This window comes from Camelimonas lactis (genome assembly GCF_004342915.1).
GTDB classification, from domain to species: domain Bacteria; phylum Pseudomonadota; class Alphaproteobacteria; order Rhizobiales; family Beijerinckiaceae; genus Camelimonas; species Camelimonas lactis.
Genome location: NZ_SLWL01000004.1, coordinates 171,296 through 228,692 on the forward strand (window position 1 = coordinate 171,296; position 57,397 = coordinate 228,692).

At 67.2% G+C, this 57,397-nt stretch carries 49 protein-coding genes (1 of these 49 only partly in view); 19 read left to right on the plus strand and 30 right to left on the minus strand.

What is annotated here, in order from left to right:
* From EV666_RS06795 to EV666_RS06850, 12 genes are all read right to left on the minus strand, one after another.
* A protein-coding gene (locus tag EV666_RS06795) for an acyl-CoA dehydrogenase family protein (protein WP_132005042.1) crosses the window boundary here: on the minus strand, positions 1 to 806 show its 5' portion. It extends 343 nt beyond the left edge of the window; only the first 806 of its 1,149 coding nucleotides appear in the window; the start codon lies at positions 804 to 806; the stop codon falls past the left edge of the window.
* Between the two features lie 2 nt (positions 807 to 808).
* A complete protein-coding gene (locus EV666_RS06800; protein WP_132005045.1) occupies positions 809 to 1,657 on the minus strand; it encodes an enoyl-CoA hydratase in 849 nt (282 codons plus the stop codon).
* Between the two features lie 311 nt (positions 1,658 to 1,968).
* Positions 1,969 to 2,319, minus strand: a complete 351-nt coding sequence (locus tag EV666_RS06805; protein WP_132005048.1) for a VOC family protein — start codon at positions 2,317 to 2,319, stop codon at positions 1,969 to 1,971.
* A 283-nt stretch (positions 2,320 to 2,602) separates the two neighbouring features.
* Entirely contained in the window at positions 2,603 to 4,846 is a 2,244-nt protein-coding gene (parC, locus tag EV666_RS06810) for a DNA topoisomerase IV subunit A (RefSeq protein WP_132005051.1), read from the minus strand.
* A gap of 185 nt (positions 4,847 to 5,031) precedes the next feature.
* The gene (locus EV666_RS06815) at positions 5,032 to 6,339 is read right to left on the minus strand and encodes an MFS transporter (protein WP_165909923.1); all 1,308 of its coding nucleotides are present in this window, start codon (positions 6,337 to 6,339) and stop codon (positions 5,032 to 5,034) included.
* Between the two features lie 220 nt (positions 6,340 to 6,559).
* Complete coding sequence (gene recO / locus EV666_RS06820) at positions 6,560 to 7,300, minus strand: DNA repair protein RecO (protein WP_132005057.1); 741 nt, start codon at positions 7,298 to 7,300, stop codon at positions 6,560 to 6,562.
* Between the two features lie 225 nt (positions 7,301 to 7,525).
* Complete coding sequence (era, locus tag EV666_RS06825) at positions 7,526 to 8,479, minus strand: GTPase Era (RefSeq protein ID WP_132005060.1); 954 nt, start codon at positions 8,477 to 8,479, stop codon at positions 7,526 to 7,528.
* A gap of 33 nt (positions 8,480 to 8,512) precedes the next feature.
* Positions 8,513 to 9,205: a ribonuclease III gene (gene rnc / locus EV666_RS06830; RefSeq protein WP_132005063.1), complete on the minus strand. Its 693-nt coding sequence runs from the start codon at positions 9,203 to 9,205 to the stop codon at positions 8,513 to 8,515.
* A gap of 1 nt (position 9,206) precedes the next feature.
* The gene (gene lepB / locus EV666_RS06835; protein ID WP_132005066.1) at positions 9,207 to 9,977 is read right to left on the minus strand and encodes a signal peptidase I; all 771 of its coding nucleotides are present in this window, start codon (positions 9,975 to 9,977) and stop codon (positions 9,207 to 9,209) included.
* 467 nt (positions 9,978 to 10,444) lie between these two features.
* Complete coding sequence (gene acpS, locus EV666_RS06840; protein WP_132005069.1) at positions 10,445 to 10,867, minus strand: holo-ACP synthase; 423 nt, start codon at positions 10,865 to 10,867, stop codon at positions 10,445 to 10,447.
* Positions 10,868 to 11,116: 249 nt separating this feature from the next.
* Complete coding sequence (locus tag EV666_RS06845) at positions 11,117 to 11,809, minus strand: aquaporin (protein ID WP_132005072.1); 693 nt, start codon at positions 11,807 to 11,809, stop codon at positions 11,117 to 11,119.
* A 712-nt stretch (positions 11,810 to 12,521) separates the two neighbouring features.
* A complete protein-coding gene (locus EV666_RS06850; RefSeq protein WP_132005075.1) occupies positions 12,522 to 13,319 on the minus strand; it encodes a pyridoxine 5'-phosphate synthase in 798 nt (265 codons plus the stop codon).
* A gap of 483 nt (positions 13,320 to 13,802) precedes the next feature.
* Here EV666_RS06850 and EV666_RS06855 point away from each other — a divergent pair, with 483 nt between their 5' ends.
* Positions 13,803 to 14,498 (plus strand): dienelactone hydrolase family protein, encoded by a 696-nt coding sequence (locus EV666_RS06855; protein ID WP_207906346.1) that lies wholly within the window; start codon positions 13,803 to 13,805, stop codon positions 14,496 to 14,498.
* A gap of 146 nt (positions 14,499 to 14,644) precedes the next feature.
* Here EV666_RS06855 and EV666_RS06860 read toward each other — a convergent pair whose 3' ends face one another.
* Positions 14,645 to 15,889 (minus strand): nucleotidyl cyclase domain-containing protein, encoded by a 1,245-nt coding sequence (locus EV666_RS06860; protein WP_132005078.1) that lies wholly within the window; start codon positions 15,887 to 15,889, stop codon positions 14,645 to 14,647.
* 484 nt (positions 15,890 to 16,373) lie between these two features.
* On the opposite strand from EV666_RS06860, the gene rpsF reads away from it, so the two are divergent.
* The 10 genes from rpsF to EV666_RS06910 all read left to right on the plus strand — a co-directional run bounded on the left by rpsF (position 16,374) and on the right by EV666_RS06910 (position 27,237).
* On the plus strand, positions 16,374 to 16,838 hold the full coding sequence (gene rpsF / locus EV666_RS06865) for a 30S ribosomal protein S6 (protein WP_132005081.1): 465 nt from the start codon (positions 16,374 to 16,376) through the stop codon (positions 16,836 to 16,838).
* Positions 16,839 to 16,840: 2 nt separating this feature from the next.
* Entirely contained in the window at positions 16,841 to 17,077 is a 237-nt protein-coding gene (gene rpsR / locus EV666_RS06870) for a 30S ribosomal protein S18 (protein WP_191318772.1), read from the plus strand.
* A gap of 228 nt (positions 17,078 to 17,305) precedes the next feature.
* Entirely contained in the window at positions 17,306 to 18,277 is a 972-nt protein-coding gene (locus EV666_RS06875) for a DUF2232 domain-containing protein (RefSeq protein ID WP_132005087.1), read from the plus strand.
* A gap of 32 nt (positions 18,278 to 18,309) precedes the next feature.
* Entirely contained in the window at positions 18,310 to 18,876 is a 567-nt protein-coding gene (rplI, locus tag EV666_RS06880) for a 50S ribosomal protein L9 (protein ID WP_132005090.1), read from the plus strand.
* Positions 18,877 to 19,231: 355 nt separating this feature from the next.
* Positions 19,232 to 20,719, plus strand: a complete 1,488-nt coding sequence (locus EV666_RS06885) for a replicative DNA helicase (protein WP_132005093.1) — start codon at positions 19,232 to 19,234, stop codon at positions 20,717 to 20,719.
* Positions 20,720 to 20,804: 85 nt separating this feature from the next.
* Positions 20,805 to 21,977, plus strand: coding sequence for an alanine racemase (gene alr, locus EV666_RS06890; RefSeq protein WP_132005096.1), 1,173 nt, complete (start codon positions 20,805 to 20,807; stop codon positions 21,975 to 21,977).
* Between the two features lie 216 nt (positions 21,978 to 22,193).
* Positions 22,194 to 23,717, plus strand: a complete 1,524-nt coding sequence (radA, locus tag EV666_RS06895) for a DNA repair protein RadA (protein WP_132005099.1) — start codon at positions 22,194 to 22,196, stop codon at positions 23,715 to 23,717.
* Positions 23,718 to 24,062: 345 nt separating this feature from the next.
* Positions 24,063 to 24,683 (plus strand): CvpA family protein, encoded by a 621-nt coding sequence (locus EV666_RS06900; protein ID WP_132005102.1) that lies wholly within the window; start codon positions 24,063 to 24,065, stop codon positions 24,681 to 24,683.
* 278 nt (positions 24,684 to 24,961) lie between these two features.
* The gene (purF, locus tag EV666_RS06905) at positions 24,962 to 26,449 is read left to right on the plus strand and encodes an amidophosphoribosyltransferase (RefSeq protein ID WP_132005392.1); all 1,488 of its coding nucleotides are present in this window, start codon (positions 24,962 to 24,964) and stop codon (positions 26,447 to 26,449) included.
* 2 nt (positions 26,450 to 26,451) lie between these two features.
* Entirely contained in the window at positions 26,452 to 27,237 is a 786-nt protein-coding gene (locus EV666_RS06910; protein ID WP_132005105.1) for an SDR family NAD(P)-dependent oxidoreductase, read from the plus strand.
* Between the two features lie 144 nt (positions 27,238 to 27,381).
* Here the strand turns inward: EV666_RS06910 and der are convergent, their stop codons facing one another.
* The 4 genes from der to EV666_RS06930 form a co-directional block, all read right to left on the minus strand.
* Positions 27,382 to 28,755, minus strand: coding sequence for a ribosome biogenesis GTPase Der (gene der / locus EV666_RS06915; protein ID WP_132005107.1), 1,374 nt, complete (start codon positions 28,753 to 28,755; stop codon positions 27,382 to 27,384).
* Between the two features lie 145 nt (positions 28,756 to 28,900).
* Positions 28,901 to 29,653 (minus strand): tetratricopeptide repeat protein, encoded by a 753-nt coding sequence (locus EV666_RS06920; RefSeq protein ID WP_132005110.1) that lies wholly within the window; start codon positions 29,651 to 29,653, stop codon positions 28,901 to 28,903.
* Between the two features lie 181 nt (positions 29,654 to 29,834).
* On the minus strand, positions 29,835 to 30,662 hold the full coding sequence (panB, locus tag EV666_RS06925; protein ID WP_132005113.1) for a 3-methyl-2-oxobutanoate hydroxymethyltransferase: 828 nt from the start codon (positions 30,660 to 30,662) through the stop codon (positions 29,835 to 29,837).
* Between the two features lie 94 nt (positions 30,663 to 30,756).
* A complete protein-coding gene (locus EV666_RS06930; RefSeq protein ID WP_132005116.1) occupies positions 30,757 to 31,326 on the minus strand; it encodes an NnrU family protein in 570 nt (189 codons plus the stop codon).
* 341 nt (positions 31,327 to 31,667) lie between these two features.
* Between EV666_RS06930 and EV666_RS06935 the strand changes: the two genes are divergently transcribed.
* Complete coding sequence (locus EV666_RS06935; RefSeq protein WP_132005119.1) at positions 31,668 to 31,919, plus strand: GlsB/YeaQ/YmgE family stress response membrane protein; 252 nt, start codon at positions 31,668 to 31,670, stop codon at positions 31,917 to 31,919.
* Positions 31,920 to 32,051: 132 nt separating this feature from the next.
* On the opposite strand, the gene alaS is transcribed toward EV666_RS06935, so the two are convergent.
* The 3 genes from alaS to cckA form a co-directional block, all read right to left on the minus strand.
* Positions 32,052 to 34,700: an alanine--tRNA ligase gene (alaS, locus tag EV666_RS06940; RefSeq protein ID WP_132005122.1), complete on the minus strand. Its 2,649-nt coding sequence runs from the start codon at positions 34,698 to 34,700 to the stop codon at positions 32,052 to 32,054.
* Positions 34,701 to 34,977: 277 nt separating this feature from the next.
* Positions 34,978 to 36,063 carry a recombinase RecA gene (recA, locus tag EV666_RS06945; RefSeq protein ID WP_132005125.1) on the minus strand — a complete coding sequence of 362 codons (1,086 nt, stop codon included), beginning with the start codon at positions 36,061 to 36,063 and terminating at the stop codon, positions 34,978 to 34,980.
* A gap of 264 nt (positions 36,064 to 36,327) precedes the next feature.
* Positions 36,328 to 38,895 (minus strand): cell cycle histidine kinase CckA, encoded by a 2,568-nt coding sequence (gene cckA, locus EV666_RS06950; RefSeq protein ID WP_132005395.1) that lies wholly within the window; start codon positions 38,893 to 38,895, stop codon positions 36,328 to 36,330.
* Positions 38,896 to 39,288: 393 nt separating this feature from the next.
* Between cckA and EV666_RS06955 the strand changes: the two genes are divergently transcribed.
* A complete protein-coding gene (locus tag EV666_RS06955; RefSeq protein ID WP_132005128.1) occupies positions 39,289 to 40,956 on the plus strand; it encodes a flagellar biosynthetic protein FliO in 1,668 nt (555 codons plus the stop codon).
* Between the two features lie 170 nt (positions 40,957 to 41,126).
* Here EV666_RS06955 and dksA read toward each other — a convergent pair whose 3' ends face one another.
* The 5 genes from dksA to EV666_RS06980 form a co-directional block, all read right to left on the minus strand.
* Positions 41,127 to 41,546, minus strand: a complete 420-nt coding sequence (gene dksA / locus EV666_RS06960) for an RNA polymerase-binding protein DksA (protein ID WP_132005131.1) — start codon at positions 41,544 to 41,546, stop codon at positions 41,127 to 41,129.
* A 319-nt stretch (positions 41,547 to 41,865) separates the two neighbouring features.
* Positions 41,866 to 42,888 carry a hypothetical protein gene (locus EV666_RS06965; protein ID WP_132005134.1) on the minus strand — a complete coding sequence of 341 codons (1,023 nt, stop codon included), beginning with the start codon at positions 42,886 to 42,888 and terminating at the stop codon, positions 41,866 to 41,868.
* Positions 42,863 to 44,242: an MBOAT family O-acyltransferase gene (locus tag EV666_RS06970; protein WP_132005137.1), complete on the minus strand. Its 1,380-nt coding sequence runs from the start codon at positions 44,240 to 44,242 to the stop codon at positions 42,863 to 42,865. The genes EV666_RS06965 and EV666_RS06970 overlap by 26 nt, the downstream gene beginning before the upstream one ends.
* Before the next feature lie 502 nt (positions 44,243 to 44,744).
* Positions 44,745 to 45,173, minus strand: coding sequence for a hypothetical protein (locus EV666_RS06975; RefSeq protein ID WP_165909924.1), 429 nt, complete (start codon positions 45,171 to 45,173; stop codon positions 44,745 to 44,747).
* A gap of 259 nt (positions 45,174 to 45,432) precedes the next feature.
* Positions 45,433 to 46,479, minus strand: a complete 1,047-nt coding sequence (locus EV666_RS06980) for an alcohol dehydrogenase (RefSeq protein WP_132005143.1) — start codon at positions 46,477 to 46,479, stop codon at positions 45,433 to 45,435.
* Positions 46,480 to 46,752: 273 nt separating this feature from the next.
* Here EV666_RS06980 and EV666_RS06985 point away from each other — a divergent pair, with 273 nt between their 5' ends.
* A complete protein-coding gene (locus tag EV666_RS06985) occupies positions 46,753 to 47,352 on the plus strand; it encodes a SixA phosphatase family protein (protein ID WP_245514268.1) in 600 nt (199 codons plus the stop codon).
* Between the two features lie 21 nt (positions 47,353 to 47,373).
* On the opposite strand, the gene EV666_RS06990 is transcribed toward EV666_RS06985, so the two are convergent.
* A complete protein-coding gene (locus tag EV666_RS06990; protein WP_132005146.1) occupies positions 47,374 to 48,105 on the minus strand; it encodes a hypothetical protein in 732 nt (243 codons plus the stop codon).
* A 270-nt stretch (positions 48,106 to 48,375) separates the two neighbouring features.
* Between EV666_RS06990 and EV666_RS06995 the strand changes: the two genes are divergently transcribed.
* Both EV666_RS06995 and EV666_RS07000 read left to right on the plus strand, forming a co-directional pair.
* Complete coding sequence (locus EV666_RS06995; RefSeq protein WP_245514277.1) at positions 48,376 to 49,782, plus strand: YcjX family GTP-binding protein; 1,407 nt, start codon at positions 48,376 to 48,378, stop codon at positions 49,780 to 49,782.
* Between the two features lie 33 nt (positions 49,783 to 49,815).
* Positions 49,816 to 50,832 (plus strand): YcjF family protein, encoded by a 1,017-nt coding sequence (locus tag EV666_RS07000; protein ID WP_132005152.1) that lies wholly within the window; start codon positions 49,816 to 49,818, stop codon positions 50,830 to 50,832.
* 192 nt (positions 50,833 to 51,024) lie between these two features.
* Here the strand turns inward: EV666_RS07000 and EV666_RS07005 are convergent, their stop codons facing one another.
* Together EV666_RS07005 and EV666_RS07010 are read right to left on the minus strand one after the other, a co-directional pair.
* A complete protein-coding gene (locus EV666_RS07005) occupies positions 51,025 to 51,870 on the minus strand; it encodes an AAA family ATPase (RefSeq protein ID WP_132005155.1) in 846 nt (281 codons plus the stop codon).
* Positions 51,871 to 52,044: 174 nt separating this feature from the next.
* Positions 52,045 to 52,623 carry a tyrosine phosphatase family protein gene (locus EV666_RS07010; protein WP_132005158.1) on the minus strand — a complete coding sequence of 193 codons (579 nt, stop codon included), beginning with the start codon at positions 52,621 to 52,623 and terminating at the stop codon, positions 52,045 to 52,047.
* Positions 52,624 to 52,941: 318 nt separating this feature from the next.
* Here EV666_RS07010 and EV666_RS07015 point away from each other — a divergent pair, with 318 nt between their 5' ends.
* Together EV666_RS07015 and EV666_RS07020 are read left to right on the plus strand one after the other, a co-directional pair.
* Positions 52,942 to 53,457, plus strand: coding sequence for a Spy/CpxP family protein refolding chaperone (locus EV666_RS07015; protein WP_132005161.1), 516 nt, complete (start codon positions 52,942 to 52,944; stop codon positions 53,455 to 53,457).
* A gap of 619 nt (positions 53,458 to 54,076) precedes the next feature.
* A complete protein-coding gene (locus EV666_RS07020) occupies positions 54,077 to 55,252 on the plus strand; it encodes a vWA domain-containing protein (RefSeq protein ID WP_132005164.1) in 1,176 nt (391 codons plus the stop codon).
* Between the two features lie 334 nt (positions 55,253 to 55,586).
* On the opposite strand, the gene EV666_RS07025 is transcribed toward EV666_RS07020, so the two are convergent.
* On the minus strand, positions 55,587 to 56,018 hold the full coding sequence (locus tag EV666_RS07025; protein ID WP_245514269.1) for a VOC family protein: 432 nt from the start codon (positions 56,016 to 56,018) through the stop codon (positions 55,587 to 55,589).
* Positions 56,019 to 56,213: 195 nt separating this feature from the next.
* Between EV666_RS07025 and EV666_RS07030 the strand changes: the two genes are divergently transcribed.
* The gene (locus EV666_RS07030; protein WP_245514270.1) at positions 56,214 to 56,708 is read left to right on the plus strand and encodes a MarR family winged helix-turn-helix transcriptional regulator; all 495 of its coding nucleotides are present in this window, start codon (positions 56,214 to 56,216) and stop codon (positions 56,706 to 56,708) included.
* Between the two features lie 109 nt (positions 56,709 to 56,817).
* Here EV666_RS07030 and EV666_RS07035 read toward each other — a convergent pair whose 3' ends face one another.
* On the minus strand, positions 56,818 to 57,138 hold the full coding sequence (locus EV666_RS07035) for a 2Fe-2S iron-sulfur cluster-binding protein (protein WP_132005167.1): 321 nt from the start codon (positions 57,136 to 57,138) through the stop codon (positions 56,818 to 56,820).
* Positions 57,139 to 57,397: the final 259 nt, after the last annotated feature.

Here is a 57,397-nt window from a genome sequence, read left to right on the forward strand (position 1 = left end):
AACTGCTCGCGCGTCTTGATGTAGGCGGCGGTGGTCTCCACCAGCGTCTGCATCATGCCGACCGCCTCGGCGCACAGGGCCGCGGTCGCGTGGTCGCTCACCGCCTCGATCACCGGCAGCGCGTCTTCAAGGCCGCCGAGCAGCGCGCCGGCGCCCAGGCGCACGCCCGCGAGCCGCACCTGCGAGACCTTGCCGCCGCCAAGGCGCAGGTCCGTCGTCAGGGTCACCCCCTCCGCATCGCGCGGGACAATGAACAGGCCAATGCCCTTCGCATCGGCGCGGTTGCCATGGATGCGGGCGGAAACGATGAGCAGGTCCGCCTCGTCGGCGTCGAGCACGGCGGTCTTGGCGCCGTCGAGCACCCAGCCGTCCGCGTCCTTCACCGCATGGGTCGCCACGTCGGCCAGATTGTAGCGAGCCTGGCGCTCGCTGTGCGCGAAGGCGACGCGCAGCGCGCCTTCCGCAATTTTCGGCAGCAGATCGGCCTGCTGGGCCGGCGAGCCAGCCGCCGCGATCGCGCCAGCGCCGAGGATCACCGTGGAGACGTAAGGCGAATCAACCAGCCCCTCGCCAAAGGCTTCCATCAGCATGCCGACTTCAACGGCGCCGCCGCCCAGGCCGCCATGCGCCTCCGGCAATGGCAGGGCGAGCCAGCCCAGGTCGGCGAACTCGCGCCAGGCGCCGGCGGAAAAGCCCTCGCCGGCCTCGGCGCGTTTGCGGCGGGCGTCGGCGTTATACTGGGCGCGGACAAAACGCCCGGCGCTCTCACGCAGCAGGCGCTGCTCTTCGGTGGGGGTGAGATCCATGGTCAGACTGACGCCTTTCCCTTGACCGATCCATGCACGCCGGATGGGTCTACGATTGAACCAAACTGCTGGAAATTGTGGGCGTGGCAGAGCTGGTGCAGGGCATAGGCTTTGTCGATCGCCGCCTGCTGGCCCATGATGTCGAGCGAGCCGTTGACCGCCTCCTTGGCCAGCTTCAGGGCGAAAGCCGGCTTTGCGGCGATGCGCTGCGCCAGTTGCGTGGTGACCTCGCGCAGGGCCTCGCGCGGCGCGACGTGGTTGACCATGCCGAGCCGGTAGCCTTCCTGGGCGGTCCACGCATCCGACGTGAACAGGAATTCCTTGGCCTTGCGGGCGCCCAGCTCCCACGGGTGGACGAACCACTCATGGCCGCAAACGCCCATGGTCACCACCGGGTCGCAGAACGACGCGTCCTCGCTGGCGACGATCAGGTCGCAGGCCCAGGCCAGCATCAGCCCGCCGGCGATGCAGCGGCCCTGGACCTCGGCGATGGTCGGCTTGGAAATGTTGCGCCAGCGGCGGGTCATCTGCAGGTAGATTTCCTGCTCGCGGGCATAACGACCGTGCACGCCAGGCTCGGCGAAACCGCCCCAGTTGAACACCGGCGGGAAATCAACCCCGGCCTCGTTCTTCGCGCCGGCGCGCAGGTCATGACCGGCGGAAAAATGCGGATCTGCGCCCGCCAGGATGATGACCTTCACCGCGTCGTCGGCGGCGGCCGCGTCGAAGGCGGCGTTGAGATCGTAAGTCATCTGAAGGTTCTGGGCGTTACGGGCGCCAGGCCGGTTCATCACGATACGGGCCACGCCCTCCGCCGGCCGTTCGACCAGCACGGTCTCATATTCCGCCATTGTTTCCTCCCCCGGGCGCCTGCCCGACAGCTGCGGAGCGTTGCCCTTATAACGTCGCCCCTTGAGGGCCTCGCCCGGCGAAACGGCAGCAGCGCCACCCACGCTCCGCGCCCTTTCCGGCGTTCCATCCGACGGCGCGCCTGAAACACGGAGGCAGCCGCCCCCATCATCAATCAAACGCTAGTTCAGGATTGAAAGCGCGTCCAGAGCCCACGGCGCCGGCCGCCGCGTTGAGCCTCAATCAGATGTGGGAGAGGAGACGCCTGGCGGCGGCGCGTTCACGCCGGACGCGCCGGTCGCGGGTCGGCCGCTCAGATATGGGTCAGAATATTGACCAGCCGGCCGAATGGATCGCGGACGAACAGGCGGCGCACACCCCATGGCTCGACAGCCGGACCATAGACCAACGGAAAACCGGCGCGGGCGAGCCGGCCGATCACCTCGTCCAGATTGTCAACCTCAATGGAAAGGTCCGGAACCGGCTGGCCGCTTCCTCCCGCCCTGGCGATGCTGACCTGGGCCGGCGCCGCCGCCCCGCCGGCGAAGGTGACAATCCAGCCGTGGTCCATCACCACGTCAAGATCGAGCACATCGCCGTAAAACGCCCGGGCGCGACTGATGTCGCCGGCGGCAATGTTCGCCACGATCCGCCTGACTGTCATCGTCCTGCCTCCCGCCATCAGGCATGGTCCGGGCGCGGCCGGGGCGGCCGCCAACAGCGGGACCGCCGCCGCGTGTCCTTTCAACGCGCTCCGTCAGGTCAGGCGGGCAAAGCCGCCAGGGTTTCGCCGCCCCCTGGGCATCCCATGAAGGCATTCCTTGGGGGCGTCCTCTGGGGGCATCCTCTGGGGGCATCCTTTGGCAGGCCTGAACAGACTGACCTATGGCGGGCGGGCGGAACAGGGGCCCGCCCGCCCAGACCCCACCAACGCGGGGCCGCGCGGCTTAACCGAACCGGTTGTTGCGCGGGAAACCCTTGGGCGGCAGCCGGCCGGCTTCGGCGCGGTTGCCGACCCAGTCGCGCAGGTCGTTTTCGTTCACGGTCCAGGTGCGGCCGGAGGTGTCCTTCCAGGTCAGGCCTTCGACGAGGTTGAAGGTCTTGGCGTCCGAGGCGCCGCCGTCGCGATATTTTTGCAGGCGCACGCCCTTGCCGCGCGTCATCTCCGGCGCCTGAATCAGCGGGAACACCAGCAGCTTGCGGTTCTGGCCGATGATGGCGAGATGATCGCCGGCGACCGGCGCGCACACCGCCAGTCTGTGCGGCGCGTCCATCACCATGATCTGCTTGCCCTTGCGGGTGTTGGCGACCATGTCGTCGGAGCTGGCGACGAAGCCGCGTCCCTCGCTGGACATCATCAGCATCTTCTCGCCCTGGCGCCAGGGCCAGGCCGCGACGATGCTGGCGTTCTCGTCCATGTCGATCAGAATGCGCAGCGGATCGCCAACGCCCCGCCCGCCCGGCAACTTCGCGGCCTCGATGGTGAAGACGCGGCCGGTGCTGTCGGCCAGCAGGATGCGCGAGGTGGTCTCGGCGTGGAACGACAGGGCCAGGCTGTCGTCGCCCTTGAACTGAAGGCCGGACACATCCGCCACATGGCCCTTGAGGGCGCGGATCCAGCCCTTGGCCGACACCACCACGGTAACCGGCTCGCGCTCGACCATGGCCTCGGTCAGGTCGATGGCCCCGGCGGCTGGCGCGTCGGCGAAGGTGGTGCGGCGGCGTCCCAGCGGCGTCTCCGGCCCGAACAGCTTGCGCAGGGCGCGGATTTCCGTGGACACCTTTTTCCACTGCGCCGCTTCCGAGCCGAGCAGCGCGTTCAGTTCGGCCTCTTCTTTCTGCAGCGCCTCCTGCTCGGTGCGCAGCTGCATCTCCTCCAGCTTGCGCAGGGCGCGCAGGCGGGTGTCGAGAATGGCGTTGGCCTGGATTTCCGTAAGATCAAAGCGCTTCATCAGCGCCGGCTTCGCTTCGTCCTCCTCGCGGATGATGCGGATCACCTCATCGAGATCGAGATAGACGATCAGCAGGCCGCCAAGGATTTCCAGGCGCCGGCCGATGACGCCGAGGCGATGGCGCGAGCCGCGCTGCAACACGTCGCGGCGGTGATCCACCCACTCGCGCAACACCTCGGCGAGGCCCAGCACGCGCGGCACGCGCCCGGCGGTGAGCACGTTCAGGTTGAGCGGAACCCGGCTCTCCAGCTCGGTGAGCCGGTACAGCGATTCCATCATCAGTTCCGGATCGACCGTCCGCGAGCGCGGCTCGAAAACAACGCGCACGTCCTCGGCCGATTCATCGCGCACGTCGGCGACCAGCGGCAGCTTCTTGTCCTGCAACAGGTCGGCGATCTTCTCGATCAGCCGCGCCTTGGGCACCAGATAGGGGATTTCCGTAACCACGGCGACCCAGCCGCCGCGCCCCGCGTCTTCCCTCTCCCAGCGGGCGCGCACGCGAAAACCGCCGCGGCCGCTCCGGTAGGCGTCAACGATATTGACGCGCGGCTCGACGATGACGCCGCCGGTGGGAAAATCCGGCCCCTGGACGAAGTTGAGCAACTGCTCCGACGTCGCTTCCGGGTGGGTGATCAGATAGAGCGCCGCCTCGCACAGTTCGGCGACGTTGTGCGGCGGGATCGACGTGGCCATGCCGACGGCGATGCCCTGGGACCCATTGGCCAGCAGGTTGGGGAAAGCCGACGGCAGCACCGCCGGCTCCATGGTGGAGCCGTCATAATTGGGGCGGAAATCAACGGTGTCGTTGTCGATATCCTGAAGCAGCAACCGGGCCACGTCGGTCATGCGCGCTTCGGTGTAGCGGTGGGCGGCCGGGCCGTCGCCGTCGATATTGCCGAAGTTGCCCTGCCCCTCCACCAGCGGATAACGCGAGGCGAAATCCTGGGCGAGCCGCACCATGGCGTCATAGATGGCCTGATCGCCGTGGGGATGGAACGAACCCATCACGTCGCCGACGACCTTGGCGGATTTCTTGAACGGCGAGCCCGGATCAAGCCGCAGCAGGCGCATGCCGTAGAGAATGCGGCGGTGGACGGGCTTCAGGCCATCGCGCGCATCCGGCAGGGCGCGATGCATGATGGTCGAGAGGGCATAGTCGAGATAGCGCTGCTCCAGCGCCTCGCGCAGCTCGACATTCTCAATGCCGTCGTCCGGCGGCGTCCCGACCTCTTTGCCCATTGCCTCCCCCGGTACACGCCGCAGACCGGCGCCGATGGCGAACTGTCATCGCGACCGAAACCAGCGCGGCGATACAATCGGCCCAACGGCGAAAGCGCGCGCCCGATCGACGGCCGGGCGCGTGCTGGAACAGCCGCCCGAAGACATGAGAACGGGTAGCGAACAAACCCTCTGAACGCAAGTATTTACATGGGGCTTCCCACGTTATCCCGCCTGGGCGGGCGCAGCAGCAACACCGCGGCGATGATCTGGAGGGCCACGCACAAGGCCAGGGGCGCGCCATAGCCGCCGGTGAGGTCGTGCACGACGCCGACGACAGCCGGGAAGAAGGCATAGAAGAACTGCCCCGTGGCCACTGTCATGCCCATGATCAGGCTGAAAGCGCGGGCGGGAAATTCATGCTGGATAATGGTGGCGGGCAGCGTGATCAGGTTGCCGACCGAGAGGCCGAACAGGATCACCGCCGGAAACAGCACCTGCGGGCTGCGCGGCCAGATGATGATGGCGACCAGCGCCAGGGCCTGACTGCCGATGCTGAGCGCTGTCGTCAGGCGCTGGTTGACCCGGTCGATGACGAAGCCGAGGGCGACCCGCCCGGCGAAGGCGGCGAAGGAGCCGGCCATCAGGGCCACGGCGGTTTGCTCCGATCCCAGGGCCGGCAGCAGCAGCGCCACCTGGTGCATCAGGAAGCCGACCTGGGCGCCGAACCCCAGGGCAAAGGGCGCGGCGATGCTCCAGAAATGCAGGGATCGCATGGCGTCGCGCCAGTTGGCGGGACCATCCGGCGCGCGGTCAGAACCACTAACCACCGCATGGGGCTCCGCGTCCGGGACCGGCGCCCGGCTGGCAAGGCCGAACATCAGCAACGGCAGCAGCAACGCCAGCATGGCGAGGCTGAGCCCGGTGACGCTGGCGGCGAGGCCGTATACGGCGCTGAGCCGCACCAGCAGCGGCGCGACGAAGACCCCGGCGAGACTGGCGCCGTTGAGGGCCAGGCTGATGGCGAGGCCACGCTTGCGATCGAACCAGCGGGCGAGCGTGGTGGAAATGGCGGTGGAGCTGGTGGCCGCCCAGCCGACGCCCAGCACCGCGCTGCTCGCGAACAGCGTGACCGGGTGGCGGGCGTTGGCCACGCCGATGGCGCCAAGGGCCATGACGCAAACGCCGCCACAAAGCAGAATCCGCAGGTCCACCCGCGAAAACAGGACGCTGACCCAGAGCAGGCAGGCGGCGCCGAAGACGTAATAAAAGGTGATGGAGGCCGAAACCAGCGCCGTGGACCAGCCATTGGCGCGCTGCAACTCCGCCAGATAGACCGGCTGGCCGTAGAAGCCGAAGCCCCAGACGAAAATGGCCATGGCGAAGCAGGCCAGCACCGCCGGCCAGCCGGCGCGGAATTCGCTGGTTGCGGCGGTGGCCGCATGCGCAGGGCCGGCCCGGTTCAGGTCCGCGTCAGTGTGGTCCGCATTGGCGGCGATGGGCAGGGCGGACATGGATCTGGCTCCAGAGAATTCGGGCGTCGCGCGGGCGCCGGATGTTTCCCGAAACCGGATGCCATCTCCTGACCTGACGCGATATCCGCATCCTGCTTTTGAATGGACCGCGCGGCCAGCCGCGCCAGCGCGCCCCTGGGTTGCGCCGGGCCGGCGCCTTTTGCCGGCGCCCGCCAGACACATCCCTGGGGCGCCCGGGGCCTGGGCCGGAATTCCGGCCTTATTGGGGGCTGGGGCCGCTCAGGCGTTGCAGGATGGCGATGACGCGTTCGCGCCCGTCCGGCGCGGGCATGCCGCGTGGTCCGTAGACATGACGGGCCAGGAAAAAACCGGTGACGCGCAGGGCGTCGAGCACGTCCTGCGGCGACGGGGGCGCCGCCAGCGCGCCGGAAAGAAATGGCGGCAGCGGCAACAACCGGTCCTTCCAGGGCTCGCCAGCCGCGGCCGACACGGCGCAGCCCGATTTCGGCGAGACATATGCCAGATGATCGGTGACGCCGGTGGCGACGCAGCGCGAGAGGTCGAGGCCAAACCCCAGCTCGGCCAGCAATGACAGCTCGAACAGGGCCAGCAGGCCAGGACCCACCGCATCATCGGCCACATGATCGGCCAGCAGGGCCAGGGCGTCGTGCACGTCCGCATGGGGGTCGCGCTCCGGCAGCAGGCGCGTCAACGCCACCGCCGCGCCGAGCAGGTTGAGCGCCAGGGCCGAGCCCATGTAGCGCGCCGCCCGCAACTGGCCGCCCTCCACCGCGAACACGCCCAGCTGCTCCTCGATGCGGGCCCGCCACACCAGGGAAACCGAGTTGCCAGGCTGAAGCACCGGACGCATGCGGCCCGAGCGCCCGCCGCGCACCACGCCGGCGTGACGGCCATGGGCGCGGGTCATGACTTCAAGAATGACGCTGCTTTCGCCAAGACGGCGCACGCCGAGCACCACGCCTTCGTCAGCCCATTCCATGGCCTCTCCGCTGGCCCGGGCTACGGAACGTCAGGTCCCGGCGCCGTTGTGGTCGTGTTCCGCCTGGCGACGCCGCGCGGGCGCGGCGGGCGCCGGACTGGCCAATCCTGCCTGGCGCATCCTGGCCGGATCAGGCGCGGCCACGACGGCCCAGCCGACAGGATTCCGGGAGCCACCAGCCAGGCGGCGCCGCTGGCTCCCCAGGGCGCCGATCGGCTCGCCGGCTCAGTTGCGCGGGAACTCCAGCCCCATCTCGCGATAGCGGGCCGGGTCGTCGCCCCAGTTCTCGCGCACCTTGACGAACAGGAACAGGTGCACTTTCGCGTCGGCCGCCTCGGCGATATCGACGCGGGCGGCAGAGCCAATGGCCTTGATGGTCTGGCCGCCCTTGCCCAGCACGATGCTGCGCTGGCTCTCGCGCTCGACAAAGATGGTCTGCTCGATGCGCACCGAGCCATCGCGCTGTTGCGTCCACGTGTCGGTTTCCACCGTGGAGGCATAGGGCAGTTCGTCGTGCAGGCGATCGAACAGCTTTTCGCGGGTGATCTCGGCCGCCAGCTGGCGCAGCGGCGCGTCGGCGATCTGATCCTCGGGATAGTGCCAGTGATCAACCGGCATGCGTTCGGCCAGCCACGCCTTGAGGTCGCCGACGCCATCGCCCTTCATGGCGGAAACCATGAAAGTGCGCTGGAAATCGCCCTTTTCATTGACCGCCGCCGCCAGGGCGAGCAGACGCTCGCGCTGGATCAGGTCGATCTTGTTGAGGATCAGCACCTTGGGCTTGCGCACGTCGGCCAGCCGCTCCAGCACCGCCTCCACTTCCTCATCCACGCCCTTGCGGGCGTCGACCAGGAGGCAGACGACGTCAGCGTCGCCGGCGCCGCCCCAGGCCGTGGTGACCATGGCCCGGTCGAGCCGGCGCTTCGGCCGGAAGATGCCAGGGGTGTCGACGAAAATCATCTGGCTGTCGCCGTGAATGGCGATGCCGCGCACCAGAACGCGGGTGGTCTGCACCTTGCGGGAGATGATCGACACCTTGGCGCCGACAAGGGCGTTGAGCAGGGTCGACTTGCCGGCGTTGGGCGCGCCGATCAGGGCAATGAAGCCGCAGCGCGTTTGCAGCGCCCCGTCCTGGCCGTCGCCGGCGCCTGGAGCCGGCGGAGTGGTTTCGTCAGTCATGTATGCCCTTGTTCATGTCGGATCGGCGCCTTTTCACGTCGGATCGGCGCCTTCGCGCGCGAGAAACTGGCCGGCGGCGTCCTGCTCGGCGGCGCGCTTGGAGGCGCCCTTGCCGATGCAGGGTTCGAAGCCCTGGACCTGGGTGGAAATGGTGAAGACCGGCGCGTGGTCCGGCCCGGTCGTTTCCACCAGCTCGTAGCCGGGATTGGGCAGGCCGCGGGCGTGGGCCCACTCCTGCAAGGTGGTCTTGGCGTCGCGCAGCGGCCGCTGCGGCGCGTGCATGCGCGGCCCGAAGGCGGCGCGCACCACGGCGGCGGCGGCGCCATGGCCGCCATCGAGATACACCGCGCCAACAATCGCCTCGCACACATCGGCAAGCAGCGAAACGTTCTGGCGGGCGCGCGGGAAGGCGCCGCCGGCGGCGAGGCGCAGGTGCGGCGGCACATCCCAGGCGCGGGCCACCTCCGTGCAGGTTTCGCGGCGCACCAGCTCGGCGAGGCGGCGCGACAGCTCGCCCTCCTCCGCCGCCGGGAACGTGCGGAACAGCATTTCCGCCACCACCAGGCCCAGCACCCGGTCGCCCAGGAATTCCAGCCGCTGGTAGGAGCCGATGCGATCGTCGGCGCCGCTTACGTGGGTCAGCGCACGCTCCAGCAACGAACGGTCGGTGAAGCTGTGGCCAACGGCGGCTTCCAGCGCCGCCAGAGGTGGTTTGCGCGCGGCCATGTCAGCGAACCCTGGTGAACATGCGATCCCAGCGCACGCTCCACGGCCATTTCCAGAACTGCCAGGCGGCCGAATCTTCCTTCACCGAGAAGAAAATCAGCTCGGCGCGCCCGATGAAATTCTCGAACGGCACATAGCCGACGCTCGATTCATCGCGGCTGTCGGTGGAGTTGTCGCGGTTGTCGCCCATCATGAAGTAATGACCGGGGGGCACGGTGTAGACATAGGTGTTGTCCCAGTAGCCCTTGTCGCCGTCACGCTCGATCACCCGGTGCTTCACGCCGCCCGGCAGCGTCTCGATATATTGCGGCACAGGAACCATCCGCCCCCAGGAGTCCGGGGTGACGTAATCCTCAATGCGCTGGCGCTCGACCATCTGGTCATTGATGTACAGCCGCCCGTCGCGCATCTGGACGCGATCGCCCGGCAGGCCAATGACGCGCTTGATGTAATCGGTGGAATTGTCCTTTGGCAGCTTGAACACCGCCACATCGCCGCGCTTCGGCTCCGAGGCGAGGATGCGGCCATTGAACACCGGCGGGCTGAACGGAATGGAGTATTTCGAATAGCCGTAGGAATATTTCGACACGAACAGGTAATCGCCGATCAGCAGCGTCGGGATCAGCGAGCCCGAGGGAATGTTGAACGGCTGGAACAGCAGGGTGCGCACGACGACCGCGATGAGCAGCGCCTGGACAATGACCTTGACGGTTTCGTAGAGGCCGCCGTCTTTCGACGGCTTCTCCCGGTTTTCAACATCCGTGCGCGCCATGCACCGGCCTTCCGTGGCCGGTCACGGCCTGACCGGCGAAATGGGTTTCAGATGAAGCGCCGGCCCTGAAGCTGGCGTTCGGGCATGTTGCGGTTGCACGACGCCGGGCCCCGGTTTCGGAACCAGATGTCGCGCAACCGCAACATGCGCGTCGCGGGACCAGCCGATCGCGCCGATCGCGCCCGCCCCCGCCGCGCGCCATGGATACTCCAAGGCGCAGCCCGGCTCAATCGCGCTCGCGGGCCGCGCAGCAACTGGCGTACAGGTCCGGGCGCAAGCGAATATGCCCTCCAGCGACCTTTCCAGGACATGCGCCGGGGTGGTCGCCGGCAGGCAGCCGGAAACTATGCAACCGTTCTATCGCCCCGGATTGCGGCGCGAACGGGGCCATGCCCCCCCGCAAACTGGCGCAGGCGCCAATCTCCGCGCAAGCGCCGTTTAACCTTGTCAGCCCTGCGAAGTCCGCGTCAGGCCAGCCGCTGCCCATGGGGCGCCACAGGAAGCGCTTCGATGATGACAAACGCCTGGGCCACCGGTGGATCATCGGTGAGCGAAACATGGATCACCGGCTGCATGCCCGGCGGAATCATCGCGTTCAGGCGCGCGAGGGCGCCGCCGGTGAGACGCATGGTGGGCCGCCCGCCAGGCAGGTTGACCACCTCCATGTCGCGCCAGAAGACGCCGAGGCGCAGGCCCGTTCCCAGCGCCTTGGAGCAGGCCTCCTTGGCGGCGAAACGCCGGGCATACGACGCCGCCCGCGCGGCGCGGCGATCACTTTTCACCCGCTCGCCCTCCGTGAAGACGCGGTGGGTGAACCGGTCGCCGAACCGGTTCAGGGACTTTTGTATACGATTGATATCGCAAAGATCCGAGCCAATGCCGACGATCATCCTGCCCTCTCCCCTGGCGGCGTTCCGCCAGGCCGTGACGCCGCGCGCCTGATCTGCGGCCTCCCGATCCTGACCAGCCAGTTACGGCATAAGCGGGCCAGAACCAAGACAAACGGCGCCAGCCAGGCTGGCGCCGTCCATGCCCGGAGGACTGGAAGTCCGGCGGCGTCGCCCCGCGGACGGGGCGGGCGCAGGAGTCTCCGTGAAAACGCCGGACTGACCGGAGCCGGGAATATCCCCGACCGGCGCTTACGCGTTCTGGCCCGCCCGCGAAATCACGCCGGCGATCAGTCCGCCCACCAGGGGCGCCACGATGAACAGCCAGACCTGGGACATCGCCTTGCCGCCCACGAACAGCGCCGGGGCGAGGCTGCGGACCGGGTTAACCGAGACGCCGGTCACATTGACGAAGACAACGTGGATGACGAAGAGGGTGAGCCCGATCACCAGGCCGGCGATGGCGACGTTCACAGCCGGCTTCGTGACCTGCAGGATCAGGTAGACGAAGATGAAGGTGATCAGCACTTCCACGAGCGCCGCCGCCGTGAGGCCATAGCCGGCGCCATACCCTTCGCCCCAGCCGTTCTGGCCAAGGCCGGACGCGGCGACGTCATAGCCGCCAACCTTGTCCATCAGGATCGCGTACAGCACGGCCGCGGCAATGACGCCGCCGACAAGCTGTCCGATGACATATCCCACCGCGTCGCCGAAGCCGATGCGACCAGCGCAAAGGAAACCCAGCGTCACCGCCGGATTGATGTGACAGCCAGAAATACCGCCAATCGAATAGGCGGCCACCATCAGGCCGATGCCGAAGGCGAAGGCGATGCCCAGCAGGCTCATCGCCGTGCCGGCCCCCGTACCCGTGGCGAGCACAACCGCGCCGCAGCCGAAGAAAACAAGCAACGCCGTGCCATATGCCTCTGCGATATACTTCTTCACGCCATCCATAGGACTACCCCCATGCAAGCGGCCATCCCGGCCGCACACTCACGGTCACCGCACAGCGCGCCGCGACCGGTCTGTTCACCGCCCTGGGATGCGAACCGCCGCCAGCAGGCTCTCATGGCCTTTCTGGCCGTGAACCATGGTGCGCGGCGGCTCCCCTCCGGGAAGAGGCTGCTTGTGCGGACGCCGCCAGGCAAACCGCCTGGCCGCCCGTTCTGGATGCGCCATGGCGCAGTTGGCCAAAAACGTCCCGCGCCGGGCGGCGGCGCGGGCCCGTTTTCAGTAACGGGTTCCTTTGTAACTGATTCAATTCTTGTCAGGTATCAATCTTTTGAGAACTGTTATTTATCTGGCGCTGCAAAAGCGTCAGTCACCAGGCAATACGCTGCCGAAGAGGGCCTGCGCGACCATGTGATGCGCATGACAACAGAATTATTAAATAATGAATCCAGCGCTTTACGGCGAAGCTTCCGGCGCCGTCGCCAGGACCGTTGCGCGGCCAGCGCAGGCGCTCCCGTTGACCGCCCCAGAGCGCGCGCCGGCGCCCTTGCCATTTGCCCGGAAGCTTCCCGATGAAAAGGCGCGCATCCGGGGACCCGCGCCCGCGCCAACCCGACGCGGGCGTGCCCCCGGCTGCGAAGGCCTGGCTGCGAAAACCTGGCTGGGAAAACCTGACTGGGAAAACCTGGCTGGCGAACGGCCGCTCTCAACCCGCCCCGGGCGCGCCCTGCTCTGCCCGCGCCGCGAGAATGACAGCGCGCATGCGGGCCACGGCGGCTTCAAGGCCGGTAAAAATGGCCTCGCCAACAAGAAAATGGCCGATGTTGAACTCGACGATCTCAGGTATCCGCGCGACGGGAACGACGGACTCAAAGTTGAGGCCGTGACCGGCATGGATTTCGAGGCCGAGATCGCGCCCGAGCGCCGCCGCCATTTCAATACGGCGCAGCTCCGCCCGCGCCGCTTCCACGGCGCGCCCGTCATGCCGGTCGCAGTAGGCGCCGGTGTGCAGCTCAACCACCGGCGCGCCCAGCTCCGCCGCCATGCGCATGACCGCCGGATCGGCTTCCACGAACAGCGACACGCGGATGCCGGCGGCCGACAGCTCGCCGATCATCGGCTTCAGTTCATCCCTGCGGCCGATGATGTCGAGCCCCCCTTCCGTGGTGCGCTCCTCGCGCCGCTCCGGCACGAGGCAGACAGCGTGCGGCTGCACCTTGAGGGCGATATCCACCATCTCCCGGGTGGCTCCCGCTTCAAAATTGAGCGGGACCATGAGCTCCTGCTTCAGGCGCGCAATGTCGCCGTCGCGGATATGGCGCCTGTCCTCACGCAGATGCGCCGTAATGCCGTCCGCCCCGGCGGCGACCGCCAGGTGGGCGGCGCGGACGGGATCGGGCGCGGCGCCGCCGCGGGCGTTGCGCACGGTGGCCACGTGATCAATGTTTACTCCCAGACGCGGCGTCGTCGCGCGCGTTCTGGCCGTGGGCGTCGCCAGATCCATCTTTATCTCCCCATGATGTCCAGCCGCGATCCCCCATCCGGCTGAAGAACCGGCGCCGGATGATCGCCAGCGCGCCGAAGCATCGCGGCCAGGCGCTTCGCCGGGATGCGCCCGCTGTCCGGTGTTGCACAACTGGCGACGCGGAGCCATGCCGAAACCACCGCATGGGCTACGACGCGCGCCGGCGCCGCGCAGCAAGGCCGCGCGGATGCGGCGAAACCGGCCGGCGCATCAAGAATCGGGTTGCCGTGCGCCCCTGATCTGCCCCAGTCTGGCCGGAAAGCGAAGCAGACCGGCCGGATGAACCAGCCAGGCCCCGACTGCGCCCGGCGTGGCGTGGCCCGCGGGCTTCCTGCTTGCATTTCTGGCGACGCCTGCTCCGGGCCTGCGGGACCTGAGCCGGCCCGCCGCGAACAACGCCAGGGGCCGCCCGGGGTCATGATCCGGGTGGGAGGAAATGACCGGACGGATGGAGACGGCAGCATGAGCAGCGCGCCCGAGGGGATGGTTGTCACTCTTGAAGCAGGGGACGGGTTTATATTTTCCGCCTACCGCGTCGAGCCACGCCGTGAACCGCGCGGCGGCGTGGTCATCCTTCAGGAGATTTTCGGGGTCAATCCCCACATCCGCAAGGTCGCCGACACCTACGCCCGGGCCGGCTACCTCGCCATCGCGCCGGCCCTGTACGATCGCGTCGCGCCCGGCGCCGAACTGGGCTATTCCCCGGCGGACATGCAAAAAGGGCTGGAGCTTCGCGCCCGGTGCGATCTGGCCGCGACCATGAATGACATCCAGGCCGCCATTGATGACGCCGCCTGGGCGGGCAAGGTGGCCGTCGTCGGTTACTGCTGGGGCGGCCAGCTTGCCTGGCGGGCGGCTCATGCGGCGAGCGACCTCTCGGCGGCCGTCATGTATTATGGCGGCGGCGTCGACGCCCTTGGCGATCTGACGCCGCAGTGCCCGGTTCTCGGCCATTTCGGCGAACGCGACGCGCATATCCCGGTCGACCGGGTGTTGCCGCTTCAAACCCGCTACGCCCATCTGGTCAACATCAAGATCTATCCGGCCGATCACGGCTTTAACTGCGAGGCGCGCGCCAGTTACGACGCGGACGCGGCGCAGCTGGCCCAGCAACGCACCCTGGCGTTTCTGGACAAACACCTGGCCGACGACGCCTGAGCGATCCGCGCTGTCAAACACAGGTTCGCAGGCGCGGATTTGGAGGCCCGGTTTTGCGGGCGCGGGTTTGCAGGCGGATGCCGGGGCAGATGCCTGCGACGCGCCGCGTCATCTTGCGCCGGAAACAATGCGCCAATGCGGGAAAATCAGTCCAGAACCGCCCCGGCCGGCCAGCCATTGACGTCGCGCGGCTCCCCGGAGGCGGACGGGCGCCCGGGGCCGTCGCCGATGGTGCGACGCCCCGCTTCCTGACGGGTGGCCCGGTAGATGGCGAATGCATCCGCTGTGGCGTCGCGGGTTTCTTCCATGGCGCCCTCAGCGGCCAGAATCATCGCCCGCAGGTCATAACCGACCTCCGATGAACTGACGAGGCTAACGCGGGCGCGCAGGGCGTCCCACCGCGCCGCCGCAGCGGTGTGCGCCCCGGCGCCGGCGCTCTCGCGCAGCACCTGCTGGACCAGCGGCAACGCGTCATCCGGCTCAATATTGGGCATCAGCACCGCGAAGGCGCCAGGCCTGATCCTGGCGACGATGTCCGTCACGCGCGACAGCGCGATCAGCCGGTCATGAACCAGACGGATCCGGCTTTCCACCCCACCATCCCCGCCGGTACGCTCCAGCTGCACGGCGACAAACGTCACGGGCGCCCGCACCTTGAGCTGCCCGGCGACCAGCCTCGCCGCCTGCCCCAGAAACGCGCCGAGATTGAGAGCGCCGGTTTGTGGATCAAGGGCGGCGAGCACGTCGCGGGCGCGCTGCTGCCGTTCGCGCGTCATGCCAAGCGCCAGCGCCGCGCCAGTGGAAATCGCAATGGTGGCGGCCAGCGTCAGCCACACGCCGATGGGCAGGGACGCGTCCGCGCCGCCGGCGGCCGGCCCCATGTCCGGAAACACCAGGAGAAGAATACAGCAGGTGGCCACGCCCAGCGCGATGGCCAACGGCTTGCGCGATGGCAGCGCTTCGCTGCGCCCGCGCCAGATCTCGCGTAGCGCGAGAAGCAGGAACAGCGCGAACAGCAGCACGATCGACGCCATCAGCACCCCGGCGTCAACCTCGCCCCCGGCCATCGCCGCGCCGCCCAGCCACAGCAAGGCGACGCACCCGGCCGGCGCCAGCACGGATGAACGCCCCTCAAAGGCCCGCGCGGCCTGCCAGACAAGTCCAAACGCGAAAATCGCCGCCGCGCCGCCGGCCAGCCCGGCCAGCCAGGGACCGCCAAACGCCATCCAGACGGCGAGGGACGCGCCGGTCGTCATGCCGGCGAACGCCGCGGCCCACCACATGAGCGTGACGACGCGCCGGTCCATCAGCCAGAGCCCAAGCAGAAACACGCCTTGCGTGCAGGCGATCACTGCGCTGACACTGATAATGGTGGTGAATTGCAGCCCCACGGGGTTCCCCTGAATGCAAACCGTGTCTCCAGGTTCACCAATGTGTTACCACACCTTGTCCCACAGAAAAACCACGAAACCTGCCAGGTCATACCAGTTTTATTGCCAATTCGGCCTACATGAGCCCGGTTGTCCGCAGTTTCCGCCGCCTGCTGTCGCGTCACCGGCAAACAGCCCAGGAATTACGCCGGGAAACATGCCTTTTGCAATCAGCAGTTGCACGCGGCGGTCCCAGGTCGATCGTAGGCCGCCGCATGGGCTGCTTGCCTTCCGGCGATGGATGGGATAACTGGGCCGCTTCACGCATCGGCCCTGGCCGGAAGCTGAACGGACGCCCGCGTCTCCCGCCAGGGAGCATGCGGGGAGCCAGCCGGTTCATGTCCCGTGTTTCCGCCTTCGAACCCATGTTTCGGGCCTTGCACAACGAGGCTCGGAGGGCTTGGCGCCCGGGCGATGCGGAATTCGAGAGAAGAGGCCCGGTTTTATGCCGCTTTATGAACATATCTTCCTGGCGCGCCAGGATGTCAGCGCCGCGCAGGTCGAAGCGCTGGTCGAGCAGTACAAGGGTGTGATCGAAGCCGCCGGCGGCTCTGTCCGCAAGGTGGAGCCGTGGGGCGTCAAGTCCCTCGCCTATCGCATCAAGAAGAATCGCAAGGCGCATTTCACGCTCATGAACATCGACGCTCCGCACGCCGCGGTGGCCGAGATGGAGCGTCAGATGGGCATCAGCGAGGACATCCTCCGCTTCATGACCATCCGCGTCGAAGCGCACGAGGAAGGCCCGTCCGCCATGATGCAGAAGCGCGACCGCGACGACCGTCGTGATCGTGACGGCGAGCGCGGCGGTTTCGGCGGCGGCAACCGCTTCGGCGACCGCGAGCGCGGCCCGCGCCGTGAGCGCAACCGCGACGCCGAGCCCCAGGCGAATGCTTCCAGCGAGGAGAACTGATCATGGCCGCTGCTCCCCGTCGTCCGTTCTTCCGCCGTCGCAAGACCTGCCCGTTCTCGGGCCCGAATGCGCCGAAGATCGATTTCAAGGACACGCGTCTGCTGTCGCGCTACATCTCCGAGCGCGGCAAGATCGTGCCGTCACGCATCACGGCCGTTTCGGCCAAGAAGCAGCGTGAGCTCGCCCAGGCGATCAAGCGCGCCCGCTTCCTGGGCCTGCTGCCTTACGTGATCCGCTAAGGGTCCCTGCCCGCCACGAAGCCGGCCTGGGGTCGGCTTCACTGCGGATGACTGAAACAACGTCCCGGCGCCCATCAGCGGGCGCCGGGACGGTTTTCCGGGAAACCGGACCGCAGGCCCCGCCTGCCTTCTTCACCGTCGCCGGGGCCATGGGGCCGCCGGTATTGTTGGGGACGTTGGATCTCCTAACCCTGCCGGGCCGGTCCCGGAGCAGCGGGACAGCACGACATGTACGCGCAGCTTCTGACAGGCATTGGAGCCGGACTGGCGTCCGCCCTGCTGTTCGCGGTGGTGATCTCGGGATCGCCGGCCGCCATGCTGCTGTCGTACCTGACGCCCCTGCCCATTTTCATCGTCACCATCGGCTGGCGCCACGGAGCCGGCCTCGCCGCCGCCCTCACCGGCGCGATCGTCTGCGGCCTGATCTTCGGCTTCGGCGGTGGCTTCAGCGTCAAGGCGGGCCTCGCCTACGGCCTTGGTCTGGCGCTGCCGGCCTGGTGGATTGGCTATCTGGCGATGCTTGGCCGCACCGACGCGGCGGGGCGCGCCGAATGGTATCCGCTGGGCAAGATCCTGCTGTGGCTGGCCGGAATCGCCACGCTGGTGGCGCTGCTGGGCGCAGTTGCCGTCGGCGGCGGCTACGCCGGCTATGAGCAGGCCATGCGCGCCGCCTTCGGCGCCCTGTTCGACGCCAGCCAGGGCAGCCCGGCGCTTCCCGAGGGCGTCACCCGCGATGACCTGATCGATACGCTGATCACCGCCGCGCCGCTGCTGACCGCCGGCTCGTTCGCGCCGATGCTGACGCTCAACCTGTGGCTGGCCGGCCGCATCGTCGCCGCCTCGGGGCGTCTGGCGCGGCCATGGCCGGCGGTGGCGGACACCCGCATGCCGTTCTGGGCCGTCGGGGCGCTGGCGGTGGCGATCCTTCTGGCGACCCTGGGCCAGGGTTTCGCGGGCTTCACCGGCCTCGCCCTCACCGGCGCGCTGGGCGCCGCTTTCGCCCTGCAATGCCTCGCCGCCCTGCACACCGCCCTGCGCGGCAAGCCGGCCCGCCCGTTCATCCTGGCGCTGCTTTATGCGCTGATCATTCCGTTTTTCGTCTGGATCCTGCCGGTGCTCGCGCTGGGCGGCGTTCTGGATTCCCTTGCGCGCGCCTTCAGAAAAACCGGCGCGGCCCCCCCACCCGCAAACGACGCCTGATTTTCAGGCTCACCATTCACTGGAGCAACATCATGCAGGTCATTCTTCTCGAGCGCGTCGCCAAGCTCGGCCAGATGGGCGAGACCGTCCGCGTCAAGGACGGCTTCGCCCGTAACTTCCTTCTGCCGCAGGGCAAGGCGCTGCGCGCCACCAAGGCCAACCTGGCCCGTTTCGAAGAGCAGCGCGCCCAGCTCGAGGCCCGCAACCTGGAGCGTCGCGGCGAGGCCGAGAAGGTTGGCGAAACCCTGAACGGCCAGGCTTTCGTGCTGATCCGCCAGGCTGGCGAAACCGGCGTGCTGTACGGTTCGGTCTCCTCGCGCGATATCGCCGAGGCGCTGACCGAGGGCGGCTTCTCCGTTGCCCGCCAGCAGATCGGCCTCGATTCGCCGCTGAAGAACCTCGGCCTGCACGAGGTCGCCGTGCACCTGCACCCGGAAGTCGAGGTCAGCGTCACCATCAATATCGCCCGCAGCCCCGAGGAAGCCGAGCGCCAGGCCCGCGGCGAGGACGCCATCGTGCGTGAGGAAACCAGCCTCGACGACCTGGGCCTGGAAGTGGGCGCCGCGCTCGCCGACGCCGGCGACGACGTCGAGCTCTGAGTCTTCGCTCAACATGCGGATACGGAAAGGCGCCCTCCCGGGCGCCTTTTTTGTTGGCGGGCCGCCTTTTTCCGCCGGCAACGCCATTTTTCCGTTGGCAAGACTGCTTTCCCCGTTGGCAAGACTTCTGCCCGCAACACGGATCACTTTTCACACCTGGCTTGTGAATCGGTGGGGAAAGACTGTCAGCCTGATTCAGGAACAGGCCGCAACGTGCTGGCGCAGCAGCATTTTATGGATGACGCGGCAAACCTGGCGCCGCCGCGTCGTCGCCCGCGCGGGGGCGTGGATCGAAACCTGCGCCGCGACGTGCTAGAAGCGAAGCTGGCTCCCCGTCATGGTTAATAGGTCTGACATGTCGCCTGCAAATGCGCTCGCCACCCGCGTTGAGCCCACCGATCCTGGCCATCGCGTTGCCCCACACAATCTGGAGGCGGAGATGGCGCTGCTCGGCGCCATCATGATCAACAACGACGCCTATTATCGCGTCTCGGATTTTCTCAACGCGCCGCATTTTCATATCGAGACTCACCGCCGCATCTATGAGGTGGCCTCGCAGCTGATCCGCGCCGGCAAGATCGCCACGCCGATCACCATGAAGACGTTCCTTCAGGACGTCGACGCCGGCGGGATGACCATCGCGCAATACATGGCGCGCCTCGCCGCCGAGGCGACGACCATCATCAACGCCGAGCATTACGGCCGCGCCATCTATGACCTGGCCATCCGCCGCGAGCTGATCGCCGTTGGCAGCGACATGGTCAACCTGGCCTTCGACGCGCCGGTTGAAGCCTCGCCCCGCGACCAGATCGAGGAAGCGGAGCGCAAGCTGTACGCGCTGGCGGAAACCGGCCGGTACGACGGCGGCTTCATGCCCTTCGGCAACGCGTTGACAGAGGCCATCGACATGGCCGCCGCCGCTTTCAAGCGCGCCGGCAAGCTCTCGGGCATTTCCTGCGGCCTCACCGATCTTGACCAGAAGATGGGCGGCCTGCAACGCTCCGACCTCATCATCCTGGCCGGGCGCCCCGCCATGGGCAAAACCTCGCTGGTCACCAATATCGCCTTCAACGTCGCCAGGGCGTGGAAAGCGGAGCGGCGTCAGGACGGCGTGCTGGAATCGGTGAACGGCGGCGTCGTTGGCTTCTTCTCGCTGGAAATGTCGGCGGAGCAGCTCGCCAACCGCATCATCGCCGAGCAGTCGGGCGTGGCGTCCTACAAGATCCGGCGCGGCGATCTCCAGGAAGACGAATTCATCCGCATCGCCGACGCGGCGCGGGAAATGCAGAGCCTGCCGCTGTACATCGACCAGACCGGCGGCATCTCCATCGCCCAGCTCACGGCGCGCGCGCGCCGGCTGAAGCGGCAGCGGGGCCTTGACCTGCTGATCGTCGATTACCTGCAACTGCTCACGGGCTCGACCAAGAAGGGCGACAACCGCGTGCAGGAGATGACCGAGATCACCACCGGCATGAAGGCGCTGGCCAAGGAATTGCAGGTGCCGATCATCGCCCTGTCGCAGCTGTCGCGTCAGGTGGAGAGTCGCGACGACAAGCGGCCGCAACTTTCGGACCTGCGTGAGTCGGGCTCGATCGAGCAGGACGCCGACGTGGTGCTGTTTGTTTACCGCGACGAGTATTATCTGAAGATGAAGGAGCCCAAGCCCGGCTCCGAAGAGCATTTCAAATGGCAAGCGGAGATGGACCAGGCCCACGGCAAGGCCGAAGTCATTATCGGCAAGCAGCGTCACGGCCCCACGGGCACGGTGCAGCTGGCGTTCGAGGCCGAAATCACCCGCTTCTCCAACCTTGCCCAGGTCGACCACCTGCCGGAGCAGTACTGACGTTAAAACTCTTTATAATATACTGAAATTATTATTGAAGCGCCGGCCGCCGCGGTTTGGCCGCCGCCGGCGCCGAAGGAGCCCCATGCTGGACCCCGCCAAAGCCGGCCATGTCGCGCCGGACCCGGCCAACGCCGATCTCGCAGGCGCCGTGTTGACGATTGACCTTGGGGCGCTTTGCGACAACTGGCGCGCCATGCGCGCCGCCTCGGGCGCGGCGGAATGCAGCGCCGTCGTCAAGGCCAACGCCTATGGAACCGGCCAGGGACCCGCGGTAACGGCGCTGCGCGCCGCCGGCTGCCGCACGTTTTTCGTCGCCCATCCGCACGAGGCTTTTCTGGCGAAGGCCGCCGCGCCAGACGCAACCATCTATGTACTCAACGGCCTGCCCCCTGGCGCGGCCCGTCGCCTCGCGGCGGCCGGCGTGCAGCCGGTGCTGGGCTCCCTGCATGAGCTGGCCGAATGGCGGCGCGAGGCCGGCGACGCGCCGGCGGCGCTGCACATCGACACGGGAATGGAGCGGCTGGGGCTGACGGCCCGGGAGGCTGGCGAGGCCGCGGCCCAGGGCGCTGGCCCCCTCTCCCTGGTCATGAGCCATTTCGTGGCGTCAGAGGAGCCGGACAATCCGCTGAACGATCGCCAGATCACGCGGTTCACCGAACTGTCGGCGCTGTTTCCAGGAACGCGCAGGTCCCTCGCCAACTCCTCCGGCATATGGCTGCCGCAAGCGCCGCACTTCGATCTGACGCGGCCAGGCTACGGGCTGTATGGCGGCAACCCCGCGCCGCACGTCCGCCCCGCCCGGCCCAACCCCATGCGCCCCGTGGTGCGGCTTGAGGCGCGCATTCTCCAGCTGCGGGACATCGCGCCGGACGATACGGTCGGCTACAACGCCAGCTGGCGCGCCAACGGCGAGCGTCGCGTCGCCACCCTGTCGGTTGGCTACGCCGACGGGATTTTCCGCAGCGCCAGCGTTGGCAATACGGGCTCGCCGCAGACCCACACGCCGCCGCACATGGGCGGCGCGGCGCTGGTTGCTGGCGTGCTGTGCCCGTTCGCCGGCAAGATCTCGATGGACCTGCTGGCGGTGGACGTCACCGGTGTTCCACGCGACGCGGCGCGGGCCGGCGACATGGTCACGCTGATCGGCGACGCGCTCAACGTCGACGCCGTGGCGGCGCGCTGGGGCACGATCGGCTATGAGGTGCTGACCAGTCTTGGCCAGCGCCATGCGCGTCACTACGTTGGGACGGCGTGATCAGCATCTGATTCAGCAACGCCGCCCAGGCGACTGATCAGGCGCGATTATTCCCTGACCCGGCGTGCGCCAGGGACGCGGCGGCAGGCGCGCTTCCGCCAGGAAGCGCCTTTTCGCTGCGCCGCGTCTTGCCGCTGCGCCGCGCCTTGCCACGCTGGCGTGACGGATCATGCGCCAGCCCCTGATCTGGAAAACTTGCCCAGGAGTACCCGAGCCGTGGCCCGCGCCGTCCGACAGTTCATTTGCCAGGTCTGTGGCGCCTCCCAGCCCCGCTGGCAGGGAAAATGCGACGCCTGCAACAGCTGGAACTCGCTGGTGGAGGAAGGTTTGACGGCGCCGGTCAGCGGCGCGGCGTCCGGCCCCGCCTCACGCCGCAAGGGCCGCACCTTCCGGCTTGAGGGCCTGCAGGGCGACAGCGCCGAGCCGCCGCGCCTGCCCACCGGCATGGCCGAACTGGACCGGGTGACCGGCGGCGGCTTCGTGCGCGGCTCGGTGGTGTTGATCGGCGGCGATCCGGGCATCGGCAAATCCACGCTGCTGATCCAGGCCTGCGCCCAGCTGGCGCGCGGCGGCCACCGGGTTGTCTACATTTCCGGCGAGGAGGCCGTGGCGCAGGTGCGACTGCGTGCGGAGCGGCTCAAGCTGTCAGACGCGCCGGTGGAGCTGGCCTCCGAAACCAATGTCGAGGACATCATCACCACCCTCGGCCAGGGGCCGGCGCCCCGGCTCGTGGTCATTGATTCGATCCAGACCATGTGGACCGGAGCGATCGATTCAGCCCCTGGCACCGTCACCCAGGTGCGCGGCAGCGCCCAGAACCTGATCCGCTTCGCCAAGACCAGCGGCGCGGCGCTCATTCTGGTCGGCCATGTCACCAAGGACGGCCAGATCGCCGGCCCGCGCGTCGTCGAGCACATGGTGGACGCGGTCGCCTCCTTCGAGGGCGAGAGCGGCCATCATTTCCGCATTCTGCGCGCGGTGAAAAACCGCTTTGGCCCCACTGACGAGATTGGCGTGTTCGAGATGACCGGCCTTGGCCTGTCCCAGGTTTCGAACCCCTCGGCGCTTTTCCTCGCCGGCCGCGACGTCAACACGCCCGGCACGGCGGTGCTGGCGGCGATGGAGGGCACGCGGCCGCTGCTGGTGGAGGTGCAGGCGCTGGTGGCCCCCAGCGCCCTCGGCACGCCGCGCCGGGCGGTGGTTGGCTTCGATTCCAGCCGCCTGTCGATGATCATCGCCGTACTGGAGGCCCATGGCGGCGTCCGTCTTGGCCAGCACGACGTCTATCTGAACGTGGCCGGCGGCATGAAGATCACCGAGCCGGCGGCGGATCTGGCGGCGGCGGCGGCGCTGGTCTCATCGCTCTCCGGCTGCGCCCTGCCGCCTGACACGGCCTATTTTGGCGAAATCGGCCTCTCCGGCTCCATCCGCCCCGTGGTGCAGGCGACGACGCGGGCGCGCGAGGCGGCCAAGCTCGGCTTCAAACGTGTGGTTTCGCCGCCACTGGCGCAGGAAAAAACGACCGATGCAAAGTCCGCCGGCGAACGGGGCGACAGGCCGGCGGATCGCGATGCGCTGCGCGCCGACACTGTCTCGCACATCAGCGATCTGGTCGCGCAGATCGCCGCCGCCGGCCCAGGCAAACCGCGCGCGGCCAGCCCGCGTGAGAACGCGCGCGAGGGTCACGGCGCCAGGAGGGCGGAGCCATCGCGCAGCCGCCAGCCGGCCGACTGGGAGTAACGCGCCGGCCGGCGCCCACGGTCATCCAGGCCGCCCGTGATGTTGCCGGACGGGCGCCATGAATGGCGGGCGCGCGCATGAAGCCACCGGCATTTGTGTTGACCGGCCCTGTGGTATGGCGCATGGGAATGCCCGGACGTTCGCCTGGCCGGAGCCCAGGTTTTCCCCGCTGGATTGCCTCATCCATCGGGAAAAGACGGTTTCATGGATTGCGAACCCTTCCGACTGACGCGAAACTCTGTCCGGGAAACGGGAATTTTGCTTCGGTCACCTGATTGACGCATGTTCGCCGCGCGAAGTTCCTCCCCTTCGCGGCGGATGCTCTAACCGGATGCGGTGTCATTTATGCCAGTTTCGCTTCTTGACCTGATCGTTCTCGGGGTCGTCCTGCTCTCGGCGCTGCTCGCGGCCGTGCGCGGCGTCACCCGGGAGGTGCTCGCCATCGCATCATGGGCCATCGCCGCCGTGGCGGCGCTGATGTTGCACAAGCCGCTGCTGCCCATCGCCTCCCAGCACATTTCCAACCCCACGGTCGCGCTGGTGGCGACCATCGCCGTCATCTTCCTGGTGACGCTGGTGATCGTCTCGTTCATCACCCTGCGCATTTCCGATCTGGTGCTGGATTCCCGCATCGGCTCGATTGACCGCACCCTGGGCTTTGTCTTCGGCGTGGCCCGCGGCCTGCTGATCTGCGTCATCGCCTATATTTTCTTCAGCTGGCTGGTGCCGGAGAAGATGCAGCCGGACTGGGCGCGCGACGCCAGGCTGAAGCCATTTCTGGAAAATAGCGGCAAACAGCTCCAGAGCATGTTGCCGGAAGACCCCGAAGCCCTCATATCAAAGTATAAAAATCGCCAGAAGGCGACGGAAGGCGGCGCGGAAGCGCCTCCCGCGGAAGGCGAAAGCGCCAAACCCGCGCCTGTTCCGCCGCCAAACGCCGAAAAGCCGGCCGGTCAGACCAACTGACCTTCCGGCAGGCGTTGCGTGCTGCGGCGTCATGAAGGCATTGCCCTCGCGCCGCAATACCGCCAAAAGCTGGTGAGACATCCAGATATTCAACGACGGGATGGCCCTGCCGCCCCGTCGTTGAATGCTTTGTAACAACACGACGACAGCTGCCAGGCAGCAACCGGGAATTCTCCCGGGTTCCGGAGTGGTTTATGATGAGCGCCCCTGATTTCACCGACCATCGCCAGCGGACGCTGCGCGCGCCTTCCAGCGACGCCAGCCCACAGGGGGACAGCATGAGCTTCGAGGCGCCCCGGGATTTGCCCCAGCGCGATCCGCGTCATGACGATCTGGACGGCGACACGCTGCGTGAAGAATGCGGCGTGTTCGGCATCTACGGCCACCCGGAGGCGGCGGCGCTGACCGCCCTTGGCCTGCACGCCCTGCAGCATCGCGGCCAGGAAGCCGCCGGCATCGTCAGCTATGACGGCGAGCGGTTCCATTCCGAGCGGCGCATCGGCCTGGTCGGCGACAATTTCTCCTCGGCGAAAACGATCGAGCGCCTGCAGGGCGCGGCGGCCATCGGCCACGTGCGCTACTCGACCACCGGCGAAACCATCCTGCGCAACGTGCAGCCGCTGTTCGCCGAGCTGGAAGGCGGCGGCTTCGCCATCGCCCATAACGGCAACCTCACCAACGGCCTCACCCTGCGTCGCCAGCTGGTGCGCATCGGCGCCCTGTGCCAGTCGACCAGCGACACCGAGGTGTTCCTGCACCTGGTGGCCCACAGCCGCCGGCTGCGCTTCATGGACCGCTTCATCGACGCCCTGCGCCAGATCGAAGGCGCCTACTCGCTGGTGGGCCTGACCAACAAGAAGCTGATCGGCGCCCGCGACCCGCTGGGCATCCGCCCGCTGGTGCTGGGCGAGCTGGACGGCCACTACATCCTGGCCTCGGAAACCTGCGCCCTGGACATCATCGGCGCCAATTTCATTCGCGACGTGGAGAACGGCGAAATCGTCGTCATTTCCGACGAGGGCATCGAATCAATCAAACCGTTCCCGCCCCAGCCGGCGCGTCCCTGCGTGTTTGAGTACATCTATTTCGCCCGGCCCGACTCCATCGTGCACGGCCGCAGCGTTTACGAGGTGCGCAAGCGCCTCGGCGAAGAGCTGGCCCGCGAGGCGCCGGCGGAGGCGGACGTGGTGGTGCCGGTGCCCGATTCCGGCGTGCCGGCGGCCATCGGCTACGCCCGCGCCTCGGGCATTCCCTACGAGCTCGGCATCATTCGCAACCACTACGTGGGCCGGACCTTTATCCAGCCAACCCAGACCGGGCGCGAAACCGGCGTGCGCATGAAGCACTCGGCCAACCGCGGCGTGGTCGCCGGCAAGCGCATCGTGCTGATCGACGATTCGATCGTGCGCGGCACCACCTCGGTCAAGATCGTCAAGATGATGCGCGACGCCGGCGCAAAGGAAGTTCACTTCCGCATCGCCTGCCCGCCCATCAAATTCCCCGACTATTACGGCATCGACACGCCGGAGCGCGAGAAGCTGCTGGCCGCCACCCATTCCCTTGAGGAAATCCGCCGCTACATCGGCGCCGACAGCGTGGCGTTCCTGACGGTCGACGGCGTCTACCGCGCCACCGGCTATGAGGGGCGCGATCCGGTGACGCCGCAGTTCACCGACCATTGCTTCACGGGCGACTACCCAACGCCGCTCGCCGACATCACCGGCGAGGCGCCGCGCCAGCTCTCCCTCCTCGCCGAAGCAGGTTGACCATGACGACAGTGAACCAGCCGGCGGCCGGCCACCCGGCGACAGGGCCGTCCCTCGCCGGACGCCTTGCGCTGATCACGGGCGCGTCGCGCGGCATTGGCCGCGCCCTCGCCCTCGCCGTGGCCCGGGAAGGCGCGCATGTCATCGCCGTGGCCCGCACCCAGGGCGCGCTGGAGGAGCTGGACGATGAGATCCGCGCTGCTGGCGGCGCGGCGACGCTGGTTCCCCTCGACCTCACCGACTATGACGGCCTCGACCGGCTTGGCCTCGCCATTCACGAGCGCTGGGGCAAGCTCGACATCATGGTCGCCAACGCCGGTTCGCTCAATCCGCTGGCGCCGCTTGGCCATGTCACGCCCAAAGAGTTCGACACGGTCATGGCGGTGAACGTCACCTCCGTGTGGCGGCTGATCCGTTCGATGGAATCGTTGCTGGCGGCCTCCGACGCCGGCCGGGCGGTGTTCCTGTCCTCCGGCGCGGCGCACAAGTGCCTGGCTTATTGGGGGCCCTATTCCGCCTCCAAGGCGGCGGTGGAGGCTCTGGCGCGCACCTATGCGGCGGAAACGGCGACGACCCCGGTGAAGGTCAGCATCGTCAACCCGGGCCCGCTACGCACCCGCATGCGCGCCGCGGCCATGCCCGGCGAAGACCCGCTGACCCTGCGCACGCCAGAAGACCTGGCGCCGCACATCCTGCCGATGCTGCGTCCCGACTGGGAACATAGCGGCCTGATCTATGATTTTCCGCAGGATACGCTGCTGCGCCCGCAGATGCCGGCGAAGATTTAAGTTTCTTCTGCTTTCAGACAAATAAAAACCCGGGCCAGAGCCCGGGTTTTTATTTGTCTGAATTCGTGACCGGACGGGACATCGCCCTCTCCAGCCAGACGGCCAGGAAGCGCGCCAGGGATGGCCGGCGATGCGCCTCTCCCGTCAGCGCTTTTTCTTCTTGCCCTCGAACGGATTCGACCCCGTGCGCAGGGACAGGCGGATCGGCGTCCCTGGCAGATCAAAGCTCTCGCGCAGGCCATTGACCAGATAGCGCGTGTAGGAGTTGGGCAATTCGTTGAGCTGGTTGCCGAACAGGGCGAAGTGCGGCGGCCGCGCCTTCACCTGGGTCATGTAGCGGATCTTGATGCGGCGCCCGGAAACAGCCGGCGGCGGATGGGCCTCGACGGTCTCGCCCAGCCACTGGTTGAGGCGGGCCGTGGAAATACGGGTGTTCCAGACCGCGTGCGCCTTCATGACCGCCTGCATCAGGCGGTCAACACCCTCGCCGGCGAGGCCGGAGAGGGGCACGACCGGGCACCCCTTCACCTGCGGCAACAGCCGCGCCGCCTTCTCGCGCAGTTCGGCGAGCAGGCCCGGCTGATCGGACACCAGGTCCCATTTGTTGAGGCCAATGACGAGGGCCCTGCCCTCGCGCTCGACCAGATCAACGATGGTCAGATCCTGCTTTTCGAAGGGAATGGTCGCGTCCAGCAGCACCACCACCACATCGGCGAATTTGGTGGCGCGCAGGCCATCCGCCACCGACAGCTTCTCCAGCTTGTCGTCGATGCGGGCGCGCTTGCGCAGGCCGGCGGTGTCGAACAGCTTGACCTTCTGACCGCGCCACGCCCACTCCAGCGAAATGGAATCACGGGTGATGCCGGCCTCGGGGCCGGTGAGCAGACGGTCCTCGCCGAGCATGCGGTTGATCAGCGTCGACTTGCCAGCGTTGGGACGGCCGACGATGGCGATGCGCACGGGCTTGTCGACCATCTCCGCTTCCGGATCGAAATCCGGATCAGCCTGCTGCTCCGCCGCGTCCGGCAAGGCCAGCATCAGCGCCTCCAGCAGGCCGCTCATGCCCTCGCCGTGCTCGGCCGACACCGGCACCGGATCGCCAAGCCCAAGGCCAAACGCCTCATAGGAGCCTTCCAGCCCGCGATTGCCCTCCGCCTTGTTGGCGAGCACGATCACCGGCTTGCCGGAACGGCGCGCCAGATCGGCGAACGCCTTGTCGGAGCCGGTGAGACCAACGCGGGCGTCCATGACGAACAGGATGGCGTCGGCGTCATCCACCGCCGCCTCGGTCTGGGCGCGCATGCGTCCGGTGAGGCTGTCCGCGTCAGACTCCTCCAGGCCGGCCGTATCAACGACGCGGAAATGGAAGTGGCCGATGCGCGCGTCGCCCTCCCGGCGATCCCGCGTCACGCCGGGCTGGTCGTCGACCAGCGCCAGCTTCTTGCCGACGAGCCGGTTGAACAGGGTGGACTTGCCGACATTCGGCCGCCCGATGATGGCGACCAGGGGAAGGGTCATGATGGCGCGCCGGCGGTTGGGCGTTCTGCGGCGCGACGATCCGCCAGCACGCGAGAAACGCGGTTACAAAAATGGCTTATGGGTCCCGCCATGGCGGGACCCGGTTACAGGGCGCCAGTGTGGCGCGAGAAAACTGGCGAAGGTCTTAACGCGGCGCCGGGCCGCCGGAAGGCCGGGCCGGCGTCAGCTGCGGCTGCGGCGCGTTGAACAGGGATGGCGAATCGGCTGCCGGCGCCGCCGCGGCGATCACGGGACCGGCGGCGGCCAGTTCCATGAATAGCTGGGCGCGGCGACGCAGGGACTGCGGCGCCTCACCGTCGACGGCGACCTGGGCGAACCAGCGCCCCGCCTCTTCCAGCTTGCCAGCCTTCATCCAGGCAAGACCAATCAGCTCGCGCGCCTGATTGCGCCAGACGTGATTGGGAGCGGCAAGACCCTCCAGACGTTTCACGATCGCCTCCGGCGACGCCATGTCGACGTCGATGGTGGCGGCGCGGATGCGCGCCATATCCCGCAAGGCGGGATCCAGCGAACTGTCAGCCGCCAACGCATCGAACGCGGCGATGGCCGCCGCCTTGTCCGTGGCTGCTTTCTGGCTGGCAAGGCGGAAGCGGGCCAGCGTCCTGTAACCGCCCGCCGACTGACCCGCAATGGCCTCAAGCGCGCGGACGCCCGCGGCCGCGTCGCCGCCATCGCGAAGCTGTTTCACCGCCTGCTCGAAGGCGACGCCGGCGTCCGCAGCCTGTTGGGAGGCGCGATATTCCATGAACCGCCAGCCGCCGACGCCCAGAATGACAACCAGGGCGACGACCGCCGCCACGCCGCCATAACGGCGCGCCAGGTCGGCGGCGCGGTCGCGCCTGAGGTCCTCATCGATTTCGCGGAAGATATCGCTCATCTGGCTCGCGGTCCGGTGTCAAAAGGAAACATCCTGGCGGCCTGGCGGCCCCCGGGAGTCGCCAGCATTTCTTTCATTCTGGCGGAAGCTGAGGCCTTAACACAGACGGTCGCGTTAAGCGACCCCGGCGCTTCCTGGCCGGGGCCGGACCATCAGATCAGGGGCGCCCCGCGCTTCGCCTTCAGCTTTTGGCCTGCTTCTTGGGATAGGTGTGCTCTTTCGCCGGGAAAGCGCGCGAGCGCACCTCATCGGCGTAGGCCTCCACGGCGCTGGCGATGGCCGGGCCGAGATCGGCGTAGCGCTTGACGAACTTCGGCACCCACGGGCTGAGGCCCAGCATGTCCTCCAGCACCAGCACCTGGCCATCGCAGGCGTTGGAGGCGCCAATGCCGATGGTCGGCACGTCGATATCGGCGGTGATCTTGGCGGCCAGCGGCTCCGCCACCGCCTCGATCACGATGGCGCTGGCGCCAGCCCCGGCAATGGCCCGGGCGTCCGCCTCGATCTCCGGCCAGTCAGCCTCGTCGCGACCGCGGGCGCGGAACGAGCCGAAGGTATTGATGGACTGGGGGGTCATGCCGATGTGGCCGATGACCGGGATGCCGCGCCGGGTGAGGAAGGCCACCGTCTCGGCCATCAGCACGCCGCCCTCCAGCTTGACGGCGCCGCACCCGGTTTCCTTGATGATGCGCGCGGCGGAGCGGAACGCCTGCTGCGGGCTCTCCTCATAGGAGCCGAACGGCATGTCAACGGTGACCAGCGCCCGGGACGAGCCGCGCATCACCGCCAGGCCCTGCAGGATCATCATATCCAGCGTCACCGGCACCGTGGATGGCAGGCCATGCATCACCATGCCGAGCGAATCGCCGACCAGGATCATGTCGCAGAACCGGTCGAGCAGGCCGGCCGTGTGTGCGTGATAGGAGGTGAGCGACACGATCGGCTCGCCGCCCTTGCGCGCCCGCAGATCCGGAGCCGTGATGCGCTTGATTTCAGATTGAAGTGACATGGAACCAGCCTCGCAACAAACGGGATGAGCTCGGGCGCCACGGACAGGGGATCGCGCGGCAGGGGCAGCGGCGGAACGTCAGTCCGCGTCTGTCTCAGGACAGCAGGGGAACACCGATCAGCAGGGCGTGCAGACGGGTAAGCATCAGCGCCCACAGCGCCACGCCGCCCACAACGGCGGCCGCGTCCGCAACCCATGACGGGTTGGCGACGACGGCCCGCTCGCCATGGCGTTTCGCGGCGATGCGCGCCAGCACCGCCCAGACCAGGAAGGAGCCGAACAGCAGAATGCCGCCCAGATCGCCATTGGCGAGCAGATGCGCCAGGGCCCAGAACTTGATCGCCGCCAGAATGGGGTGGCCAAGACGCGCCTTGATGTAGCCAGGCAGAAAGCCGGCGATGAGCAGGATGAACACCGGCAAATTAATGAGAAACGCCAGGTGGCGCGTCCAGACCGGCGGATGCCACAGCTGGATATAGCCGGCCTCACGGTAGTCGTGGAAACCCCAGACGATGAGCACGAGACCGGCGAGGGCCAGAAAGCTGACGACGCCACGATAGCCCATCATGCCCCACGAAGCGCGCAGACGGTCGCGCAGTCCCCGGGCGATGGCGGGGACATGAGCGGCGAAGAACAGGATCAGACCTGCAACCAGCTTGAACATTCAGCCTCCGGCGAACCGGCCCCCTGTCGAAAGCATGATCACGGCGCGCGCCGCCCGAATGCCGCCGCCAACGCCGGGTTCTGGTCCCGCGGACAGGGACCGACGCGCCAGCGCGCTCCAGAACAAAACCGCATACTGTTTAAAGCACCAACCTGATCGCGCAACCCTGCTCGCGGAAGCTTTCTTGCGCGCCCGCCCGGTTTGCGGGACGATTGGTTGTCAAAATCCGCCCGACTTTGATGGGGGGCGGCGTTCTGGCGAAAAACATCGCCGCGCTGCTGACGCATGCAACCAAAAGCTGCGACCGGACGTTGACTGGTCACATGGAAGGAGCGCTTGCAATGGAAACTGCCCAGATTGGCTGGATCGCCGCCATCATCGTCGGTGGCTTCGCCGGTTGGTTCGCTTCAATGTTCATGAAGAGCGACACCGGCGTTCTGCTGAATATCGTGCTCGGCATCGTCGGCGCGGCCGTCGCCAACCTGTTGCTGGGCCTGGTCGGCGTGGGGCTTGGCGGCTGGCTTGGCTATCTGATCGCCGGTTTCATCGGCGCCTGCATCCTGATCGCCATCGCCCGGGCCGTGCGACGATAAGGGCGTCGGGCGACAACGCCCTCGCAGCCATGGCCGTCAGCTGAACAAAAAAGGCCTGGATGCACGCATCCAGGCCTTTTCCAGCTCCCAACTTTCCCGGCCCCTGATCAGGCGGCGAAAATCGCGTCAGACTCAGGCGGCAATGACGCTTTCGACCGCCTTCAGGGCCGCATCGGCGGCCGCGCCGTCCGGGCCACCGGCCTGGGCCATATCCGGGCGACCGCCGCCGCCCTTGCCGCCAAGCGCGGCCGAACCGGCGCGCACCAGGGTGACGGCGTCAAAACGCGCAACCAGATCCGGGGTGACGCCGACAACGATGGCGGCCTTGCCATCATCGGCGACGCTGACCAGCGCCACCACGCCGGAACCCACCTTCTTCTTGGCGTCGTCCACCAGACCCTTCAGGTCCTTCATTTCAACCCCAGCCACGGCGCGGGCGAAATACTTCACGCCATTGACCTCGCGCACCGCCTCTCCGTCGCCGGAGCCGCCGCCCATCGCCAGCTTCTTGCGGGCGTCGGCCAGATCGCGTTCGAGCTTGCGCTTCTCGTCAAGCAGGCTCTCAAGGCGGCCCGCAGCCTCATCGACCGGCGTTTTCAGCAAGGCCGCCAGATCGCGCAGGCGCGCGCTCTCCCCGGCGAGGTGACGGCGGGCCGAGGCGCCGGTCAATGCCTCGATGCGGCGCACGCCGGCGGCGACGCCGCCTTCCGCGACCACCGTCACCAGGCCGATGTCGCCGGTGCGCTCCACATGGGTGCCGCCACAAAGCTCAACGGAGAAATCATGGTTGGCGCCGTCGAGCGTCCGCCCCATGGAGACAACGCGGACCTCATCGCCGTATTTCTCGCCAAACAGGGCGCGGGCGCCGGACTCGATCGCCTCATCCACGGCCATCAGGCGGGTGACCACCGGGCTGTTCTGAACGATGACGTCGTTGGCGATATCGGAAATCTTCGCCAGTTCTTCCGGGGTGATCGGCTTGGGATGGCTGATGTCGAAGCGCAGGCGCTCGGGCGTCACCAGCGAGCCCTTCTGGGCCACATGGTCGCCAAGAACCAGGCGCAGCGCTTCATGCAGCAGATGCGTGGCCGAATGGTTGGCGCGAATGGCGCGACGACGGTCGTGATCGACCTGCAGTTCGGCCGCCTGGCCAATCCGCAATTCGCCTTCCTCGACCGTCACATCATGCACGAACAGGTCGCCGAGCTTTTTGGTCGCGCCGGTAATCCGGGCGCGGAAGCCGGCCCCGGACGCCACGCCCTCGTCGCCGACCTGACCGCCGGATTCGCCATAAAACGGCGTCTGGTTGAACACCGCCTGCACGGTTTCGCCGGCGCGCGCCACATCAATTTCGGCCCCGTCGCGCACCAGGGCGACAACACTGCCCTCGGCCTGCTCAGTGTCGTAGCCCAGAAACTCGGTGGCGCCGACGCGTTCGCGAATACCGAACCACACGCGATCGGTGGCGGCCTCGCCGGAACCGGACCAGTTGGCGCGGGCCAGTTCACGCTGGCGCTGCATGGCGCTGTCGAACGCTTCGGTATCGACGCCAACGCCGCGGGCGCGCAGCGCGTCCTGGGTCAGGTCGAGCGGGAAGCCATAGGTGTCATAGAGCGTGAACGCAGTCTCGCCGGAAAGGCGATCGCCTTCGCGCAGGTCGCGGGTCTCGTCCTCAAGGATGGCGAGGCCCCGCTCAAGCGTGCGGCGGAAGCGGACCTCCTCCAGGCGCAGCGTCTCGGTGATCAGCGCTTCGGCGCGGCCCAGTTCAGGGAACGCCTCGCCCATCTCCCGCTTCAGCGCCGGGAACAGCCGCCACATGAGCGGCTCGCGGGCGCCGAGCAACTGGCCATGACGCATGGCGCGGCGCATGATGCGGCGCAACACATATCCCCGCCCCTCGTTGGACGGCAGCACGCCGTCTGCGATCAGGAACGAGCAGGCGCGCAAATGGTCGGCGATGACGCGGTGACTGACCCCCTGGGGGCCATCGGGATCGACGCCAGTCAGATTGGCGACGGCCATGATGAGCGCCCGCATCATGTCGGTGGCGTAGTTGTCGTGCGTGCCCTGCAGCACCGCCGAAATCCGCTCCAGCCCCATGCCGGTGTCGATGGAGGGCCGCGGCAGGTTCAGCCGCTCGCCGGGGGCCACCTGATCGAACTGCATGAACACGAGGTTCCAGATCTCGATGAAACGATCGCCGTCCTCGTCCGGGCTGCCGGGCGGTCCGCCGGGAATGTGCGGACCATGATCGTAAAAGATTTCCGAGCAGGGGCCGCATGGGCCGGTGTCGCCCATCATCCAGAAATTGTCCGACGTGGGGATGCGGATAATCTTGCTGTCAGGCAGGCCTATCTTGCGCCACAGGCTGTGCGCTTCGTCGTCTTCCGAATAAACGGTGACGAGGAGCTTGTTCTCCGGCAGGCCGAACTCCTTGGTAACCAGGTTCCACGCCAGTTCAATGGCGTTTTCCTTGAAATAGTCGCCGAAAGAGAAGTTGCCCAGCATCTCGAAGAAGGTGTGATGGCGGGCCGTGTAACCGACATTGTCGAGATCGTTGTGCTTGCCGCCGGCGCGAACGCATTTCTGCGAGGACGTCGCCCGCACGTAAGGCCGCTTCTCCGCGCCGGTGAACACGTTCTTGAACGGAACCATGCCGGCGTTGGTGAACATCAGCGTTGGATCGTTCCGGGGAACGAGCGGGGCCGACGGCACGACTTCATGGCCGTTCCTGGCAAAGTAATCGAGGAAGGTCGATCGAATTTCGTTGACGCCGCTCATCAGAAACACGCACTCGGGACAGATGCAGGACAGCCGGTCGCCGCCCCTTCAGCACACGTCTTCTAGTGAGGCGACGCGCCCTTGTCGAGATTGGAAACCGGGGCGATACGCCAACGGCTCACATGCAGCCGGCAATCCGCCGCCAGGGGCGGGGAGAGCGTGGAGCCTCATGAGCGCAGAGCCTCGCGGGAACCATGCCGGCAATGACCATGCTGGCGGCCGGTCCTGGCGGAATAAGACGGAAACGCCGGCGGATCATCATCCGCCGGCGTCAGGATCAGGCTTCGCCCTCATCCAGTTCATCGTCTGAAGGCTCGATATTCTCCAGAATACGCTCGGCGAGGAGGCCTGCATTCTGGCGGATGGCTGCCTCGATGCGGTCGGCGATCTCCGGGTTTTGCCGCAGGAATGTCTTGGCGTTTTCGCGCCCCTGCCCCAGACGCTGGCTGTCGTAGGAGAACCAGGCGCCTGACTTGTCGACGATGCCGCCCTTGACGCCCAGATCGATCAATTCCCCAAGCTTGGAAATGCCCTCGCCATACATGATGTCGAATTCGACCTGCTTGAACGGCGGCGCCACCTTGTTCTTCACCACCTTGACGCGCGTCGAATTGCCGGTGACCTCATCACGATCCTTGATCGCGCCGGTCCGGCGAATGTCGAGGCGGACCGAAGCATAGAACTTGAGCGCGTTGCCGCCCGTCGTGGTCTCCGGCGAACCGTACATCACGCCGATCTTCATGCGAATCTGGTTGATGAAGATGACCATGGTGTTGGAGCGCGAGATGGAGCCGGTGAGCTTGCGCAGGGCCTGGCTCATCAGGCGCGCCTGGAGACCAGGCTGCACCTCGCCCATCTCACCTTCGATCTCGGCGCGCGGCGTCAGGGCCGCCACCGAGTCGATGACCAGCACGTCGATGGCGCCGGAGCGCACCAGGGTATCGGCGATTTCGAGCGCCTGCTCACCCGTGTCCGGCTGGGAAATCAGCAGGTCATCCAGCTTGACGCCCAATTTGCGGGCGTACACCGGATCCAGCGCATGTTCGGCGTCGACGAAGGCGCAAACACCGCCCTTTTTCTGGGCCTCGGCGATGGTGTGCAACGCCAGCGTGGTCTTGCCGGACGATTCGGGGCCATAAACCTCGATAATGCGACCACGCGGCAGGCCGCCAACGCCCAGGGCGATATCGAGCCCGAGAGAACCGGTGGACACCGTTTCAATCTCGACGGGGCGGTCGTTCTTGCCAAGGCGCATGATGGAGCCTTTGCCAAACGACCGCTCGATCTGGGAAAGCGCTGCGTCGAGCGCCTTTGTCTTGTCCATGGAGGAACCTTCAACGAGCCTGAGCGCGGATTGCGACATTGTCCTGTCCCTTATGGCACGACGCGTCGGACGGCTTCAACGCGTTGTTTGTACTCTCTATGTTCCATGTAGCATGTTCGATATATGTTCTCAACTTCATATTGATGAAAAAGGCATTTTTCCTGCAAACGTCCATCACGTAAGGGCACGGGCGGCGGGATGGGGCAATCTGGCGCCGACATCGCGGCTGCGCCAGATTCGGGCCCAGCATCGCGGCGTGAAGCATGGATGTTTTCGCCCACGCGTCGCCGCCTGGCCCGGCTTTTACTCCATTTGCACCTTCACCGCCTCGATGAGTTGCTTGAGACTGAAGGGCTTGGGCAGGAAAACGAACGCTTCCCCTTCGGGCAGGTTCTTGCGGAAGGCGTCCTCGGCATAGCCGGACACGAACACGATGCGCGCCTGGATATCGCGGGCGCGCAGCTCGCGCAGCAGTGACGGACCATCCATCTCCGGCATGACCACGTCGGAGACGACCAGATCCACTGGTTCGCCGCGCTCCTCGAGCAGGGCGATCGCCTCGCGGCCAGACGCAGCCTCCAGCACCGTATAGCCGCGCGTGGACAGGGCGCGGGAAGCAAAGGCGCGCACGGCTTCCTCGTCCTCCACCAGCAGGATGACGCCGCGACCGGTGAGGTCCGCCGCCGGCTGGCGGGCGGCGGCTGTTCCCCCCGCCTTCGCCGGCGGCTCCTCCGCCATATGGCGCGGCAGGAAGATACGGAAGGTGGTGCCCTTGCCGGGCTCGCTGTCGCACAGGATGAACCCGTCCGTCTGCTTGACGATGCCGTACACCGTCGACAGGCCAAGGCCCGTGCCCTTGCCAACCTCCTTCGTGGTGAAGAAAGGCTCGAATATCTGGACCAGAACGTCTGGCGGCATGCCCACGCCGGTGTCGCTCACCTCGATCATCACGTAGTCAGCGGCCGGCATGCTGTCGTCATAACCGCGCGCCTCGGCCGCCGTGACATTGCTGGTGCGGATGGAAACCTTGCCGCCGTCCGGCATCGCATCACGCGCGTTGACGGACAGGTTCATGATGACCTGCTCGAACTGGTTGATGTCGGCCTTGACCGGCCAGATGTCGCGTCCGTGGTGCACGTCAAGGTCGACCCGCTCGCCCAGCAACCGCTTGAGCAGCAGGGAAACGTCCGCCAGCACGTCGCCGACCTGCATCACCTGGGGGCGCAGGGTCTGGCGGCGGGAGAACGCCAGCAGGTGCCGCACCAGGGCGGCGGCGCGGTTGGCGTTGCCCTTGATCTGCATGATGTCCTGGAAGGAGGGATCGGTCGGGCGGTGCTTGGCCAGTAGCAGGTCGCTGAAGCCGATGATGGCCTGCAACACGTTGTTGAAGTCGTGCGCCACGCCGCCGGCGAGCTGGCCGATGGCGTTCATCTTCTGGGCCTGGGCGAACTGCGCCTCAAGGGCCCGCTGCTCCGTGGTGTCGAGCGCATAAATGATCGCCGCCTCGCCCTCGCCTTCAGCGTCATCAACGCTGCTCACATAGAACCGCGCCGAGCGGCCGCCATCGCCGGCGATCTGGGCGTCAAACGGCGCAACCTCCTCCTGTCGCGCGGCGGCGCGCAACGCCGCTTCAAGCTGGGGCGCGTCCTTTTCCGCCACAATGCCGTTGACGCCGCCGGCGACCACATCGGCCGGGAACAGGCGCGAGAACGACGCGTTGCACTGCAATATGGCGCCGTCGCCGCCAATGGTGGCGATGGCGACCGGCGTATTGTTGAAGAACCGGGCGAAACGCACCTCCGCCTGGCGCTGCCCGTCGGACGCCGCGCCAACGGACGGACGGCCGGACGAGCGGTTGAGCACCAGGGTGCGCGACGGCAGGCGCTGCCCGTCTTCGCTCACCGGAGCGCGATGCATCACGCGCACCGGGAGAATGTGGCCGTCGCGGCGGCGCAGGTCGAGATCAAGCGTCTCGGTTCCATTCGCGCCGTCTCCGGCCGCCGGCGCGGCGAGCAGTTGCGCCGCGGCGCCGCGGGCCACAATATCATCGAGCCGTGTCCCGCCAGCTCCGGCGCTGGCCAGATCGATCCCCAGCCAGCCGGCGAGCGTCGCGTTCATGTACCCGATGTCGCCGTCGCCTTCGATGGACAGGAAACCGGCCGGCGCCTGATCGAGAAAATCGATGGCGTGCTGAAGTTCCTGAAACATCCGCTCCTGCCGGTCGCGATCAGCGGTGACGTCGGTCACGGTCCACAGCAGGGGCGCCTTGCGGCCGGCGCCGAGCAGGCGGGCTTCCACCCGCCGCCAGGAAGCCTGACCGGATGCGCCAGCTTCTCGATTGGCGCCGCCCGAAGCGGCGGCGGGAAACCGAAGCTCGTCATGGGCGGAGCGGCCCAGCCTGGCGGTTTGCGCCAGCCGGTACAGGGCCTCGCTGATCTCCGGCGCATGGCGCGACGCCCTCTCCAGCGAAGCAGGCTGGTCGCCCTCCGCGCCGATGAGTTCGCGCCAGGCGCCGTTGCACCAGATGACGTCGCCGTGGCTGTCCGCCACCGCGTGGCCCGCTGGCGAGCCATCGACGATGGCCCGGGCGAGGCGCGTCGGGCGCGACACGCCGCGCGCCAGCTGGAAGAAGCCCACGGCGAAACCAAACAGGGCAAAAATGCCAATCACCGCCAGGACGGCGAGCAAGCCGGTGACCAGGGCGCGCGCTTCTGCCGGCGCGAGGGTCGCCAGCCAGACAGCCGTCGCGATGAACGCCATGGAAAAAAGCAGCAATGGCAAGGCCACGCCATGGCCCCGCCAGACGTTCCGCCGTTCGCTGGCTGCGTTGGGACCACTGGCGTCCTGCGCCTCCGTCGCGGTTTGCGCCATGCGTGTTCGGAACAGTGAACTGGTCATCGACGTCCTGACAATCGCTTCCGCCGCGGCAGCGTGGCCCAGCCGCCATCTGGCTGCCGCCGCCCGCGCCTGCCGCCAGAAGCAGGATCGCGGATGAAATGGCAACGTCCCCGCGGCCATTCATGCGCAGCCAGCGCAACAGATGGTGAGGCGCGCGCCGCCTGAAGTTAATCCGTGCGTTCACCTTAAGCGAAGAAGCCTGCCGAAAGGTTCACGATTTCTGCCTTTGCACGCGAATCCTGGTTGCCCGTCTGTCAACCGTCGATTAACCCTGATCATGAAAAACTGCGCTTCACGTATGTTGTCGCCACACGGTTCGCCGGTTTGCGACAGCAATCGCCCGAATAACCGACGTCCGGAACAGAAATGACAAACGCCGCGCAATTCCTGTTAGCCTTCATCATCATCCTCGTGGTGGTGATGATCCTCGCTTTCGTGCTGCGGCGCATTACGTCGGGGCGCAAACGCGCCGCCGCCCAGGGGCCGCGGTCGCGGCAACCCCGCCTCGGCGTTGTGGATGTCTATGATCTTGATGACCAGCGCCAGCTGGTGCTGGTGCGGCGCGACCATGTCGAACATCTGGTGATGATCGGCGGCGCCTCCGACGTTGTGATCGAAAGCACCATTATCCGGGGCGAAGGACGACGCAGCGCGCCGTCAATCACCACTGACCCTGCGGAATCCAGCGAGCCGTCCGACGCCGGTCGCGGCGAAGCGCGTCAGGACGAGGCGCGGCCGCAGCCGCCGCGCGCGCCCGAGCCGCGTAGCGAAACGCGCCTGCCAAGCGTCGATCACCTGCTTCGCCAGGGCGCCCCGGCGCCGGAAGCGGCCCCAGCTACGGCGCCCGCCATCCCGCCCGCCACCCCGCCCTTGGCCGCGCCTGCCCCTGCCCGGCCGGCCGCCGCCCCGACGTCCGCCCCGACGTCCGCCCTGGCTTCGTCGTCCGCGCCGGCCCCAGGAGCCACAACCGGGGCCCCAGCGGCGGCCCCGGCCGCAACGGCCCGCCCTGTCCCCACGCCGCAGGCTCCGACGCCGCCAGCGCCTGACGTGCGCGCGCCCGCCCAACCGCAACGCCCGGCGCCCGCTGTCGCCCAACCGGCGGGTCAGCGACCGGCTGGCGCGCCGACGCCCACGCCGGCCAGGCCGCCGGCAGCTCGCCCCGTGGCGCCGGGGTTCAACCCGCCCCCGGGCGTGCGCCCGCCGGCCAGCGGACCAGCGGCCCCGGTCGCGGCTCGCGCCCAGACCCAGCCGGCGGGCCGCCCTGGCTTTGGCCCGGCCCCGACATCCACTCAACCCGGCCAGCCGGCCGCGCCCCAGCGTTTCCAGCCGGCGCCCCAGGCTCCGTCCAGGCCCCAGGCGACGCCCCAGCCGGCCTCTCCCCAGTCGTCCGGCGGCGCGCCCACGGAGGCCACGCCGGCTGCGGCGCCCGCCACCTCCAGCGCGCAGCCCGCGCGACAGACCGTCGACCCGCGCGTGCTGAACGACATGGAGCGGCAGTTGCAAGATGCGCTGCGCAACCCGCCGTCGCAGGCGTCGGCTTCCCAGCCGGCGAAGCCCGCCGCGCCGCAACCGGCCGCGAGCCCGTCCACCGCAGCGCCGGCGGCTGAAACGCCATCGCCGCGCGCCATGAGTTCGCTGGCGTCCCTTCGCCTTGACCTCGCCGGTTTGCGCCCCACCTCGTCGCGACCGGCGCCCGCCAGCGAACCCGCTCCGGCGGAAACTGCGAAACCGGATGTTCCGGCAACGCCAAAGCAAGGGCAGCCCGATCCGGTTGCCGAAAAGGCCGCCGCCCCGGTTTCAACCCCTGTTTCAAAAGTCGATCTGCCTGACCTGTCGTTTGACCTGCCAGAGGGTAAACCGGCGGCGACCGCGAACACTCCCCCGGCCCCGGCTGCGCCGGCAGCGCAGGGCAAAGCCGATCGCCCCGCTGGCGAGAAGGCTGATGACAAGCCGGCGCTTGATCCCCTGTCGCCCGAGGCGATCGAGGCCGAGTTCGCCCGCCTGCTGGGCCGCTCACCGCCCCGGAAGAGCTGAAACCATTCCTGACATTGCATGTGATCCAAAAGAAAAGGCCGGGTAAAAACCCGGCCTTTTTCATTGATCTCTTTTCAGCCATCTGGCCGGTCCGCGGGCAACAGGCCCTGTCAGCGCGACGCGCGGAAGCCGCAAACGGGCCGCCGCCTGGGCGCTACAATGCGACGCGGTCAGTCGTCCCGGTGCACCCGCTCATTCCGCTCGTGCCGCTCCTGCGCTTCAAGCGACAGGGTCGCGATCGGCCGCGCCTCCAGCCGCTTCAGGGAGATCGGTTCGCCGGTTTCCTCACAATAGCCATACGTGCCGTCTTCGATACGCTGCAGGGCGTCGTCAATCTTGGAAATCAGCTTGCGCTGCCGGTCACGCGCCCGCAACTCGATCGCCCGGTCCGTTTCGGATGAAGCCCTGTCGGCCACATCGGGATGGTTTTCGTTTTCTTTTTGCAACGTCGCCAGGGTTTCCCGGCTTTCCCTCAGGATCTCGTCCTTCCAGTCAAGCAGCTTGCGCCGGAAATACTCTCTTTGGCGCTCCCCCATGAAGGGCTCGTTTTCGGATGGCCGGTATTCCGCGCTTATCGTTACGTTCGCCATAGCCGCTGTTCTCTCCTGGGCCCGTGTGAGCACGTTGCCGGATCAAAAATCCGGTCTTCCCTGGGCGCATGCAGGCAGGCTGTATAGACGCTGCGTGACGCCGCGACAACGCATCCGTTCGCACAAGCGTCATAACAAATGACATTCTGGCGCGTTCCCGTTGAGCGTATTCGGTTTTCGCAAAAGCCAGCGACCGCCCTGACCTGCGGTCCAGCCGGCGGGCGGCGGGCAAATTTTGCCCGCAATCGTCCGAATCGCTTCCCTGGCGGCCCGCTGACGCGACGGCGGCGAGACAGGCCGACCGCCGGCATCCTGGGGATCACCGCGTCAGCTTTGCCGCCAGTACGGCGCCGATAGCATCGGCGAACTGTCCCGCCAGGTTTTTACGGAAATGGATTTCATCGTGAAAATTGGCGGGATCGCGATTGACGGGCCGGTCGCCGCCCCAGTCCAGAAACGTCACGTTGGGATGGCGGCTGGCGATGTCGCGGATCTGCGCCTTGCACTGGTTCAGGACAGCTTCCGCGAGGGAATGGGGCTGCGGCTGAAAGTTGATATGGGTCGGCGGCCAGGCCAGCACGGTCTGGGTCGAGGCCGGCAGGGCGGCGAGCATGTCGCCCAGGATGGTCATCGCCGGAAAAACCCTGTCGGGATTATCAGTGTCCACGGGGCGGCTCGCGCTGGACTTCATGGCGTCCTGTTTCGCCTGCGCGCCGGTCTTGCCAAGATAAACCGTTGTATAATCCCAATAACCGTCGGGCCGCGCCATCTCCGCGCCGCCATAAAGCGCCGACAGACGGCGCATCATCTGCTCCACCGCCTGATAGCGGACGAGACCATGCAGATATTCCTGGTTGCTGGCGGAATAAAGCCAGTAGGGAAACTGGCTGCCCCGTTTCTGCTGCGGCCGGCACCACAGTTCATCCACGCCAATGACCGCCGCGCGCGGCGCGCGGTGATGGCGAAGAAACGTCTCAAACACCGGCTGCTCCTCAAGCGGACCAGACCGCAGCACGCTGAGGTTGACGAAACGTCGGCCCGTCAGCCTGTCGAGGCGCTCCGGCTCAAGCATCTGCATGCGTGAGTTGCCGACAACCACCGAGTCGAAACGCTGGTCACGGGCGCGGCTGGCGTTGACCTGCCACGGCGGCCCTTCCGCCACGCCGCGCGCTGACAACAGGGTGAAGCGCCCGGTGTCATAAGGGTCCAGCAGCACAAGGCCGCCAGTCAACCCGGCCAGCAACACGGCGAGGGCGAGGGCGAACGTCCACGCAAACCGCCGCCAGCGGCGTGCGTCGCGCGACGGTGTTGCGCTGTCAGAACTGGAAGTAGATGAACTCATAGTTCGCATCGTCGCCGATCTTGAACAGGATAAGCGTGAAGGCGACCGCCGCGAGGATGGCGAGCACGCGCGACGGAGGCGCCTTGTGCACGGCGGCCCAGGCGGTCGGACCGATCAGGGCAACGGCGGCGGCGATGGCGATGGCGCGCCATTTCAGACCGGCGCCAATCGAGGTCAGCCCCAGCATACCCTCATAGATACGCAGCGCCGCCTCAAAACTCCCGGCCCGGAACAGCACCCAGGTGAAAACCACGAACAGGAAGGTCAGCGCCCAGCCCAGCGCCGCCGGCATGGGCAGGCCAGCCCTGCGCCACAGCAGGCCGACGCCCAGCGCCAGGCCATGGGCCGCGCCCCACGCCACGAAGGTCATGCCGGCGCCATGCCACAGGCCGCCGAGCGCCATGGTGATGAACAGCGCGCACAGTTGCAGCGGCAGGCCGTGACGGTTGCCGCCAAGGGGAATGTAGAGATAGTCGCGCAGGAACCGCGACAGGGTCATGTGCCAGCGCCGCCAGAAATCCTGCAAAGACAGCGAGCGGTAAGGCGCCTCGAAGTTCTGCGGCAGCACGACGCCGAACAGCAGCGCAATGCCCAGCGCCATGTCGGTGTAACCGGAGAAATCGAAATAGATCTGGAACGTGAAAGCCAGCGTGGCCTGCCAGCCCTGGACAAGCGTGATGGTCGCGCCGGTGGCCGCTTCCTGGAAAACCGGATTCACATACGCCGCCAGCGGGTCGCCAATCAGCACCTTTTTGGCGAGACCGGCGCACAAGAGCAGCAGCCCGCGCGCGAAACGCTCCGCCGCGTCGGAGCGCCCATAGGGGCGTTCGTCGAACTGGTGCAGGATTTCGCTCCAGCGCACCAGCGGGCCGGCCAGCACCTGCGGAAAGAAGGCGATGTAGAGGCCGTATTTCACCAGGCCGACCTGGGGCGCGCGGCCAGCGCGCAGGTCCACCAGATACATGACGTGATGGAAGGTAAAGAAGGAGATGCCGAGGGGCAAGGCGTCGCCGGAACCGAAAACATCGACGCCCTTCATCGTCAGGCCAGGAATGAAGCTGGCGAAGAAACCGGCGTATTTGAACACGCCGAGCACCAGCAGGTTGACGCAGATCGCAAGGGTAATCAGCCAGCCGAGGCGCGCCTGGCAAAAGATGCGCGCCAGCATCCAGTTAAGCCCGATGGACGCCACCAGCAGCGGCGCAAAGCGCCAGTCCCAGTAACTGTAGAAAGCGAACGACAGCAACAGCAGCAGCGGCAGGCGCCATTCCGGGCGGAAGCGTTCGGCGAGCCAGTGAACAAGCAAGGAGAATGGTAGAAACAGCAGCAGGAAAATGAACGAATTAAACAGCATTCCGTACGGATCCCCGAGCGCCGGACCACGCCGGCGCATGCGTGGGAACGATCGCGCCGCAACGTGAAAGCCGCCCCCCACCACAAACCTGGAGCGCATTCCGTCAAACACAACAGAATGCCGCCCCGCCTTTGGCGCCATAGCGCGCCGCGCAAACCGGCGCCCCTTCCGCCAGGAAATGCATCGTCGCGCGCGGGTTTACCGCAACGCCGATCAGACCCCGCCGGCGGCCAGACGCGGGCGCCTTTTCCCGATCTGCGGCCTGCCGTCCGGGGCGGCCCGCGCGTCTGGCGCGAAATCCGGTTTCTCATGCCAACGCCGATACGCGCCGGCAGGACCGGGTTCGGCCAACGCCGCAGTCACGCCGCCGCATGTTCGCCAGGGCCCGTAGGGCGCAGGTTATTCCATGCTGGCGCGTCACGCGCGGCGACACTTGTCCACTGGCCCGGAATAATCGGCCGTTTCTTCAAAAGAGCTTAACTGGCGGCCCCCGGAAAAAACTTTAGCGCCATCCCGCTGTCGCATCCGGAGATGGATGGCTGGCGGGGTGGTCCAGCCGTTTGACGCGGGCCTCGATCCGGTCCAGCCGCATCAGGATGCCACTGAGCCGGTCCGGGTCCATGCCGATGCTGTCCGCCGCGGCGCCGGTGGACCTGGCCATCTCCCGCGTCGCCGCAATCAGCGCCTGCATGTCATCGGTTTCAGCTGACCGGGCCTGAGTTGATCGGGTCTGGGCTGACAAGGGCTGGGCGGGCAAGGCTTGTGCTGGCAATGCCTGGGCGCCCGTCGCCGGGCGCTCGGCCGCCGGTTGCGACCGGCCCATTGCGCCGCCAGCCATTCCCGGGCCACCGGTCATCCCCGGGCCACCGGCCATGGCGGGCGCGCCGGCCAGAATGGCCCATCCGGCGACGACCAGTGTGCGACTGTTCATGTTCAACATGTAGCCACATCCTGTCTGGAGATGCCGGCGGCTCACGCCGCGAAGCCTCGCCAGCCGGCTCGGGAAAACAGGGAACCGCCGTCCAGCATGACAGCCGGACGACGAATCAGATGATACAGGCAACCCTGGCCCATTCACAATGTCTGGAACGGTTCCAGCGACAGGTCGCCCGCCCCTGCTCCCACGCCTGCGCCCACGGCGTGATCCCGCGCGGCCGCCGGCCCGGGGCCGGCGGCGCGCGCGGCTTCCCTCAGGGGGTCAGCACGGCGCGGCCAACGATGCGGCCGAGGCGCAGGTCCTCAAGCGTCGCGGCCACGTCCTTCAGCGGCCGGTGGATCAGCGGCACGGCGGGAACCTTGCCGGCCTTCACCAGCTCAATCAGCTCATGCAGCTCGACGAGGCTGCCGACGAACGAGCCCTGCACGGTGGCCGCCTTGATTGGGAACATGGGCAGCGACCAGTTGGCCTGACCGCCGAACAGGCCGACGATGACCAGCTTGCCGCCCTTGCCCAGCGCATCGAAACCCAGCGACGTGGTGGCGGTGTTGCCCACCAGGTCAAGCGCGCCGCGCACGCCGCCGCCAGCCGCGGCCATGATCTGCTTCACGGCGTCTGGCGCGGTGGGGTCGATGGCGGCGATGGCGCCGGCGGCCACGGCCGCCTCGCGCTTGGCCGGGTCGATATCGACCACCACGGCCCCTTTGGCGTTCATGGCCTTCAGCAGGGTCAGGGCCATCAGGCCAAGACCGCCGGCGCCCAGAATCAGGATGGGGTCGGTCGACAGGAAGTCGCTGAACTTGTTCAGGGCGCTGTAGGTGGTGAGGCCCGAGCAGGCGTACGGGGCCGCGACGTCAGGGGCGATGCCGGTGATGTCGAGCAGATATTTGGGGTCAGAAACCAGGATGTGGTCGGCGTAGCCGCCGTCGCAGGTGACGCCGAGCGCCTTCGGCCGGTTGCAGAGGTGCTCGTCGCCGGCGGCGCAAATGCTGCAATGCCCGCAGCCAATCCACGGGAACACCAGGCGCGTTTCGCCAACCTTCACCCCTTCGGCCTCGGGACCGACGGCAACCACTTCGCCCACCGTCTCATGGCCCATGGTCAACGGCAGGGGGATGCCCCGCATCTGCATCTTGCGGCCGCCACCGAGATCGTAGCTGCCTTCCCAGATGTGAATGTCGCTGTGGCAGACGCCGGAAGCCTTCACCCGCAGCAGAACCTGCTTGCCCTCGGGAGTCGGCGTTTCGAGATCCACCGTCTCGAGAGGAGCTCCAAATTCGGCCAGGCGATAACTTCTCATTGTGGATTTCCTCCCGATGCAGAAACAGGTGGCGTATTCATGATGGCGAACGCCCGTTTGGGCAAGCCTCACCGCGCGCCGCCAGGGGCGATTTTCCCGCGACTTTCGCCGAAGACGGCGGCGGCGCGCGCCAATCGGCTCCGTCGTCCCGAGGGCGGAGGCCGGAGCCGGACATTTTCACTTTCCCGCGCATGCTTTAAACACAGATATAAACGATGCTGCGATGGAATGGCTGTCCGCCGGCGACCGCAAGGGAGCAACAGACGGCGACGCATGCCCAGGACAGACAGCGACAGGGGAATTGAGATGTTGCGCCTGATGTTGTTGCGTCACGCAAAAGCCGCCTGGCCCAGGGACGTCCAGGACCAGGACCGGCCGCTGGCGGAGCGGGGACGCAAGGCCGCGCCGCTGATGGGCGCCTATCTGGCGCAGGAGAACCTGCTGCCAGACCTCGCCATTGTTTCCCCGGCGGCCCGGACGCGCCAGACCTGGGATCTCGTTAACGCCGCCCTGGGCAAGGCCTTTCCCGGCGAAACCATTCCCGTGGTTTATGAGCCACGCATCTACGAAGCCAAGGTGGAGGACCTTCTCCACGTGATCCAGGACGAGCATGCGGTCCAGGACAATCGTCCGGCCCATTCGCTGTTGCTGGTGGGGCACAATCCCGGCTTCGAGGAACTGGCGCACATGCTGGTCAGCCATGGCGACCGCTACGCCTTCGCCCGCCTTTCACAAAAATACCCCACCGGGGGACTGGCGGTGATCGACTTCAATGTCGGCTCATGGGCGGAGGTGACGCCGCGTAGCGGCCGGCTTGACCGCTTCATCACCCCCCGCGCCCTGGAAGGCATGGCGGAAGACAACGAGGATTGAGGCGTCCGGCCCGGGTTGATCTCAAACCATCCCGACAGCCACCACCTCACGAAGCCCCTCATCCGCGATCTTATGAAAATAGTCCATGGTTCCGGCGAAGTAGCGGCTTTCTCCTCCCGCACCGCGAATCCGGCCTGGGAGTTGCTCCCAGGGAGGCGCATGGACGTCGTGGATCTGGACTCCGTCCTGAAAGACGACTTCCTGGTTGCGCGGGCGAAATGACTTCTCCCCCGGCTCGCTGACATGCGCGACGGCGCCGTGGACCCTGGCAAGCGCTCTGCCTGGCAATGCGACATCGCGCCCGGGCGCCTGCTCCAAAACGCGCCGTAGCACTGTGGGCTCCAGGCCGCGAACCCTGCCTTTAAACCCATGGACACGCACGCCACGCAACCGCCGCGAGAGTCTGCCGGCAAGCGAGGCTTCGCCGCCCTCTCCCCCGTGACATACGACCAGCCGCAGCACATGGAACGGGCCAAGGCGCCTGCGAATTTCGCGGAGGAACCCCGAAAGCTGGCTGTCGTCACGCGGTGCATTTTCAATCAGGGCATACGCATCCGACGCCGCGGTTGGGGGCGCCCCATGCGCCGTCAGCATAAGCTGACCGCCTTCCCTCTGTTCGTGGAAAACCACCCAGTCGCCGCCGACAAGCATCCGTCCCTCTGCCGCCGGGGGGCCAGGGTTACCAAAACCACTGAAAGCGTCTGCCCCGAACCATCCCGGGTCATCCCCGACCCTCAAAAACGCCTCGAGCATCGTCAATTCTTCCCACCCCCAAATATACAAACGACAGTCTGCGCTGGCGCGCCGCCATTACCAATGACTGGCGAAAGTCAGGCGGCTTCCCATATGCTGCAATATCGTGGCGGCGGCTGCGCCTTCCGTCCCGCGCCCGGATCGTCCAGTCCGGCCTTCGGGCCGGTCTTTCATTGTCTGATCTGACGCGCGCGCCCTTTCCAGGCCGGGCCTGCGCCTCCAGGAGCGTTGCATTTGAGCGGAACGGTTTTCACGCAGACCTATGACGCGATCCGCAACGCCGCGGATTTCGCTCTCAGCGCCGTGCAGCCGGGCGTCCGGCTGGGCGTCACCGGCCTTTCCCGCTCCGGCAAGACGGTTTTCACCACCGCCATGGTGCATCACCTGCTGGAGGTGACGCCGATGCCGGTGTTCCGCGCCGCCGCCGAAGGGCGCATCCGCCGGGCGCGGCTGGCGCACCAGCCGGACGACGACGTGCCGCGCTTTCCCTATGAGACTTATCTGGAAGCGTTGACGGGGCCGGAGCGCAACTGGCCGCGATCGACCAACCGCATCGCCGAGTTGCGCATCGCCATCGACTATGAGCGCGCCAGCGGCTGGCGCAAGGGGCCGGCGACGCTCAACCTGGACGTGGTGGATTATCCCGGCGAATGGCTGACTGATCTTGCCCTGCTCGAGGAAAGCTACGCCGACTGGGCGCGCGAAACCATCGCCGCCGCGCGCCGGCCAGACCGGGCGGCCATCGCCGGCCCATGGCTGGCGGCGCTGGCGGAAACAGACGCCGGCGCCGCGGCCGACGAGGCGCTGGCAGAGCGCGTGGCCGACGCCTTCAAGACCTATCTGGCCGCGCTGCGCGCCGGGCCGGAGGCGGTGGCGACGACGCCGCCGGGCCGGTTTTTGATGCCTGGCGACCTCGCCGGCTCGCCCGCCCTCACCTTCGCGCCGCTCGACCTGAAGGGCGTGACCCCAGCGTCCGGCACGATGGCCGCGCTGATGGACCGGCGGTTCGAGGCCTACAAGAGCCGGGTGGTGGGACCGTTTTTCCGCGAGCACTTCGCCCGGCTGGACCGGCAGCTGGTGCTGGTGGACGTGTTGGCGGCGCTGGACCGGGGGCCCGCGGCGCTGGCCGAGCTGGAAACCGCCATTGACCGGGTGCTGCTGGCGTTTCGCGCCGGGCGCAACACGCTGGCGTCGCGCATTTTCATGCCGCGCATCGACCGGGTGCTGTTCGCCGCCACCAAGGCGGACCATCTGCACCAGTCCGGCCACGCGCGCCTGGAGGCCATTTTGCGGCTGCTGGTGGACCGCGCCATCCGGCGCACGGAGGGCGCGGGCGCGCGGGTCGGCACGGTGGCCCTGGCCTCGGTGCGCGCCACGCGCGAGGCCATGGTGCGTGAGGGCGGCGTGAAGCTGCCGGCCATCGTCGGCACGCCGGAAGCTGGCGAAAGCATCGACGGCCAGGTGTTCGACGGCCTGACCGAAGCGGCGATTTTTCCGGGTGAGCTTCCCGAGCAGCCCGAGGCGGTGTTTCAGGGGGCCATCGCGCCGGGGTCGTTGCGGTTTCCGCGCTTCCGGCCGCCGGCGCCGTTGCTGGACGCGGCGGGCCGCGCGCACGCCCTGCCCCACATCCGCCTCGACCGCGCGCTGGAATTCCTGCTCGCCGACCGCCTGGCGTGAACCAGGACCCCACAGGCCAATGGGCAAACACCAATGAGCAACCGACCCCGCGCCTTCCGCCTCGACAGCGCCGACGTCGCCGCCGTGCCGGCGGACGCCGCCCACGCGCCCCAACCGCCGGCGCGCGTTGTCGTGGCCGCGGAGCCAGGCGAGATCGTCGACGCGCCATTGGCGCCGGCGGAGCCGCCCCGGCGCCGGCGCGCCCCGTGGGTCGGCATGCTGCTGTCAGCCCTGGGCGGCCTGGCGGTTTTTGGCATCGGCCTGTGGGTCGATTCCCTGGTGCGGCGGCTGTTCGCCATCAACCCCGGCCTTGCCTGGGCGGCGATCGCGCTGGCGGCGCTGGCGGGCCTCGCCCTGCTCGGCCTGCTGACCCGGGAGACCCTGGGCGTACTGCGCGAGCGCAAAATCGAGCGCCTGCGCCAGGCGGCCGGCGAGGCCCACGCCGCCAACAGCGATCGCGACGCCCGGGCGGTGGTGAAGGATCTGGACGCGCTTTATGCGCGGCGCGCCGACACGGCGCGGGCGCGCGCCGCCCTCGCCAACATCGATGAAACAATTATCGACGGCCAGGATCGCCTGGCCATCGCCGAGCGCGAACTGATGACGCCGCTGGATCGCAGGGCGCGGCAGGCGGTGGCGCGGGCGGCGAAGCAGGTGTCGCTGGTGACGGCGGTGAGCCCGCGCGCCATCGTCGATGTGGGCTTCGTGCTGTATTCATCGTTCACGCTGGTGCGCCGGGTGGCGGCGATCTATGGCGGCCGGCCTGGCTTTTTTGGCTTCCTGCGCCTGGCGCGCAATGTGGCGGCGCATCTGGCGGTCACTGGCGGCATGGCGGCGGGCGATGGCCTGGTGCAACAGGCCATGGGCCTGGGCCTCGCCGCCAAGGTGTCGGCCCGGCTCGGCGAAGGCGTGCTGAACGGCATGCTGACCGCCCGCGTCGGCCTCGCCGCCATCGACGCCTGCCGGCCCATGCCGTTCCACGCCCTGCCGGCGCCCACCTTCACCGAAGTTGCCGGCCACCTGTTCGACAATGGCGAGAAAAACGTCTGAGACAGGGAGGGGCCCGCCGCCGCAACCCGCCAGGGCCAGCCGCGCGCCAGCGTTCTGCGGCAAAGGCGATGCGCGCGCAGCATCCGCGTCGCAAGACCGCCGGCCAATGTCCGCATCAGGGCCCTGAACATGCAAAAGCCGCCCGGATGATCCGGGCGGCTTCGTGATGGGCGGCGGAGAGTGGCTGGCGGCTCAGCGCTGCTCGCGGCGGGCCATGAAGGCCAGCTTCTCGAACAGGCTCACGTCCTGCTCGTTCTTCAGCAGGGCGCCGTGCAGCGGCGGAATGGCCTTGCGCGGGTCGCGCTCGCGCAGGGCGTCGGGGCCAATGTCCTCGGCCATCAGCAGCTTGAGCCAGTCGAGCAGTTCCGAGGTGGAGGGCTTTTTCTTCAGGCCCGGCACGTCGCGCACGTCGAAGAACAGCTTCAGCGCTTCCTCGACCAGGCGATGGTGGATGCCCGGGTAGTGCACCTCGACGATGGCCTTCATGGTCTCTTCGTCGGGGAAGCGGATGTAGTGGAAGAAGCACCGGCGCAGGAAGGCGTCCGGCAGTTCCTTTTCGTTGTTGGAGGTGATGATCACCACGGGGCGCTGGGTGGCCCTGATGGTCTCGCCGGTCTCGTAGACATGGAACTCCATGCGGTCGAGCTCGAGCAGCAGATCGTTCGGGAACTCGATGTCGGCCTTGTCGATCTCGTCGATCAGCAGGACGGGGCGGCCGCCATGCTCAAAGGCTTCCCAGAGCTTGCCCTTCTTGATGTAGTTCTTGATGTCGGTGACGCGGCTGTCGCCGAGCTGGCTGTCGCGCAGACGGCTGACGGCGTCATATTCATACAGCCCCTGCTGCGCCTTGGTGGTCGACTTGACGTGCCAGGTGAGCAGCGGCGCGCCAAGGGCGCGCGCGATTTCCTCCGCCAGCACGGTCTTGCCGGTGCCCGGTTCGCCTTTCACCAGAAGCGGACGCTCCAGAACGATCGCCGCATTGACGGCAACCTTGAGATCCTCCGTCGCGACGTAGGAATCGGTACCCGTAAACCGCATGCTGTTTTCCATTTTATACAAGTTCGTTGGCTGGCGCGGACAGTAAGCGCCAGGGGGCGCGTCAAGCAAGTGTTTGATCGGGGAAAATCCGCACTGACGCGTTTGCGGCGCACGGCGCGCCGCGACGTTGTCGAGACGCATCCCGTCCCGAAACGCGGCGCCGCCGCTGCTTCCTCAGGCGTGAACCGCTGAATCCACTTCGGCGCCGCGGCCATACATGCGGATCATCTGCGGAATGTCCGGGCGCACGCGGCACTGGTGACCGTACAGCTTGCGCAAAGCCGCGCTGAAGCGGCCGCGACGACCGAGGATGTCGTCGGCGAAACCGATCATGCGCGAGTTGGGCCACATCTGCGGCCGCACCTGCAGGATGCGGGCGAAAATGGTTTCCTCATCGGATTCGGGATGGTCCTGGAGCAGCAGCGTCGCCATGGCGGCGGTGGAGCGCGACACGCCCATGTGGCAGTGCACCAGCAGGTGGTCCTGCTTCTCCGGCACGAGATCGATGGTTTCCCCGAACTCCAGCAGACGGATCACATCCTTGCGCTCCGGCAGGATCATGCCGGCGGTCGGCGCGATAATGTCGTGGAAGCGCAGGGTCAGGCGGCGGTGATCGCCATAGTCGCCGAAGGCCTCCGGCTCCTCCCGGTCGGGATCGAGAATCGACAGCACATGGGTGACCGATCGCGCCCGCTGGTCCGGCAACTCATCAATGCCGCAAACGACGAACTTGTCCCGAATGCTTTCGCGCATGCCTGTCTCCTCTCCCACCATATTATACGTTTATATATGTCGCGGTTACGGCATCGCGCCTGACCTGTCGACCCCCACGCGCCTGCGTCACGCGCGGCCACGCAATCCGGCAGGCCGTAACGTCATCCGTCGGGGCGCGACACATACACGGGCGGGGAGCGTAAAGATTACAGTCACGTTAACTGATTTGACCAAATCATGACATGACGCTTGGGGAGAAATACCAGCGCGGCGCATCAAATTCGCTTCATTACGGATCATTAATTTGAAATCGGCCGAAGGGCGCCCCACATTCCTTACATCTGTTCTGGAGGACTGATGAACATGAATAAAGTTTTCGCCGCCCTTACCCTCAGCGCCGCTCTGGCCGCCTCTGGCGCGGCTTTCGCCCAGCAGGCTGACGGCGCCAAGGCTGGCCAGCCCGCCCCAGGCAAACACCAGCGCATCAGTGCTGACGATCGCGCCGCGCTCACCGACGCGCGCATCGCTGGCCTCAAGGCTGGCCTCAAGCTCAACGCCGACCAGGAAAAGCTGTGGCCGGGCGTCGAGAAGGCCCTGCGCGACGCCGCCCAGGCCCGCGCAGAGCGGATGGCGAAATTCAAGGAAGAGCGCAAGGAAGCCCGGGAGGAAGGCAAGAAGGGCGACTTCGTCGAGCGCCTGCGCCGGGGCGCCGACATGGCCACCGAACGCGCCACCGAAATGCGCAAGCTCGCCGACGCGGTCGACCCGCTCTACAAGACCCTGGACGATGGCCAGAAGCGCCGCCTCGGCATGCTGCTGCGCGCCAGCGTTCCGCATGGCATGGACCACCACAAGCACGGCAAGCGCCACTAACGCCAGTCAGGCGCCCTGGCTTCCGGGGCGCCATGATGGGACCTGGTCCCGCGCTGCCGGTCCTGCCGGCGCCGCGCTGGACCCCCCCTCCTGCTCACCCGTTCTGAGCGGATTTTTGCAGACCCCGCCTCTTGACCACCGGATGACGCCGCCGCGCGTTATCCGGTTTTTTTTGGCGCCGCCGCCCGTCAGGCGGTTTCGCCCACGCCCGCCGTCGCCTGCTCCGCCCGAACCTGACCCCCGATCTGATCTGGCCGGTCTGGCCTGGCCAGTCTGATCTGGCCAGGCCCTCTGCCCGGCCCGGTGCGCCGAAAATGCTCAGGGGTCTTGCTATCCTGGCCATCGCGCATGATAGACAATGTCAACGCGTCCCGACGGCCGGCGCTCCCCCGGGGGAGTCGCGGTCGCGCGGGGCAATGAACAGAACGATCAACAAGACGGGCCACAGCCAGGCGCATGAGCCAGCCCGGCGCAGACCAGGCGGTCTGGCGTCGGCCGGCGAAGCGCCGCCCATGACCGGAGGCGGGCGCCTGTCCGCAGCCAGTCATGGCGTCAGGAGGCGACCGGCGTTCCGGAGTGAATGCGTCGCGCCCGGGGCGTCCGCCGGCGAGGGAGAGCCATGTTTCTGAAATTCTTCACAGAACTGCGCGGCGCCAAGGTGCCGGTTTCCCTGCGCGAATACCTGACCCTGCTGGAGGGGCTCGACCAGGACCTGGCTGAAAAGAAGGTCGAGGATTTCTATTACCTGTCGCGCGCCTGCCTGGTGAAGGACGAGCGCAACCTCGACAAGTTCGATCAGGTGTTTGGCAAGGTGTTCAAGGGCCTGGAGAAGGTCGGCGAGGCCATCGAAGCCGAGGAAATCCCGGAGGAGTGGATCCGCAAGATGGCGGAGCGCTACCTGACCGAGGATGAGAAGAAAGAAATCCAGGCGCTCGGCTGGGACAAGCTCTGGGAAACGCTCAAGGAGCGGATGAAGGAGCAGAAGGAGCGCCACCAGGGCGGCAACAAGTGGATCGGCACCGCCGGCACATCGCCGTTTGGCGCCTATGGCTACAACCCGGAAGGCGTGCGCATCGGCCAGGACAAGAACCGCAATTTCTCGGCGGTGAAGGTCTGGGACAAGCGCGAGTTCAAGGACCTCGACGATGACGTCGAGCTCGGCACCCGCAATATCAAGGTGGCGCTGCGCCGCCTGCGCAAGTTCGCCCGCACCGGCGCGGCGGAAGAGCTCGACCTCGACAGCACCATCCACGAGACGGCCAACAAGGGCTATCTCGACGTGCAGCTGCGCCCGGAGCGCCGCAACGCCATCAAGGTGCTGCTGTTCCTCGACGTGGGCGGCTCGATGGACTGGCACGTGGAGAAGGCGGAAGAGCTGTTCTCGGCGGCGCGCAGCGAGTTCAAGCACTTCGACCACTTCTATTTTCACAACTGCCTGTATGAGCGGGTGTGGAAGCAGAACAGCCGGCGCTTCCAGGAAGTGACGCCGACCCAGGACATCATCCGCACCTTCCCCTCCGACTACCGGGTGGTGTTCGTCGGCGACGCCTCGATGAGCCCCTATGAAGTGACCATGCCCGGCGGCTCGGTGGAGCACTGGAACGATGAACCTGGCAAGGCGTGGCTGGGCCGCATGATCGACCACTTCCCGAAATCGATCTGGCTGAACCCGGTGAAGGAAGAACACTGGAACTACACCCAGTCGATCAGCCTGATCCGCGATATCTTCGGCCATCGCATGTTCCCGCTGACCCTCGAAGGTCTTGACAAGGCGATGCGCGAACTGTCGCGCTGAAAGAGGCGGCGATCGCAGGTCTGGCGCCTGATCCGCCCGAAACGATCGCCGGCGCCGCCGGCGGTTTGCCGCCCGCGAGGCGGCGCCATCCCACGCACCGCCGCTGCCGTCATGGGGCGGGACTGGCCCAGCCTCCGCCGGATGGACGGCGTATGTGCAGTGAGGCGCCGGTCAATCGGGGAAACGCGGATGCCCGCGACAGGCGCGGGCATGGGGTGGGACAACCGGGGCTGACGGCCTCTGGCGCAGAACGCGATCCGCCCCTTTTGCGGAGACGCCCCGGCGCGGGGCGCCGGCGCATTGGCGCTCGACGCCGCTAGCGCTTTCCGATAGATCAGGCCGCCGGGCAGTCGCCGCCCGTCAGGGGCTGCAACATGCTGTTGCGGTTGCCTTCCGTATCCTCGAAAACGATAAAACGGCCAACGCCCGGGATATCCATGGCTTCGCCATGAATCTTGCCGCCATGCTGGCGGACACGTTCCATGGCCGGTTCGAGCTGTCCAACGGCGATCACCACCGACGTTCCGGCGTTGGGCATCTCCGGACACGGCGTGAAGAAGCCGCCGCCTATGGCGCCGCGATGGCTGCCTCCTGGCACATCGGCGCCGGAGGTCGAAGCAAGCAGGTAATTGCCCATGTCCTCTCCCTGCTGCATGTTCCAGCCGAAGGCGCCAGCATAAAACGCGGCGGCCCGCGCCCGGTCACGGGCAGGCATCTCGAAATGAACGACAGGGCACATGGCGGTGTGGACGGCGGCGGCGCTCATGAATTTTCCCTCCGTGGGCAAATGGAACATCCCTCGCGACCGCGCCGGCTTCCTGGACGAACGCAACGCCAGCGGGCCGATCAGGCTTAACGCCCGGGCGCGCCAGCAACCGGCGTCAGGTTCAATTAAGTTGATATCAACATAAACTTAAGTCAAGATCGGAACTCTTCGCGAGGCAAACGGAAAGTCGGGAGCATGAAACAGCAGGCGGCGGCAGACAACCGGAGAAAGGGCGACCAGGACGGCATGGCGACCTTCACCGACACCATCATGGTGCGCGACGCCTGCCTGTGCCTGCATGTGCAGCGGGCGGCGCGGGTGCTGGCGCGGCGCTTTGACGAGGCGTTCCGCCCCTTCAACCTCACCAATGGTCAGTTTTCGCTGCTCATGGCGCTGAACCGGCCGGAGGCGCTAACCATCAGCGCTGTCGCCACGGTTCTGGCCAGTGATCGCACCACCCTCACGGCGGCGTTGAAACCACTCGAACGGCGCGGCCTTGTGGCGACGGCGCCCGACCCAAGGGACGGGCGATCACGCCGCCTGCGCCTGACGCAGGCGGGGCTGGAACTGCTTGGCCAGGCTTTGCCGGTCTGGAAAGCGGAGCACGCGGCGCTGGAAACCCAACTGGCGGCGGCGGGCTTTCCCGCCGACGCCCTGCGCCGGCAACTGGGAGCGCTGGAGGCGCAGTGACGGCCCGCCTGGGGCGGCGCCTGTTCGCCGAAACGGGAGAAGCGCCATCCGGTCGCGCGAAACGCTGGCGACAGCCGACGTCCACGCCGGCGCCCTCCGGGCGCCCACCCTACCCCTGGCGAACCGGCGTGTGGACGATCAGCCCGTCAAGCTCGGGGGTCATGAAAATCTGGCAGGAAAGGCGCGAGTTCTCCCGCACGTCGAAGGCGAAGTCGAGCATGCCCTGCTCCATGTCCTCCGCCGGCCCGACACGGTCCACCCATTCCTCATCCACATAGACATGGCAGGTGGCGCAGGCGCAGGCGCCGCCGCATTCCCCGACAATACCCGGAATGTCGTGTTTCAGGGCGACTTCCATGACCGTGGCGTTCGGCGCGGCCTCAACCGTGCGCTGCTCGCCGTCCGCATCCACATAAGTAACGCTGGGCATGCCCTCTCCTGCTGTGTGCCTCGCGGCGCCCTGACCGGGGCGCCTGTTATTATGGCGCAGCTATTCCATATCGTTCCGGAGGCCGTCGGCGCCAGTCCCTTTATAGTCCCAGGTCCGGCGGCCGCGACGGGAGGTTTCCCGCCCAGTGCCTGGGCGTCGGCGATGGCGGCGGCTCCGGGATAATCGGCCGGACGCTCCGCCACATTGGTGGACGATCTGTTAACGCCATGAAACATCTGGTAAAAAAGTCGTTAACGAC

Excerpts from the sequence above, each read along its gene's own strand:
- EV666_RS06800 (WP_132005045.1), bottom strand. The coding sequence starts at position 1,657 with ATGGCGGAATATGAGACCGTGCTGGTCGAACGGCCGGCGGAGGGCGTG.
- EV666_RS06805 (WP_132005048.1), bottom strand. The coding sequence starts at position 2,319 with ATGACAGTCAGGCGGATCGTGGCGAACATTGCCGCCGGCGACATCAGT.
- parC (WP_132005051.1), bottom strand. The coding sequence starts at position 4,846 with ATGGGCAAAGAGGTCGGGACGCCGCCGGACGACGGCATTGAGAATGTC.
- EV666_RS06815 (WP_165909923.1), bottom strand. The coding sequence starts at position 6,339 with ATGTCCGCCCTGCCCATCGCCGCCAATGCGGACCACACTGACGCGGAC.
- recO (WP_132005057.1), bottom strand. The coding sequence starts at position 7,300 with ATGGAATGGGCTGACGAAGGCGTGGTGCTCGGCGTGCGCCGTCTTGGC.
- era (WP_132005060.1), bottom strand. The coding sequence starts at position 8,479 with ATGACTGACGAAACCACTCCGCCGGCTCCAGGCGCCGGCGACGGCCAG.
- rnc (WP_132005063.1), bottom strand. The coding sequence starts at position 9,205 with ATGGCCGCGCGCAAACCACCTCTGGCGGCGCTGGAAGCCGCCGTTGGC.
- lepB (WP_132005066.1), bottom strand. The coding sequence starts at position 9,977 with ATGGCGCGCACGGATGTTGAAAACCGGGAGAAGCCGTCGAAAGACGGC.
- acpS (WP_132005069.1), bottom strand. The coding sequence starts at position 10,867 with ATGATCGTCGGCATTGGCTCGGATCTTTGCGATATCAATCGTATACAA.
- EV666_RS06850 (WP_132005075.1), bottom strand. The coding sequence starts at position 13,319 with ATGGATCTGGCGACGCCCACGGCCAGAACGCGCGCGACGACGCCGCGT.
- EV666_RS06855 (WP_207906346.1), top strand. The coding sequence starts at position 13,803 with ATGAGCAGCGCGCCCGAGGGGATGGTTGTCACTCTTGAAGCAGGGGAC.
- rpsF (WP_132005081.1), top strand. The coding sequence starts at position 16,374 with ATGCCGCTTTATGAACATATCTTCCTGGCGCGCCAGGATGTCAGCGCC.
- rpsR (WP_191318772.1), top strand. The coding sequence starts at position 16,841 with ATGGCCGCTGCTCCCCGTCGTCCGTTCTTCCGCCGTCGCAAGACCTGC.
- EV666_RS06875 (WP_132005087.1), top strand. The coding sequence starts at position 17,306 with ATGTACGCGCAGCTTCTGACAGGCATTGGAGCCGGACTGGCGTCCGCC.
- rplI (WP_132005090.1), top strand. The coding sequence starts at position 18,310 with ATGCAGGTCATTCTTCTCGAGCGCGTCGCCAAGCTCGGCCAGATGGGC.
- EV666_RS06885 (WP_132005093.1), top strand. The coding sequence starts at position 19,232 with ATGTCGCCTGCAAATGCGCTCGCCACCCGCGTTGAGCCCACCGATCCT.
- alr (WP_132005096.1), top strand. The coding sequence starts at position 20,805 with ATGCTGGACCCCGCCAAAGCCGGCCATGTCGCGCCGGACCCGGCCAAC.
- EV666_RS06900 (WP_132005102.1), top strand. The coding sequence starts at position 24,063 with ATGCCAGTTTCGCTTCTTGACCTGATCGTTCTCGGGGTCGTCCTGCTC.
- purF (WP_132005392.1), top strand. The coding sequence starts at position 24,962 with ATGAGCTTCGAGGCGCCCCGGGATTTGCCCCAGCGCGATCCGCGTCAT.
- EV666_RS06910 (WP_132005105.1), top strand. The coding sequence starts at position 26,452 with ATGACGACAGTGAACCAGCCGGCGGCCGGCCACCCGGCGACAGGGCCG.
- der (WP_132005107.1), bottom strand. The coding sequence starts at position 28,755 with ATGACCCTTCCCCTGGTCGCCATCATCGGGCGGCCGAATGTCGGCAAG.
- EV666_RS06920 (WP_132005110.1), bottom strand. The coding sequence starts at position 29,653 with ATGAGCGATATCTTCCGCGAAATCGATGAGGACCTCAGGCGCGACCGC.
- panB (WP_132005113.1), bottom strand. The coding sequence starts at position 30,662 with ATGTCACTTCAATCTGAAATCAAGCGCATCACGGCTCCGGATCTGCGG.
- EV666_RS06930 (WP_132005116.1), bottom strand. The coding sequence starts at position 31,326 with ATGTTCAAGCTGGTTGCAGGTCTGATCCTGTTCTTCGCCGCTCATGTC.
- EV666_RS06935 (WP_132005119.1), top strand. The coding sequence starts at position 31,668 with ATGGAAACTGCCCAGATTGGCTGGATCGCCGCCATCATCGTCGGTGGC.
- alaS (WP_132005122.1), bottom strand. The coding sequence starts at position 34,700 with ATGAGCGGCGTCAACGAAATTCGATCGACCTTCCTCGATTACTTTGCC.
- recA (WP_132005125.1), bottom strand. The coding sequence starts at position 36,063 with ATGTCGCAATCCGCGCTCAGGCTCGTTGAAGGTTCCTCCATGGACAAG.
- cckA (WP_132005395.1), bottom strand. The coding sequence starts at position 38,895 with ATGGCGCAAACCGCGACGGAGGCGCAGGACGCCAGTGGTCCCAACGCA.
- EV666_RS06955 (WP_132005128.1), top strand. The coding sequence starts at position 39,289 with ATGACAAACGCCGCGCAATTCCTGTTAGCCTTCATCATCATCCTCGTG.
- dksA (WP_132005131.1), bottom strand. The coding sequence starts at position 41,546 with ATGGCGAACGTAACGATAAGCGCGGAATACCGGCCATCCGAAAACGAG.
- EV666_RS06965 (WP_132005134.1), bottom strand. The coding sequence starts at position 42,888 with ATGAGTTCATCTACTTCCAGTTCTGACAGCGCAACACCGTCGCGCGAC.
- EV666_RS06970 (WP_132005137.1), bottom strand. The coding sequence starts at position 44,242 with ATGCTGTTTAATTCGTTCATTTTCCTGCTGCTGTTTCTACCATTCTCC.
- EV666_RS06975 (WP_165909924.1), bottom strand. The coding sequence starts at position 45,173 with ATGAACAGTCGCACACTGGTCGTCGCCGGATGGGCCATTCTGGCCGGC.
- EV666_RS06980 (WP_132005143.1), bottom strand. The coding sequence starts at position 46,479 with ATGAGAAGTTATCGCCTGGCCGAATTTGGAGCTCCTCTCGAGACGGTG.
- EV666_RS06985 (WP_245514268.1), top strand. The coding sequence starts at position 46,753 with ATGCCCAGGACAGACAGCGACAGGGGAATTGAGATGTTGCGCCTGATG.
- EV666_RS06990 (WP_132005146.1), bottom strand. The coding sequence starts at position 48,105 with ATGCTCGAGGCGTTTTTGAGGGTCGGGGATGACCCGGGATGGTTCGGG.
- EV666_RS07000 (WP_132005152.1), top strand. The coding sequence starts at position 49,816 with ATGAGCAACCGACCCCGCGCCTTCCGCCTCGACAGCGCCGACGTCGCC.
- EV666_RS07005 (WP_132005155.1), bottom strand. The coding sequence starts at position 51,870 with ATGCGGTTTACGGGTACCGATTCCTACGTCGCGACGGAGGATCTCAAG.
- EV666_RS07010 (WP_132005158.1), bottom strand. The coding sequence starts at position 52,623 with ATGCGCGAAAGCATTCGGGACAAGTTCGTCGTTTGCGGCATTGATGAG.
- EV666_RS07015 (WP_132005161.1), top strand. The coding sequence starts at position 52,942 with ATGAACATGAATAAAGTTTTCGCCGCCCTTACCCTCAGCGCCGCTCTG.
- EV666_RS07020 (WP_132005164.1), top strand. The coding sequence starts at position 54,077 with ATGTTTCTGAAATTCTTCACAGAACTGCGCGGCGCCAAGGTGCCGGTT.
- EV666_RS07025 (WP_245514269.1), bottom strand. The coding sequence starts at position 56,018 with ATGAGCGCCGCCGCCGTCCACACCGCCATGTGCCCTGTCGTTCATTTC.
- EV666_RS07030 (WP_245514270.1), top strand. The coding sequence starts at position 56,214 with ATGAAACAGCAGGCGGCGGCAGACAACCGGAGAAAGGGCGACCAGGAC.
- EV666_RS07035 (WP_132005167.1), bottom strand. The coding sequence starts at position 57,138 with ATGCCCAGCGTTACTTATGTGGATGCGGACGGCGAGCAGCGCACGGTT.